The following is a 57,671-nucleotide window of genomic DNA, read 5'->3' as shown; positions in this document are numbered from 1 at the left end:
CAAGGAATCAATTTTGCACCTACAGCACGGCAGAAATCGGTATTGCCGCCATAATCACTGGCGATCACTTCTAAACCCAATAGCAGTGCCTCAGCAATGCTGAGACCAAAGCCTTCGGCGCGGTGCAGTGAAATAAAGCAGTCACACGCACGATACAGTTCTAGTACCTCAATTTTGCTGAGTCTGGCATCAAGAATAATTAGTCTGCTATCGACTTTTGCAGCGGCAAGAATATTTTGCCAAAGCGGATTATGCATGTCGGGACGCATGCATTTGATGACAAGCGCGACAGATTCTTCGGTCAAAGGAAAAGCTTGGTGGAATGCCTCAACGATGGCTAGAGGATTTTTACGCTCAATAAAAGAATTGCCATCAAATGAAAATACAAACAATGTCTTGTTTTCCGGTAGACCAAAGCGGTGGCGTTGGGTTGGCGCTGTAAGATCGATATCTGGAAGTTTAACTGCCATTGGCATGTAAAGCACTGGTAAGCTAGTGGCGCGCTGAGCTGCCTGCTGAACATGTTGACTGAAAGCCCAGACCTCATCCACAAGATTGAAGCAGTGAATCCAATTGGCCGGCCAGTTTTGCAGCTCCCACGGCCAATAGCCGATGGTGTAGCGGCCACGAAAAAGCTGCACCCCGTGCGTAATATAAAGGCGAAGCTGTTCCGGTGCTGTCAGACAAACAAGATTAACAGGATAGCGAGGTTCGCTTGAAACCCACTGTTCAATGCTGTGGTCTTGCTGATGAGTATTATTGCCTGGTGGAAAGTCGATTACAGTGAAAGGAATGTCAGCAGCTTGAAATGCATGCGCTGCCATGCGGACAACTTCGCCAATACCGAGTTCCCCAAAGGCATAGCCTATCAGGTTAACGCCGAAATTATGATGGATGGTTGAAGGTATGCTGCTGATATTCGGCCATGCTTGCGGTTTGACTTGAGTGAGCAAGGGTAGGGCAGTTTCCTGCGGGGCATAATGCCTGAGCCAGTGACGGAACCCGCTGTAACCCTGTGTGGTACTAAGATCAAAAGCAGCTTGCAGATCAGGACGGTAGCGGTATATGAGACGAGCGAAACGCGTCTGGTCAATATCTTCATGATCGATCAAAAAGCGCTTTTGCCATGCAGGAATATCAGCTATTGCGAGATCGAGCTCACGCCAACCTCCAGCGCACCAGAACCAGCCGAGTGCTACAAGCTGATCATCAATGTCAGCCAGATTCGGGTTAATAACAAGATCCTCACGTTCAGCGATAACCAATTGCATGAAGCGTGAAATACCCCCAGACCATTCAGTGACGGATAATTCTGCAGGCAAGGATAAAGTTTGCCAAAATGGAGTAAATTCCCGCAATGCCCGATATTCTTTACGGCCATGAACGGCACACCATGCGAGGAAGTGGTAGCGACCATCAAACGTGGTGAGCGGATAAGTCTGCTGCAGATCTTTATCACGGAGCTGCCAGATCGCCAGAAGCAGACCATAAAAGGGGCTAATGCCAGGGACATCTAAGCTAGGAATAGGCTGCGCATAAAAATATTCTGCACCAGCCCGTTGTGGTAAGGTGGCGAATAGTGCTGCCAAAGAACTGGATGGAGTTATTTCTATATCGGGTTGCTTTAGTTTAACACTTTTTTTTATAGTTTTAGTGCGATAAGCTTTTGTCATTACAAGATTCTTATGCTTAGCTTCGATGGATAAAATTGGTTCTATGTGATTTGTAGTGGGTGAATAGTGTAAGTTTGAGTTTCTTTTCTACCTCATGATTTTATCTTCTTCTAGACATGTGATGCTTTGATTGTGGGTCAACGCGAGTAAATAACGTCTGCTTGTATTACTAATATTAATATTATTCATGAATATAGAATAGAATTCATGACTCAGATCAGCTTTCACAAACCTATGACATAATTCCCTAAGAACAATCTGTGGATATTTGGATGATACAGAAAACACAAAATGTAATCAGTCTTACCCACTATTTTTCACATAGAGCCATAAAATTACTACTGCTAATAGACTGTTTCAGCATTACGATGCGTGAAAAATGCCGCTAGGCCTGATGGTGTCGAAAGCTGATGTCAAGTGTTTAGAAATTCGACAAAATCACTGCGAACGGTTTGGCATGCTCATACAAGGATGCTCACGGTAAAACTTCTATTGGAACAATTTTTAAGACAATTTCTATATTAATTTCAGTATGTACTCCAAGTATATTTGAATCTGTCAGATCATGACTTAGCTTTTTTGATTTTCTGTTAGACAAAGTGTAGCAGAAGAGTCATCTCATATTGATATGTGATAAGAGGCTAGCAAAACTCTCAAAATATACTGCTTTATGCCAAAGAAAGCGATATTGAATTAGCTCTAATGTTTTGTCGGAGGGTGTCGTTTATTAACTCGTATAGATAATTTTATTATGTATACATCTACATTATAATAAAATAGTTGTCATAACGATCAATAGAAAAAACTTTTTAGAAATTAACTTTAAGAAGTATTGGAAGATTAGAAAATCTATGTCAGTCTGGCAGAACAACGATATATCAGAAGTGATGAGAAATGTTCGAACAGTAATAAATCGATATAATTTTACTTTAGTGATATGCATATTTCGTGGTGCTATGCATATTCATAGCCAACAATCTCTCGTTGAGGCTTGAGTCGATGAGGATTCAGCGCTTGTTTAAAAGGACATACGGCTATCTCTATCGTTAGCTCCCACTTGGAGCCCTAATAATTCAACTCAATTATTTGTATGAAGAAAAGTACTAACACAATTTGGCATCATGCTACTGTAACCCGTAGCCGTCGTGAACAACAAAATGGTCATCGTTCGGCAGTGCTTTGGTTTACCGGACTTTCTGGTGCAGGAAAATCGACATTGGCCCATGCTGTAGAGGAAGAATTGCACCGTCAAGGGTGTCGCACTTTCGTACTAGACGGCGACAATGTTCGTCATGGCCTCTGTTCGGACCTTGGTTTTTCAGCTGAAGATCGTTCGGAAAATATCCGACGCATCGCTGAAACAGCTAGACTCCTTACTGAAGCAGGGGTGATTGCGATGACTGCCTTCATTTCACCCTTTCGTAACGATCGTGAACGGGCACGCAGTTTATTTTCGAATGGCGACTTTATTGAGATTTATTGCCAAGCACCACTGGAACTCTGCGAACAACGGGATGTGAAAGGGCTTTACCGTCGAGCCAGGGCTGGCGAGGTGAAGGATTTTACAGGTATTTCTTCGCCTTATGAACCACCTTTCAACCCAGAATTGGTGGTTGCAACAGATAGTCTGCCTTTGGAAGACTGTGTAGCGCAAGTTCTTTCGCTGTTGCGCTTCAGGGGGGTAATAAATCAAGATAATAATGAGAGTCAATGTGACAGCAGACGCTATGTTTCTTGACATAGACGTATCCTACAGTGCCGATTTTTATTTAAAAAAGTAGGCGTAATCATGAAATGTTTAACTTGGATTATGTGTTTGAAGAATCCCATGTAAATGTACTATTCTAATGGAATTAGTGATGTAGCGTAAAAGAGGAATTCTTATTAAATTCCATTCTGATTTTTAAAGAGAGGTTTATACAATGACAAAAGGCATTCTACAAATATTTTTTGAAAAGATACGGGAAGTGTTCAGTGAGGAAAAAGCTTCTTTGGAATCTGTTTCTTCAAAAACCATTTCTCCAGCTACTTCTTCTATAGCTGCTCCTCATAAAACTACTTCTCCTGAAGTGATAAAAGAACCAGAAGAGCTGATAAGCCTAGTAGAGCAACTACGCGCTGAAATTGCTCGGGACGCTGCTTGCCTTTACGTTTTTGAAACGGGTGAGGCTACCACCATTCCGGCAGGAATGAGTTGTGTAAGTTATGCAAGTACGAATGGCGAGGTTGGGTATGTTACTCTTGTCAACGGTAATCCTAAAGCTCTTCCCAGTGGTGTCACGGGTGGTTACAGTATTCGTCTTCCTGATCAAGTGGAAACTGCAGCTAGCGGGCATCATATTACTGTGCATGCCATTGCCCGTGCCTCGGGTAGTAATCAATCGCACTTTTCCATAGCTTATTCAACCAACGATGTCGGTAATTCCGGTTGGCGCAAATTTATCGCAGGGCCAGAATGGTCAATTCATACCATGGAGTACGATGTACCTGTCATGAAGGAAGGCCGCGGCGATTTTATAGGCATATTGCCAGACAGCGAGGGTAACCCAGGAACTGAGTTGTGCTATTTAGCTATTAATATATCAGAAAGAAAGTAAAAATAATGTTGCGATGATAAGCAGATTGCTCGTTAATTGATTATTGTAGATTTTTCCAACATAATAATTATAGCAATGCTGTTCGGCCTGAGCGTGTCGAAGGCGAATATTATTGCTTAGCAGTTCGACTGCGCTCACCACGAGCAGTTCGGCAGGTCTAATGCAGGCAGTTCGGCAGGCTCACCTCGGGCGGGTAAAGGTTTTACTGGAACAAATCTCTAGTGGTCAGCTGATTCGTTTATCAATTTCCAGCAGAAAGATAGGGCGGATAAGCTTGTGCTATAGTATATCCCCTATAAACTGATTATAATTTACGAATGACCTATCCGATATCTTTTCGCCGTAAAGTATTATACGCTCGAGAGAAGGAGAACCTCACCATCGCGCAAGTGGCGCAGCGTTTTTGTGTAGGGGTCGCCAGCGTGGTGCGTTGGATCAAAACTCCCGATCCCAGGAAAACCCGTAACAAGCCTGCAACTAAGATCGACAGGAGATGTTGGCGCAGGACGTCAAGAATTATCCAGACGTGTATCAGTACGAGCGCGTCAAACGGCTGGGCGTCAGCACTTAAAGCGCATCAATCACGCTTTAAAGCGTCTGGGCGTGACTTATAAAAAAAAGCCTGCGTCACCTCAAAGCCAGCGAAGAAAAGCGGCGTATCTTCCAGGAAAAAATTGAAGGCTATGAGCGCGAAGGCCGCGTCATCGTTTACCTTGATGAAAGCGGCTTTGCGCACGACATGCCACGCACGTATGGCTATGCGCCTGTGGGGGAGCGTGCCCATGGCGTATAAAAGACTAGCATGCAACAGGCCGAACCAATGTCATTGGCGCCCTAATCGAAAAGACGCTCCTGACTATAAGCCTGTTCATCGCCAATATCAGTGCCGACATTTTCTATGCGTGGGTGACGCAGGACCTTTTGCCTAAACTTCTGCCCGCTTGCGTGATTGTCATGGACAACGCAACCTTCCATAAACGGCAGGATATCCAAACCGCCATTGCCAATGCCGGGCATAAACTTGAATACCTGCCATCTTATTCCCCGGACTTTAGCACATTGAACCCAAATGGGCTCAGGCCAAAGCCATCAGAAAAAGGGAAGGCTGTTCCATCGGGCAGCTCTTTGCCGCCTATGTATTTTGTTCATTTTATATGAGATAGACTATATAATTGGTTCTTTTTTGTTATTTAAATGTCATTGTAAATTAAGTGCGTCAAGGCATGCGTAGAGGATGCGAGTCTGAACCGTGGAGTTTGCGCAACTCGACTTTCCGGATGGTCAAACCAACGTTTGGTGCAGAGATGCGAAAATCTTGACCGTTGGCACGCCCTGAAAAATAGGCATCAGGAATTTGAATTCTAGCTGTTTTCCAAGTTTTGGTATTGGTCAGGTATGCGCTTATGATTGATTTAAACGCTCCATTGTGCGAAAGAGATGTAGCCGTGCTATCGTATTCAACGATGATCTTGCCGTTTCCTGAATCTAAGTATTCGAATTCTAGTTCGAGTGGTACTTTATCACGAAAGAAGAAGGAATTGTCAACATCGAAATAGAGATAATTTGGATCGCGCTTTTTCCAATCGGCTCGCCGAGCAGAAATACCAGATGTGATAACATTGAAAGTTTTTCCGTCAGGAACTGCAGGGGCTGTTCCAAGAGTTAAGCCAGCGTCAGTCGGAGTTTGCCCGAAGATAATCGAAACTTCCTGCGCAGTTGCGTAAGGGCCTTCTCGTTTAGTTTGTACACCGGTGCGCCAGAGATCGGCATACTTTCGGGTCAATTCCACATACATACGCCCATATTCTTTCGATGGCGCGATATCCGTGCCCTCGTGGAACTCGTTCCATGTTTCAACGATGGCGATTTTTGGTCTAGTTGCGGGATCGAGGGAAAGCGCTAAGTTCCAGGCGTTTCGGTAGAAATTGCCACTTTCCCGCTTGCGGATTTTGTGTGTTGCACGCGGAACGGCCGAATCGTCATATCCTGGTCCAACAGCAGCAACCCCTCTAATCTGGGGGCCTGAAGCGATGCCCCACTTATAGTCTAGATCTGCGCGACCTTGCCATGATACCTCTTTGACGATGAGAGGCTCAATACCAAAGTCTTTTAGGAATTGTGCTCTTAGATAATCGAAGATGGTAGGATCTTGGTGTTTTACGAATTCAGCTATATACAACCACACAACCGGTTTGCTATCAACTGAAGCTCGCAGATTAGGAGGTATCATAGAGTAGAAATCGCGCACCGTAAGATAGAACCACTCCTTGCCTTCTGGTTTTGTAAGATCAACATGATATTTCTTACTGTTGTTTCTCAAAGTAGTTGTATCGTAAAACATTCCAATGCGGGGTGGCCGAATACCTTCTTTCTCGAGTCTTTGAGCAGCCTCCACTAAAGGTGGTAGTCCTTCCAAACTCCAATGCGACCCGGAGTCTGGGTAACCCCAGTAAACTGGAAGGATGAAATCGATTCCAGCGGCAAGGATATCGCGTAATTGCTGTAGATGCCAAGCGGATGAACGATACGACATGTCGATGGAGTCGATAGGATGATCGGTGAGAGCATCGGTTCCGTCGGCATCCAAAATTTGTCCTTTGTAATTGGCATTGTACCAGTAGAAGTAGTAAGTACCGACGATCGGCTGATCGTGATTAAATGTCTCTTGTGTGTGAACAGGCAGTGACTCCTGCTTCAAGTAGTGCCCTGGCGGAGCAGGGCGAACTGGTACATCCTTTGGAGAAAATGCTGTAGCAGTTGTCGTAATTAGAAAACAGAAGAGAGCTAAGGCAAGTTGGTGCAGGACTTTGTGCATCAGAGTATTCCTCACAAGAAATAAATAACAACGGCCTGTTGGCATTTCACATATGTAGAGATAGATACACACACGCCATGGCTACCATACTCTCAAAATTCCGCTTCAGTTTGTCGTATCGTGTCGCTATTGCCCGATACTGCTTTAGCCGGGCAAAAGCTTTCTCCACCCAATGCCGGTATCTATATAAACCCCAATCCATATCTGTATGTCCCGTCAACGAGTTGCGCTTCCTCGGTATCACAGCCCGAGCCCCCTTCTTTGTTATCTGTTCTCGTATACTTCCGCTGTCATAGCCCTTGTCCGCAACCATCGCTTTTGCACTAGGCAACCTGGCAATCAAATCAGGTGCTGCAGAACAGTCATTGACTTCTCCGCCGGTGATTTCAAACTCAACTGGCAAGCCATAATCATCGGTCGCTAAATGGATCTCGGTGGTGTTGCCTGCACGGCTTTAGATCTTCAGCCTGCGATTCTTGACTCGCTGCTCCCGCACCATGCTGATGCGCTTTAATTCTAATTCTCAATAGAAAAATTAATTATATGATTACGTAATATCATGTAAATAAATATTTTTATGTAAAAAATTTTTGACCTTTTTATTGGGAATTGGAATAACATAGCTGCCATCCATAAATTCCTATTCCCAATCCGGATCAATAGCCAATTCTTTGAAAATATTCAACCCTTTCCTGCTCAATGACCATGCATTAGATCTTTAATAGATGGAATTCCAGCAGCCGAACGCCTTGGGTAGGTCTCGCCACGGACAGCCAACCCGCATTCGATACAGTATTTTTTCTATCGTCATGCGCATATTGCGCTTGTTATAAATCGCTTCTTGAAGCAGAATCTTCTCCAGTTTCGACTAGAACTCATCATTGAGCATCATTTGGGGCATCTCAAACTCGTTTTGCTTGTGTTATAGGAAACCCAATATTACGAGTTTATTTCTATCTATAAAATACTTATCTTAAAACGTCAACAGACCTTAGGCAATATTCACGGCAGATCTACGCTACTGTCTAACTTATTGAACCAAGGTTAGAGTTTCGAGTCATTTTTAGATAGTCAAAGACAACTCGGGTATTCAGCAAGAGTTTTTTCCTCATTTCAGGGATTGTTTCACTTTGCTTCTTGTTTTTGAGTAAGCCAATGGCAAATCGTCGTAGCCGGGTGATGTTTTCAGGCCCGAAACCCGATCGAATTTGACTACGGTCTTCGTCGTAATTCCAATCGATGATGTAGTGGCAGCTTTCTATACTTCAGTGGCCTCGGTTGTCTCGAAGGATCTGTTCTGGTGTTGCATGACTCGCGGGTACGCTCGTGATGCCATAAACGACTTCTCGACTGATCTCCCCGGTCTTTTTACGGATAGATTCTCTCTCGATCATAAAAGCCTGACGCACATAGGGGAAGTTAAGATAGTGATTGAGAGCTGACGTAACCCAGATTTTCCGCGTTTCAATTCGCCCGTGTTCGCCGTTGCCGGTATGGGTAAAATCGGCAGCTTATGGCGTGTGCTGGAAATAGAAAGAAAGATCTTCAAGCAGAGTTGGTTGATTCGCCTTTACCGTGAATGGTAGTTTGCATTCCGCTCTTCCACGAGGTATTGTGCCAATTCACGCTGCGTAAGCAGTGCATCCGCTGTGATGGTTCTGCCTTCAATCGCAATAGCATCCAGCATAGGTGCAGCCATCTTGATTACATTAGTTTGTTTTTCTTCTGACGGGTGCCCGGAATCACAATCCTTTAGCGGGAGTGCTCCCACTTTTTTTGGGTATAACAGTGACCACTTTCATGGCCAATGACGCTCATGATATGGGTTTGTCTGCCCTGGCCATCAAGTGCGTTGCACATGGTTTTTCCGTCAATGGCCAGACTTTCATCCAGATAGCCATATTGTGTATTCCAGGTATTCAGCGCCTGATTCAGTTGTTCAGGGTCAACCTTAACTAAGGCATTACGGATTACCGTGCGGCTTGGCACCTCATAGCGGCCATTTCGTTTCCTGCACCGAAAGCGGCTGCGTGCTTTATTACCCAGTGATTGCACCCACAGGGCAATATCTTTGTAGCCGCGCATCCCGTAAAGAATGGCCGCTGCTGATAGCGAGAGTATCGTGGGCAATTGATGCTTCTTTCCTTGCGTTCTACGAGGATCATCGATTGCCTTGAAGGTAATCATAAAGAGATAACATCTGATTGGCTGTCAGTTTCATTTTCGCTTTTCCTGTGAGATAACGGTCATTGAGTACAGGACGAGAAAGCAGTGCGCGCGCATTATGTTACAATGGCAGGATAAACACCCACTTGGATGATTGTGTTCGTTCATAACCCTCCCTTGTGCGTCGATACCCTTTGGTCGAGCCTGCTAGAATCCAGTTCGAGGCGCGGTAGATCGTGCCATGAAAGCGAGCAGGATCCACAAAAGTTTCCAGTAGCAGGGGGGGATAACCAAAACGTTCCAGCCAGTCTTGTTGAATTCGGCGTCTACAGTGCGATAAGACCTGGGAAGCAAGGTTTTTGTGATGGTGTTCCGGCAGAATAAGAAAACGTGAGTTATTCGCTACCAGATGGAGTCGGTCATACTGGTGGCGATAACTCCACCCAATCCACTTATCATGTGCAGAACACTTGAGGGAAGGTGCTGAAAAACTCAGTAACGCTAACCATTGATCTTTTGCTGTGGCAACGTACCAAATGGTATCTCCTATCTTGGGCAGTGCGCCAAGATAGTGATGTGCTTGCATGAGTGCTTGAAAATTGCGTTCTTGGGAGGAGGGAACGAGGGCTACCCAGAGGGGTGTATCAGACAATCTGCTCTCGGCCGTTGATTTAAAATTTACGTTTTACCCCATATCAAGCGGGTTGTCCAGAATCCAGGTCTATCTTTATGTTTTTGTAGGTGATATGGAGCTAGCGTAAATCCGCCATGAGGCAATATTTCTCAGTTGTTGTGGCAGCAATTTTATTGAATTCTCATCATTCTTCTTGGACGCTATGTTAGCGTATCAATCAACGCTAGGAGGAATGAGTGTATGAAAAATAAATATTCTTTCACAAAAAATTGAGTATATTTTCATCAATTGAACCCTCTTAATCGTTTAAGAATCTTGTCATGCGAATTAAATGAAATGACTCCCTATAACTGGACAACCTGAATGAAAGTTAAGCTCTGACCTGTGTAGTTAAACAGGTTCAGGCAACCTGATTGATTCTCTTTGGTGATGGTAGTAGACTTCATCAAGCATAAGGCTGTTAAGGCTTTGATGAATCCGCTCTTGATTGTACCCTTCAAACAATGTGAATAAATTCTGCTTTACCTCCTTCAAGTTATTAAATTCTCTAGTATATAAAAGCTCGTACTTAACTGTTCGCCATAATCGCTCAACAAAAATATTATCATAGTAACAACCTTACCATCCATGCTGATCTGGATAGGGTGATTCTTCAATACCGAAGTAAATACTTCGCTGATGAACTGGACGTCCTGGTCGGTATTCATGATCTGCGGAAAAACATATAATATTTTACGCGAATGCCAGCCTATGATGGTAACAAGATAGCCAAAGCCTTTCTCCATCGGGGCATATAGCTTATCTCATATAAAATGATACAAATTTCATAAGCGGCAAGAGCTGCTCGATGGCACAACCTTTCCTTTTTCTGATGGCTTTGGCCTGGGCCCATTTGGTTCAATGTTATTAAAGTCTGGGGAATAAGATGGCAGGTATTCAAGCGTATGCCCGGCATTGGCAAAGGCGGTTTGGATATCCTACCGTTTATGAAGCGTCGCGTTGTCCATGACAATCACGTAAGCGGGCAGAAGTTTAGGCAAAAGGTCCTGCGTCACCCACGCATAGATGTCAAGTCCCGTTTGATTATGCACAGGTTTCTGGAACAACTCAGGTCGTTATAGTGCCATTTTTCCAAAGCCTGAACAGGTGTGATATGTCCCAGTGCTTTTTGTGGTATGGATTGATTGTAGATAAAAACATAGCGCAGCAAGGTCTGTTCAAGATTCTGAGCGAAATCGAATTAGGTGTGATGCCTACATTAATCTGATTCAGACACCTTCCTGCATTCCAAGGCCGAGGGTAGCTACTGACTCCATGCTGAGCTCATGATCATTCAAGAAATAGCGTTGTTTGACGACAGACACAACAAAGACCTGCCCAAATGACGCCATCGCGCTTTGAAACTCGTTGGCGCAGTGATCCAACAAACACCCCTCGACCACAACATTATCGTGAAGTGAGATCAAACCCAGAATTTTGGTTGCCAGATACCTGAGCCATTCGTGAACAAAATCACGACCCAGATGGGTCATGGAGTGGTCGCGATTCTTTAGGATGGCGTGGTAGTGAGGACTGATGTAAAGATTCAGAGCGTCGAAGTACAGCATGGGGCAATGCGTTCTAACGAAATCAAGATACACCTCATCAACTGAGAGCGCAGCGAAAGAGTGTCCGAATGATAAAAACCTTGCCAAGTAACTTTTACCCTGGCCCGACCTACCGACTACGAGAATCAGCCGTTTCATGATGAATTATATGTATGGTGATTTTCCAGTGGACCTAATAGAGTTAAATCTTCTTAATGGCACGATAGATATGTCAAAAATAAGATTTAATACTGCCCGCTTTATACCACCTCTGTATGTTTTATGAAATTAAGTCAATTTAATTCATCATAACAAACTTTATTAGATTCATAAATATGATAAATAATTTTACAGTCTTTTTATCGAGAACGTGGCAAACCTTGGCTCAAGTGTTACAGCTATTGTATCGATTGCGAATTAAGAGCTGAAATAGAAGCCAGTTCATCAATAAGGTTAAACTATCAATGAAGATATCGCCCAACCTCAATAAATCAAAGTAATTCCATTTCCAAATCAAAACGGACTTTGTGGGCTTCACCTTGCCGTATTATTTGTCCTGTCTGCGGCTCGCCTTCGCGTCATTTTTAATTTAGAAATGGAGTTAGGATCAGAGAAGTACGACTTAAGTACGATACCCATGCATGCAAACAAATATAAAAATGGCTTAACCAAAATATTTGATTTGTTAACTCAAGAAAGTAAGCCACTTGTTATGCCATGAAACTCATGAAGCTCACCATATCAAGTTCCTGGCTTTACTAAGGCATTCGATTTTAATTACATAAGGGGAAAAGCATGTGGCATCGGTTAATAATAATTTTTATCTCAGCGTTTCTCCTGATGGCGGGATCTAATTTTGCATTAGGCCAAACTGCAGTTTTTGGACCTGAGGCGTATATTAGAGGAGCGGAAGGACCACAGAAAGTGACAAAAATCTTCTCTACCCGACATTATCAGGGAGAATTTACACTTGTAGTACAGAACGGAGAAGGGAAAAGAGGTAAGGTAAGTAGTGCGGTCGTTAGATTAAATGGAGTCGAAGTTGTTGGGCCGAATGAATTTAATAAGCAAGTCGACCTCATCACAAAGCCAGTTTCCCTTGGACCGCAAAATGAGCTAACAGTAGAAGTAAGAAGCCATCCGGGCTCATCAATCATCGTTACCATTCTCGGTACTGAATCACCTTCTCCTTCGCCAATAAGCGGCATCACGGTCAAGCCAGATGCGATTTTTGTTGACGAGCCTAGTTCTATCACGATCAAGGCAACGATCCCCTATGACTCCACCCAAGGCGTCCCTGTTGTGAACTTGCAGCGTGTGGATGCTGATGAGAACATCATCGCTATTGAAGGTACACTAACAGATGATGGAGATATAAATAATGCAGACCAAATTGCGGGTGATGGCGTATTTAGTCTCAAGGCGCCTTTCAGCTCACAAACTGAAGGGCGCATTCGCTTGCGCCTTGCGCTACAGCAAGGCGCGCTTACTGCAACTTCGAATATCTTTTATCTTGATGTATTTGATCATTTGACCGATGATCAGCTTAACATCATTCTCAATAGCCAGAAAACCGCATTACAGAGTTTCAATACCCTGGCAGGTTCCATTGGGAGAGAAGCTGCTAGAGATGCTGTACTCGCCCAGCTTCAGCAAGATCCCAACGTGCTGCAAGCAGGTGTGTCAGACAATGCAAATGGGATTTGGATGCTTTATTCTTTTGGTATTCTCGGAGGCCTCAATCTCAATCCTGATGGGACTCGTAGTGGCATTGGCTCGACTGAATTAACGACATCCCTAAATCCGTTAGTTTTTGAAGAAACACAGACTCAAAATACTAATGAAATTAAAAATAGCAAAGCCATCATATTGGCTCCGTTTCTCAATAAAGACATTGCCTTTTCGCCAGATGAAACGCCAAGTATTAATCAAATACTTACCAAATCAGTTTGTCCCGCTTATGAGGTCACTTACAAGACACTATCAGAGGTTACGGTGGATACGATCAAGACTCTTAATCAATATGGCCTGATCGTTCTGGCAACCCATGGTGATACTTATTACAAAGGGTTGCTCTCTCAATGGCGGGGAGTTTTGGGGTGGAGTGAGGATCTTGGTCAAGTGGTGTTTTTAACTGGCCAAACTGCCACAGTAGAAAATAAAGCCAGTTATGAGATCGATCTCATGAAAGGTCGATTAGCGATTACTTCCGGCTACTATGCCATCCTGCCGTCATTCATCCAGTATTACGGGGAAGACAAGTACCCCGATAGCATTGTATATATCGGAGCTTGTCGCTCCACGTTTAATAACACTATGGCTGACGCGTTCTTAAGCAAGGGAGCCAAAACTTATCTTGGTTATTCTGAGTATGTCGAGGGGACATTTGCTACCAATGTTGGCTCGACATTCTTCAAGCGGTTCATTGAAAACCCAAATGATGGTTTTGTCACCACTGGCCAATCCTATGTTTCCGGCCAGAGCGATAATAGTACCCCACCTGCATTTTTCCAGATAATTGGTAGTGCTGCCCTCGAAGCGCCTTCGGCGGAGCTAAAAAATGGCGATTTCGAATTCGGGAATTTAGGTGCGTGGAAAGCAAATGGGGATGGACGTGTTCTCTCGCAGCTCGGGCAGTTTAGCCCAGTCGAAGGATCCTTTCTCGGCCTTGTTTCAACTGGATTGGGAGTCACCACATCTTCTGGTTCTATTGAACAGCAGGTTTGTCTACCATCGAAGGCTCAACTAGAGTTTCAATGGAATTTTAACTCGGAAGAATTTATTGAATGGTGCAGTTCTGCCTATCAGGATACTTTTCGTGTGGATGTCATTACAAGCTCTGGAACACAAAATCTTTTCACCCGTAGAGTAAACGATCTATGCAGTGTGGTAAATCCTTCCAACCTGGTCTTTGATCGAAGTGGGGGAGCATGTACGCCTACACAAAAAAATGATTGTACTGTATGGTCCACAGGATGGCAGCCGTATACCATTGATATATCAGATATTGCGGCTGCTAATCAGGGTAAGGCGGTAAAAATCCGGTTCTCAGCTACAGATGTAGGAGATAGTATTTTTGATACTGCTATCTTATTGGATAGCATCAAGATTACTGAGCCCTAGTCAATGCTAGAGGGAGAGAGCTACACCAACTAGGTATCTCTCCCTCAATTCTGTCCGCCGATGAATGGATTGTAAAACATAGCCTTTTAACCTAAAAGCAGTTTTTTTAGGTTTATGGATTTTTAAAAAACAAAAAATTAATAACGTACTAAGTTTCTTATTCTATTTCTAAATCAAACTGGATTTTGTCAACTTCACCTTGCCGTATTATTTATACTGTCTATAATTTGCACTGATGTCATTTTTGATTTGGAAATGGAATTAGTTGTTGGACAGAAGTGCTGAATAAGCGTGATTGCATCAATTTGGGAGTCAGACCGGTTTTCCTTTCCTGTGAGTTGCTGGTTTTGTGCTAGTTTGGTTAGTGATAGACTTCTGTTTAGCCTCTTGCTCAAGTGCAGCCAGATTCTCGATAGCACCCTGATAACCAGGTTGGAGTTGGATAGCTTGTTCCAATTCTTTGCGCGCATTGACCAGATCCCCTTGAATGCGTAGCAGGTTACCAAGATTATTATGAGCAGCCGCTGAGTTAGGTTGGATAGCAATGGCTTGGCGATAGGCAGCTATGGCATCATCCAGTTTGCCTAGACGCTTGTACGCAACGCCAAGATTAATGTAGGCCGGGAAAAAGTCCGCCTTAATTTTAAGGGCGCGTTTGTGAAAGCTGATGGCCTTCTCGAACTCGCCACGTTCCTGGAAGAGTATCCCCAAGTCATTGTAGTAGTCAGGCCGATCGGGAGCCAGTACTATGGCTTGTTGAAGCAAGGGGAGCGCGCCATCCAGATCTTTCTGAGTGCTAAGTGTCAGTCCAAGGCCGTGGAGCGCTTCTGGGTGATCCGCATTGATCTGCAGAGCGGCATGATAAACCTTAACCGCTTCTTCGAGTTTGCCGGATCGGTGTAGCTGACTGGCGCGGATCAGCAGTTGCTCAATGGTATTGGGGTTTTCGATGACATTCTCCAGTTTCTGGATACGCTCGGTTAGCTCGGTAGAAGGCAGTAAAGCATTGGCTTGCCGAAAGATTTGTAATGCTTCCAGTGCACGGCCCAATTGTTGCTGCGCGAGGCCAATCTGAGCGAGGACAGCCGCTTTGGGTGCGACCGCTTTTTTCATTTTACTGCTGGAGATAGTTTTCCATACACCCTGCAGAATTTTGAGGGCTTCTTCTGGTTGTCCTGTGCGGTTATGGATCATGGCAATGCCCATGGCGGCGGCTGCATTGCCAGGTTGTAGCTTCATGGCTTCTTGATAGAGTGTTGAAGCGTTGGTGTAATCGCGTTTTTCAAGGAAAGCGCCGGCTTCTTTTAGGATATCAGTAAGTGTTTTAGTCATGGATTTTTACTACCATTCAAATTGTTTTATGAGCTGCTTGAATGCGGGGTAACAGATAGTATTAAAATCATAGCGAGCAACCACGGTTTGTCGCGCTTGGTTGCGTAATTCCCCATACTGCTCCGGGTTGGCTAATGCTTTGATTACATAGTTTGCCAGAGTGACCGGTTCATTGAATGGGAATAAAAGGCCATTTTCCCCATCATTTATCACTTCCTGTACCGGGGGAGTGGCGGACGCAATCATCAGGCAGCCGCTGGACATGGCTTCGAGCATGGACCAGGAAAGAATAAAGGGATAAGTCAGGTAAACATGCGCTCGAGATATTTGCAATACCTTGAGATAATCCTGATAGGGAAGGCGGCCAGTGAAATGAAGGCGTGACTGATCGATTCTATCGGCGATTTCACCCAGATAGCGTTGACGATAAGTCTGGCCGATGGGGGGCTGTTTGCCATAACTGACATCATCGCTGCCGACGATGATCACCTGACAATGGGGGCGCGCTTCCAGAATACGGGGCAGGGCGCGCATGAAAATATGGAATCCGCGATAGGGTTCAAGGCTACGGCTGACATAGGTGAGGATTTCTTCTCCAGCGCGATGAACGGAGCCATCGGGAAGCGTGATCGTTGCATTGGCGTCTGGGGCAACCGTATGGGTATCAATGCCGTCGTGGATCACGCTGAGTCGCTCCTGATAATGAGCAGGAAAGCAACTGCGCTGCCAGGCCGTTGGGCAATAGCCGCCATCACAGGATTCCAGGGCTAATAGCTGGGTGGCGTTGAGGCTGTGCACTCGAAAGAGATCATCGAAATTCATCGGGAATTCTGGATCAAACCCCACATCGGCGCCTCTTGCCCGATAATAGTATTCGAATAAGCCAATAACTCTGGCACCCGGAAAAATATCTTTCAGATAAAAAGCATCGCCCCAACCTGGATGAGCAATGATCAAATCAGGTTCCAGTCCCTGGCGTTTATGGGTCAGCAGTGTCTGCACGATTTGTTGTCCGCGCCTGACAGCGCTATCAAAGCTGCGTGCATAAGCATGGGTGCTGTTACCAGCAACCTCTGGTGTGGGATAGGCCATCACTGGAAGGCCGGATAAAGGGGCAGTGTCTTCCATCCACTTTGCATCACCGACAGCATGTATCCGCATTTCTGGTTCGCGCGCCAAAGCCGCCGCAAAACGGCGGAATTGCCCGGGAAAATTAGGATGAACAAAAAGAATTTCCAAGTTTTTTCTCTATTTCATTGCGTAACCATTCTGCTTGGGGCATTTGATTGATGATTTGCCATCCGGTCAGATGATCGCCGCTGTGTGTTGGCTTGAGGTATGGCGCCCAAAGGATATTCAAGGTATGAGGATAAGAGTGTGGTTCAATTTTCAAGGTTGATTTATTGAAACAATGGGCGAGGCGGACATCGGCCAGCCGCGCTGACTCCTCAGGCGTATCGAGCAGTTCATGCCAAACCACGGCCCCAGCTGCTTGCAGGGATTGTTGTAAGCTTTTGAGACGGGCCTGGTGCTGGGCTGGGATTTTGTGCGGGGTTAGCAGGGCAATACGCAGTGGCGGAGATTGGGGGCCGCATAACGGCCCAAGTGGGCATGTAGCAGTGGTTTGCACGATGGGACTGCTGATGGTGGACGCCAAATTTTTTATTATAGCAGGGCTAGCGGCAAGATACCCGTCAAAAAGAGACCACCAAGGCATGCGATGCCATAGAGCAGCCTCGTTTCTGATCCAGGCAAACGTGAGGAGATCTTCGCGCCGGAATATCATTTTGCCAATATCATATTCAGGATGGCCGACTATCAGGATGTGAATATTACGGACATTGTACCAACCACGGCTCGGGGGCAGAAAAACAACTCGTGCTGCAGGATAGCGATGTTGTACCTGCTTGGCCAGTTTGATTGCGTCAGTTCGTAGGCGAGTGGTTTCGCCATTGGTCATGCTTTCATCAATGATAAAGCCAATGGTCAGCTTATCAATTGTTAGGTGTTGATCACCAGTAAAGAGGCTTACCCAGTAGCGTTGCTTTAACCATAACCCGGCATGCGACTGCAAGACATCTGCATTACTGATCAGGCGGTCGAAAATATCTGTCGCCCGTCCTGAGAGGCGGGTATGGCCATGATGATGAAGCGCCAGCAGATCATTTCGACAGATGACTTTCTTGCCGAGTCTATTGCTTAGACGTAGACAAAACTCGACGTCTTCAAAACCATAAAAATAACTGGGATCAAACATGCCCGCATTAAAAAAATCTTCTTTGCGGCAAAACATGACAGCGCCGGTGACGACTGGAACAGACTGAGCGGAATATTCTGCTTCATTGATGTCATCCGCAGTCGCTTCATAGGGCCAGTAAGCTGCATTGGAAAGTTTAAAGCGCACGCCGAGATGCTGTACTACGGTCTGATTAAATGATTGTTCATGGCTGGTAGATTTGATCAATTTCAGGCCAAGTATGCCGATTTCCTGATCGGCTTCAAGGGTATCGACCATCGCTGGCAGTATATCCTGCAACCAGACGATATCGTTATTCAGGAACAGCAGGAATTTACCTTGTGCTTCCTCCGCTGCACGATTGCATGAGGCGGAAAAAGAATCGTTAAAGGGCAGGGGAATGATGTGCAACGGCAGTTGTGATTGCCAACGATTCAGCAATCTTAGACTCCCATCTTCAGAGGCGTGATCAACGATAATAAATTCGGTGTTGGTCAGGCTATTCTTTATTTTCCAGCTTTCAAACAGGGCAGTAAGGAGCTGTTCGCCATTACGATTGAGAATAATGACCGAAATAGTGGGTTGATTGGGCCGTGCAAGTTTTTTCGCTTGCCGTACTTTTTCTGGCTGGGAAGCGATTTCATTAAGAGTCAGGTAGTTTTTGGGTATTTTGATCAGTTGCCCGCTGCCACGTAATGGATGATTTTGCCCGGAAAATTCGACGCTGATACGGTGCTCTTTGCCATCAAACAGAATTTCGGGTGGCGTCAGTTGGAAACCAACAATACCCAGTTTGTCTTCTGGCAGCTTTAAATAATTTGCAATGTCGGGACGACGAATATTCGGGCGAAAATGCAGCACCATTTGGCCATCAATTTTTAGAGCCAGTTCAACTGGATTTGCGGGTTGATGCAGGTCAAAAGCCCAGCCATGAATGATTTGAGTATCGAATTTCTCCAGGTACCCAATCAGTTTTTTCGTCGGTTGACAGGGCGAGCCGCTTAGCTCTATGTCACCGCAGAAGAACCGTGATGGGATCGGTAAATCTCTCAGTGGAATACGAAACGTTGCGAGGTATTTATCGGGTTGTCCATTTTCCGTGGGTAGAGGAATCAATGGAATCTGCTTGCAGAAATGCTCTTCCTGATCACCTAAAATGAGTTGCGGTAGAGGATTCGGGCGATGGCTAAAAGCCACCCAGCCCTCAAAATGATCATCCATAAAACTGACTTGACCATGACGATCACCCTGCTGGAAGGCGAGTTTACTTTCTAGTAGCCCATGATGTGCCGAGCCGTTTGATTTAGCTTCAGCAGTATTTTGAGTGGGGTTGCATAGCCTGACAATCAGCTCATGGGGTGCCCCGTCAAATAGCCGGGCTGGCAAGGGAACAAGAAATCCTTTGCTCAGACCTGCTGGCCCACCTTCACCCAGTGAATGCTGATAACTATCTGCAAGAGGAAATTCGCACCATACTTTTGTCAGGATTTTACCATCTATATGGACAGCAACCTCAGCCGGTTCTGTGCCTGGAATAAAAGCACACCCCTTGAGCAATCCATTATCAATAATGATCGGTGATAAATAAGGTGCTAAAGTATTTTTTTTGCTTTTAGTCATAAAAAAGCCCGCATAATTCTAGCGGGCTTTCTAGAGCGTATGTTGTAAATTACGATAAGTTAAATATAACCATATCCGCTGTCACATCACTTGCAGGCATACCTACGAGCGTGATGGAGGCTTCACCATCCAGGAATTCGAAGGTAACGTCACCGTTCGCTTCGGAAACATTCGTGACAAAAGGTAGCAGATCTGCAACTGTCTGGATGCCATCGAACTGGAAGGCCAGTTTATCACCGTTGTCGATCTGGACATTGTAATGACCTAATGCATTGAAGCCTATGATGTCATCGCCACCGCCGCCGATCAAGGAATCATTACCGCCCCCGCCAACCAGCGTGTCGTTACCACTGCCGCCAGTGATTTTTTGAGCTCTATTGTCGCCTTGTAGATTGGCGTTAGTATTGTCACCCACTTTGACCGTACCAGAACCGACCAGTACGGCATGCTCGACACCGCTGAGTTCAAGTGTTTTCCCTTGCTGAATTTCACTCAAGAGCAAAGCAAACACCTCTTGATCTGCAGGATTAAGTGCCGTGAATTTTACCGTATTGCCCGCGTTTGGATCAACCGTAATCGCTGTTCCAGCTGCCGTTTCTGCCAGAGTTTCTGATAGTGAATTTGAAATATCAGCGAAACTGATAATACTCAAAACACTTTCGCCCACACCATTGGCATTCAAAGCGGTTATAAGATTATTCACTGCATTCGTTAAACTTGCATTAAGCGCCTGGATTCCAGGATCTGTACTGTTTGACGGTAATGCGGCTTCAATTTGCGCATTGAGAAAGTTTGCGATCTGGGTAGGCGTTGCTTTTTCGCTTAAACTTTCAAAGGCAATATTAACGCCGGCTGGCAACTGAATTGCAAAATGCATTACACCAGCATTAACTTCTGCGGCGATCGTAGCATCTTTCGTGACAATGGCCCCTTGTGTTTCACCATTGTGACCTTTACCAATCACCAATGTACTGCCATTACCTAAATCCGTTGTTTGAGAACTCCCACCGACCGTATCAGTTAAAAACTGATCCAACAACGCTCTCACGTCATCGTCTATTGGCCCTCTACTTCCCCCTAATAATGATTCTGCTGCCATAACTCAAATTACTCCTCTTTGATTCTTGTAAAAAATACCTTTTTACTGCGTCGCGAATATACGATATAAATTAATTCCAAGCAAGTATTATATGATATGTGATATGACGTTAGGGTTTGGTATCTAAAAAGCCATACAAATCATAATGTTATAATCTGTCAGTTAGGCAAACTTGCTGCATGCAAAGATAGTTAGCCTGGAACGGCCTATTACTATGTCTTAAAAGCGCATTAAAAAATGATAATTTACTTTTTAATGGAATTAATCAAATCTCCGCAGTTATAGTTATCGGCGGTTACTGCAGAAACTTTAATCAGATTTTTCTCAGATGACATCGGGCATGATGTTCGGGTTTTGACTTTCAAAAAACATATTGTCGTGGTCTGACAGCTCAGTGAATTTCTCGCAAATAAAAGTAACTGGGATTGAATGGTCTTGTGTGATTTTTTTAAAGTAGATGAAAGAAGGGTAATTTTTGCTTGAATAGAATTAATCAAAGCTCCGCGGTTTTGATATCGGCAATTATTGCAGAAACTTTAATTAAATTTTTCTAATTCCATTTCTAACCCGCGTAAGGCGCAATAACCATCGGGCATTGCGCCGTATGTGCTATTTCACCAGCTGGTGCTACCAGCTAAATCAAACATGACTTTGTCGGTCCTTCTTGCCGTATTATTTATATTGTCTGTAGCTCGCCTTCGCGTCATGTTTGGTTTAGAAGGGAATTCTTTTTGAATCTTCTTAACTGGCTAGGCTATATTTTCCGCTTGAATAGAATTAATCAAACTCCGTAGTTTTGATATCGGCAGTTACAGTAGAAACTTTAATCGATTTTGCTATCGAGCCCATTTTCAGCAATTTCTGCAGCACGTAAGATCGCTTTTGCTTTATTTTGCGTTTCGATCCATTCGCTCTGAGGGACTGAGTCAGCAACAATACCGGCGCCTGCCTGCACGTGTAATAGGCCATCCTTGATGATGCCGGTGCGGATTGCAATAGCCAGATCCATATCGCCATTGAAACCTAGGTAGCCAACTGCACCGGCGTAAATACCCCGTTTGGAGATTTCCAGTTCATCGATGATTTCCATCGCTCTCACTTTGGGTGCGCCGCTGACGGTTCCAGCCGGGAAAGTGGCGCGTAATACATCGATCGCATCCAAGCCTGGTTTGAGTTTGCCTTCTACGTTGGAAACAATATGCATGACATGGGAGTAGTGCTCGATTTGCATATTCTCGGTTACTTTGACTGTACCGGTTTGAGCGACACGGCCAATATCATTGCGCCCTAAATCCATTAGCATGACATGCTCGGCGCGTTCCTTGGGGTCGGCCAATAAATCAGCCGCTAACGTGGAATCTTCTTGCAGGTTTTTGCCTCGAGGGCGCGTGCCTGCGATCGGGCGAACGGTCACCATATTCTTCTCAAGCCGAACTAAAATTTCAGGAGAGGCGCCGACAATATGGAAATGATCAAGATGATAATAGAACATGTAGGGGGAGGGGTTGAGACTGCGTAGTGCGCGATAGAGCGCAAGGGGAGAGGCTGAATAGGGTTTGCTGGTTCGTTGTGAAAGGACCACCTGCATGATGTCACCTTCCACGATATAGTGTTTGGCTTTCTCTACTGCAGCGATGAAATCGGCTTCCTCAAACTCACTGACAGCAGCGCCAGGTTTACTTGGTTTTTCGATGGGAATGGATAGAGGTTGTCGCAGCCGGGTCAGGAGTTCTTTTAATCGATTTCTCCCTGCTTGATAAGCATTATCCGAATGGGGATTGACATAAATGATGAGATAGAGCTTTCCAGAAAGATTATCTACTACAGCCAATTCTTCAGACAGCAATAGTAAGATGTCCGGCGTATGCAAGTTATCGGGTCGAGTATGGCCTGTCAGTCTTGGCTCAATATAACGTATGGTGTCATAACCAAAATAGCCAACTAGCCCTCCGCAGAATCGGGGCAGGCCAGCGTAGGGGGCAATTTTAAAATCAGCCAGATAGGATTCGATAAAATCCAGAACATTGCCGGGATTGAATTTCTTGGTAGCGGAAGCGTCAATGATATCGACTTCATTGCCATACACTTCTATCCGCGTTTTTGCAGGTAAGCCGATAACGGAATAACGTCCAAAACGCTCACCCCCCAGCACCGATTCCAACAAGTAGGAATAGGGCTGATTGGCCAGTTTGAGATAAACTGAAAGGGGTGTATCAAGATCAGCAAAGGTTTCCAGTACCAAGGGAATGCGGTTGTAACCCTGTGCTGCGAGCTTGTTGAATTCACTTTGAATCACATACTTACCTTTTTAAAAACAGACATAATTGACGATTTGTTTCCTGCTGATACGTAAATATCGGGAAAGTGGGAAGGAAAAATACCGGAAGGGTAAGAATATTCATTGTGTTAGTATCGGCGTGAGCGTTCACGATCAGCTGAGGAATCTAGATTGAGCCAATGATAAATCATTTTTTGATTAATTTAGTTGCCTCAAGTAATGAAGAAACGATCGCATCACAATTTAATTCATGGACGTCCCGGCCCTCATTATAACCGTAAGGAACACAGAAGATATGGCACCCCGCCGCCCGTGCTGCCATCGTGTCATTGAGTGAATCACCAATCAACAGTAATTCACATGGTTTAATTTGAAAGTGGTGGCAGGCATGCAGCAAAGGCAGGGGATCGGGTTTCTTTTTAGGCAGCGTATCACCTGACAATACAATTTCAAAATAATGCAGCAGGTTAGTGGCACGTAACAGGGGCAAGGTGAATGCTTCAGCTTTATTGGTGATACAGGCTAACTTGAACCCATCCTTTTTGAGCGTATTTAATCCTTCAATGACTCCCGGGAAGGGGCGAGTGTGGGTATACAAATTCTCGTGATAATTTCGCTGATAAATAGGTAAAGCTTTATTGAATAATTCAGGATCGGGTTCCTCATCCAGACTATTTGTCAATGAGCGTTTTACCAGTCTCTGAATTCCTTTGCCTATAAAGGATTGAATGGTAGCGACTGGTAATTCCGATTTGCCGAGTTCCGCTAGCATCTTGTTCGCGGCAGAAGCAAGATCCATTGCGGTATCAAGCAGCGTACCATCCAGATCAATGACAACCGCCTTAATCTGGAGTGGAAACTGAATTTCTGTAGTACAACGGTTAGTGCGTTGCAAATTATCTGGATTCATTCGTTTTTATTTAGGTGATGGGAGAAGTGTCAAAGATAAATCATTACTCAACTAAACTTTTGCCAATTCTGCTCGCATTGCTGCAATAATCGTATCATAGCGATGGGGATCACTGTCTTTACCTGCACCATAAATAGCTGATCCCGCAACAAAAGTATCCGCACCTGCGCGTGCGATTTCAGCAATATTATCCGCTTTTACCCCACCATCAATTTCCAGCAGAATGTCTTTGCCACTGGCATCGATGCGTTTCCGCACTTCTGTTAATTTATTGAGTGCTTCCGGGATAAATTTCTGGCCGCCGAAACCAGGGTTGACTGACATAATTAACACTAAATCCAGCTTATCCAGAACATGGTCAAGGTAACTAAGCGGAGTGGCCGGGTTGAATACCAATCCTGCTTTGCATCCTTGTTCCTTGATGAGACCGATAGTGCGGTCGATGTGGTTGGAAGCTTCCGGATGGAAGGAAATAATATTGGCACCTGCCTTGGCAAAGTCAGGAACGATGCGATCGACTGGCTCAACCATCAAATGGACGTCAATCGTTGCTTTGGTTAAGGGACGTATCGCTTCACATACCAGTGGGCCGATCGTCAAATTGGGGACATAATGGTTATCCATGACATCAAAGTGAATGATATCTGCGCCTGAATCAAGGACGTTTGTGATCTCTTCTCCCAGTTTGGCAAAATTGGCAGATAGAATGCTTGGAGCGATGCGATACATATCATTAATCTCTTAAAAATTAAATCCTGCATTTTAACCATAAATGATCATTTCGCGGTAACGTTAATCATGTAGCCGACCCAAATCTTTGAAAAAATCATCCTGTTCTTCCATTTCCAAATCAAAACTGACTTTGTCGGCCTTTGTCGGCTTATCCTTGCCGTATTAGTGATACTGTCTGCGGCTCGCCTTCGCGTCATTTTTGATTTGGAAATGGAATGAGCACTATTTGTTGCGTCGTTATCGACCTATTTTTAAGTTTTATTCGCCTATTACCTATCACAAAGGCTGATTTCCTCAGCTGGTAGGGTGCAATAAGTGTAACGCATTGCACCAGATGGTAAGGTAGCGCATACGGCGCAATGCCCGATGGTTATTGCGCCTTACGCGGGTTGCGTCAACATCGACTATTTCAAGTTTTATTCGCCTATCACGGCTGCTGGTTTCCTCAGCCTCTGAAATTTCCTGCCGTATATAAAAACGATTTTGCTTATCTTTGCCATTCTCCTAAAGATGCTTTTTATGAGGATTACAGAAACCCAACGCACGCCTTTTATTATGGAATCAAAAAATTGCTGAGACAAATCTATTGCCTTGCCTTGGTATGCGGGGTGTGCTTATTACAGTTACAGGCTGAATTGCCTGAAATGCGATGGGGGGCAGTGTTATTTCCTGCCGCAGGAGGATTATTTTTTTATGCTTATTTTTACCCCAATATATTCCCTGCATTCCGAAAAATTCTGTCAATGGGTTTATTTTTCGGATTGGGTTTTTTCTGGGCGGCTATGCTTGCCCACTGGCGTATGGCGGATGCTTTACCCCATGAATGGGAAAGCCGTGACATCGAACTCATAGGCGTTATCGCGGAATTACCGCAAATAATGGATCGAAGTGTGCGTTTCCAGTTTGATGTCGAGCAAGTATTGACACCGGAAGCAACCGTGCCTGCACATATTTTGCTGACTTGGTACAAAATGGGGGGGAACTATGATGGAATTAATCCTGCTACGCTTCCTCAAATCAATGCCGGTCAACGCTGGCAGTTAACCGTACGGCTAAAACGCCCGCATGGCAATGCCAATCCACACGGTTCTGATTTCGAAGCCAAAGCCATAGAGCGCAATATACGTGCAATAGGTTATGTCCGTATATCAGCAAACAATGTGCGTCTGGATGCATGGGTTAATCATCCCCAATATCTGATTGAACAGGTTCGTCAGCAGATTCGCACACGCTTTAGTCAAAATTTGACAGACCATTCTTATGTGGGTATTCAAATTGCCCTGGCTATAGGGGATCAACAGGCTATTCCGCATGAGCAGTGGCAAATTTTCACGCGTACGGGCACGAATCATCTCATGTCTATCTCAGGGCTTCATGTCACGTTGGTATCCGGGATGGTTTTTGGATTTGTTTATTGGTTGTGGCGACGAAGTTTACGTTTATCTTATCGACTGCCGGCACGTAAAATAGCGGTTGTCGTAGGCGTCCTGGCAGCATTAGGTTATGCGTTATTGGCTGGTTTTTCAGTGCCAACCAGGCGTACTTTCGTGATGCTGGCAATCATCGCCATTGCACTTTGGAGTGATCGGAAGGTATCCCTGCCTGCTGTACTGGTGGGAGCGTTATTGATCGTCGTGGTATTCGATCCATGGGCAGTGATCTCACCTGGTTTCTGGCTCTCGTTTGGTGCGATTGCGTTGATTACGCTGGTAACATTTGGCCGAATCGGCCAGATGGGTGCCATCATCAGTTGGGCCCGTGTGCAATGGGTGATTACACTGGGATTGAGCCCTTTATTGCTAGTCATGTTCCAGCAAGTGTCAGTCATTTCACCGATAGCGAACGCTATCGCTATCCCGCTCGTGAGTTTGGCGGTCGTACCGCTGACATTACTGGCAGTGGTGCCATTATTTGATTTTCTACTCTTGCCAGCCCATGAGATATTAAGTACTGGGATGCAACTGCTGAAATGGCTAAGTGAAACCCCTCAGGCTGTTTGGCAGCAATCTGCTCCTCCGTTATGGGCATTCATTGCGGGCATCGCAGGCGTTATCTGGTTGTTCTTGCCCGGTAGCTCCGGTATGGGGATTTTTTCCGGTTTTCCTGCCAGGTGGCTCGGGATAGTGGCATTGCTGCCAATGTTTATAGTTTCTCCTCCCAAGCCAGCAGCGGGTGAACTGTGGTTGGCTATGCTGGATGTTGGGCAGGGGCTCGCTGTGGTGGTGCGTACCGAACATCATACGCTGTTATATGATACGGGGCCAAACTATGGAGAAACCGATAGTGGTGCGCGCATTATTGTGCCATTTTTACGTGGGGAAGGAATCAGGCAACTTGATCTCATGCTGGTATCCCATGCTGACTCGGATCATAGTGGTGGTGCCTTGTCTGTGCTGTCAGCCATCCCCGTGACATCATTATTATCCTCGCTCAATAATGATCATCCCATTCAGCAGGCCGCTACCAATAGTCAACCTTGTCGTGCGGGTGACTCATGGCAATGGGATGATGTTCACTTTGAGGTGCTGCACCCGGATTCTTTAACGCAAAGCGATCATCTTGCTAAGCGAAAAACCAATGAAATCAGTTGTGTGTTGAAAATGACTACCCGCTATGGCAGTGTGTTATTACCGGGCGATATCGGAAAAGATACGGAGCGGAGCTTGCTTGCTCGGATGAGCCAGCAGCTTTCCGCAACGGTTTTGATTGCACCCCATCATGGCAGCAAGACTTCTTCGACAGAGGCTTTTATACGTCAAATTAATCCATGGTTTACCCTATTTAGCGTGGGTTATCGTAATCACTTCGGGCACCCAAATGAGCAAGTAGTTGAGCGCTACCGTCATCTGGGTAGTCAAATGATGCGCAGCGATCGCGATGGCGCAGTCTTGCTACAGTTTAAAGAGAGTGGCATCACAGTAGGCAGTTGGCGAGAAATTAATCGTCGCTACTGGCATGACCGCTGAGGGTATAAATCATACTCCCATCTTCTTTGCGCCTAATGTCATTCCATTTCTAAATCAAAACTGATTTTGTCAGCCTTTGTCGGCTTATCCTTGCCGTATTATTGTTACTGTCTGCGGTTTCGCCTTCGCGTCATTTTTGATTTGGAATTGGAATAATTATCGGTTAGCGACCATCAATATCGGTTTAACCGCAATACGCTGTGCGATTTCATCAGCACTTTTTTTAGCGGAGAGCTCATTGGAGTAAGGACCTGTCCGGATCTTGTATAGCCCATCTTCATTGGTAATATCAGTTTGATGAGTGAGCGAGGGTAACTCCGATCGTATCTGTGAAAGAAAATTGTGCGCATTGCTGGCAGAACCAAATGCACCCAGCTGTAAATAGATTTGAGGATTCTGGGTACCAGGCGGTGAGATAGACGCGACTTTCTCGCTCTGAGGAGATGATGCCACTCCTGGAATAATCGTTTCAACTTTAACTTGAGCACTTCCTTTTGCGAGTACATCCAGTTTATACGCTGCAGTATAGGAAAGATCAATCACTCGATTAGCAAGAAAAGGCCCGCGATCATTAATGCGTACCACGACTGATTTGCCATTTTTGAGGTTGGTCACACGCGCATAGCTGGGAATGGGTAAAGTCGGATGGGCAGCTGTCATGGCAAACATGTCGTACACTTCTCCGGAAGCAGTTTGTTTGCCATGGTAACGACGTCCATACCACGAGGCAATACCTTGCTTAGTATAAGGCGTAAGGGATGTCATAGGGGTAAATGTTTGCCCCAAGGCATCATAAGGACGCATGTTGGCCGACCTTAGGGGTTCGAGGCGGGGGATAGCATCTGGAATAGCCTCAAGGTTGGCGGGTGGATTGTCAGGCGGACCGTCATCCAGATAATAGCCCCCTCCTTTGATCCTGGCAAAGAAAGTGGATGAACTAGCAGAGCTTTTATCTCGTGCCCCGGCATGTTGCGGCGCGTGGCTACAACCAGCCAGTATAATCAGGGCAATGATGAATATGAGCGTAGTAGAACCAGCTATCCAGCGATGAGAAAAAGAATGAAGTGTCCTTGTCAGCATAGGTATACCATCCTTATGTTTTTACCAGTTTAGGGTGGGTTTGTATACTCATCAAAATACCAAAACCCAATAACATCGTTACCAGCGAGGTGCCTCCATAGCTGATCAATGGAAGGGGTATTCCTACCACTGGCAGGATGCCACTGACCATTCCCATATTGACGAATACATAGGTAAAGAAAGTCAATGTGATCGAACCAGCCACGAGGCGGGTAAACTGTGTCGGTGCATTGGCTGTGATGATTAAACAACGCCCGATGATTACCAAGTATAGCAATAATAACAAACCATTCCCGATTAAACCAAATTCCTCTGAGAATACTGCGAAAATAAAATCGGTACTTTGCTCAGGTAAAAAGTCCAGCTGGGATTGTGTCCCGTTTTGCCACCCTTTGCCCGCTACTCCTCCGGAGCCAATAGCAATGCTGGACTGAATAATATGATAGCCAGCACCCAACGGATCTTGAGAAGGATCGAGCATGGTCAACACGCGCCTACGCTGATAGTCATGCATCGCAAATGACCAGAAGAGCGGCAGTATGCCGCCAGCGGTAACGAGCAAACCAGCCATGACTCGCCAGGATAAACCCGCAAAATAGAGCACATAAAAGCCACTTGCTGTAATCAGTAAGGCAGTGCCCAAATCAGGTTGACGGGCAATCAGAAGCACGGGTAATAATAAAATTAAAGCAGCACCCGCATAATCACGTAAGCGTAGGGTTATTTCCGTTTTATCAAAATACCAGGCCATCATGAGAGGGACAGCAATCTTTAACATTTCGGAAGGCTGTATCCGAGTGATTCCCAAGTTTAGCCAGCGCCGTGCTCCATTTTGGATCTCACCAAAGAATGCCACGCCAATCAAGAGAATGATCCCTACTATGTACAAGGGTAAGGCAAGGCGCATTATCTGCTGAAGCGGAATATTGGCTACTAACCACATAATTATCAGCGCCACGACCATATTTAATATCTGGCCGCTAACCCGGCCGAAATTTCCACCACTCGCGCTATAGAGCACGACCAATCCGACCAGCATCAATAGGAAGAGGCCGGCTAGCAGAAAATTATCGATGTAGCGTGTGAAATAATGCCATAAACGCTTGAATTCAATCATTATGCTAAAAACCGTAGTTGGACGGGGCTGAGTGTGTGGTAATCCAGATACAAGGCCAGGCACGATGAGGGGCAGGGCTGGCCCCTGTAACGGAGAGCAACGTTGCATTTACACCCAAAGCGCCATACGATGCATCTTGTAGCGACCTAACTATTCTAGTGTATAAGAAAAGTTCGAGAATGGTTCTGTAGGTCATGAATTTAGTTTACCCGTCAACTGATCAACTACGGTTTTTAATTCCATTTCTAAATTAAAACTCACTTTATCGGCTTCACCTTTGATTTGGGAATGGAATGGATCGTTGGTTACTTTGTTAATGCGCTCGATTATTTGCTTTTTCAGCAAGCATCGGTTCAGGTGTTTTTCCGAGAAGGAAATAATCCAAAACCTCTCGTGCAATGGGGGCCGCAGTTGAACCACCCGAGCCGCCATTTTCCACCAATACCGTCAGCGCAATTTGGGGATCTTCTGCTGGTGCGTAAGCGATAAAGAGTGCATGATCACGATGGCGTTCCTGTATCTTGCTGGCAACGTAACGTTCGCCTTGCTTAATATTGATCACTTGTGAAGTGCCTGTTTTGCCGGCAAAAGTATAATCTGCATTCGCTCCTGCTTTTGCTGCCGTTCCACCCGGGCGAGTGACATCGACCAGTGCATTTCTGACGCGTGCCACATTCTCTTTTTTTAATTTAAGCGTATACATCTGACTGGGTTTATTCTCATGCAAGTGGCCCACCTTATTATCTTGAATCTGTTTAACAAAATGTGGACGATAGGCTATGCCATTGTTGGCGAGAAGCATGGTGGCGAAAGTCAGTTGAACCGGGGTAGCTAAATTATAGCCTTGGCCGATTCCAACGGAAATCGTGTCGCCAGGAAACCAGTTTTGGTTAAAACGTTTCTTCTTCCAATCGGAAGAGGGGAGTAAGCCAGTAACTTCACCTGGAATATCGATTTCGGTTTTCCTGCCAAATCCAAATTGACCGATAAAATTGAAAATATTATTGATTCCCAGATCATTTGCCAGGGTGTAATAGTAGGTATCGCAGGAAATCACCAGCGATTTGTGTAAATTGACTCTGCCATGCCCGTTCGGCCTCCAATCCCTAAATCGATGGGAACTGCCAGGCAGGCTAAAATAACCTGGATCATTAATCGAATAATCGGCTGTACGCTTGCCTAATTCTAAGCCAGCCAGGGCCATGAAAGGCTTAAAGGTGGAGCCAGGGGGATAAACGCCTCTGAGTGCACGATTATTGAGCGGTTTGTCTATGGATTCATTGAGTAGGCGCCAGTTCACATGATCAATCCCATCAATAAACAGATTGGGATCAAAGCCTGGTTTACTGACAAAGGCGAGGATTTCACCATTCCTCGGATCCATCGCTACCAAGGCACCCCGATAATCACCAAACGCGCTTTCTGCTGCTTGCTGTAATTTAAGATCAAGGGAAAGGGTTAAATCATTCCCGGCCACGGGAGGAGTGCGGGATAAGGTTCGTACGTGCCGACCCGCTGCATCGGTTTCGACTTGCTCAAATCCGGTTATTCCGTGTAATTCTTTCTCATAGCTTTGCTCAATGCCTATTCTCCCAATATGCAGGGAGCCACGATAGTTTTCAAGCGCATTATTGTTTTCGAGCTGTTCAAGATCTTTATCACTGATACGGCCAATGTAGCCTATCACATGGGATAACAGTTCAGCGTGAGGATAATGGCGAAGTAGTCGTGCTTTGATTTCCATTCCAGGAAACCGGTAACGATTTGCGGCAAAGCTGGCTACTTCAACATCTGATAAACGCATTCGAATGGGTAAACTACTAAAGCGCGTGCTTTCGCGCCTTAGTTTGTTAAATCGTCGGCGATCTTCCGGTGAAATTTCAATCACCGTTGCCAATTCATCTAGGGTCGATTCCAGATTGGGAACTTGATTGGGTATAATTTCCAAGGCATAAGTCGTATGATTCTGTGCGAGTATTTCCCCATTGCGATCAAAGATAAGCCCCCTGTTGGGAACAATCGGCATGATGGAGATGCGATTGGCTTCTGCCAGGGTGGTGTAATGCTCGCTTCGGAGTACCTGCAGATAAAAGAAACGAGTAAGCAGTAGGCAAAATAACAGCATGACAAAACCCGCAGTGATCGCAAGTCTGATGTGGAAATCTCGTAATTCAAGCAAGTGATTACGAAGCTCTACGACATAATTCATAGTTCGTTAGGATCCCTCTTCGGTTTTTGAGGAATGCCCAGCAAGAATGAAATAACCGGCCACAATAATGCACCGGTAGCGCTAGGAAAAAAGTAATACCAGTCTGGGAAATAAGTTCCTCCCAGCAAGCCCGTCAGAAATATAGCAAATTGAGCGATGAGCAATATCCAGAAAATTTGCGGGGCTTGTTGAAAGCTATTGAATAATCGCAGACGCCGATGCAATATCATGCCAAAGAATGTGATCACGCAATAAGCCAAGGCATGCTGACCTAGAATGCTGCTATTGCTTACATCCATTACTAAACCCGCCATAAAAGCCAGAGTCATTCCGATGCGCTGCGGGTAATGAATGCTCCAATAGAGTAACGTCATCGCAACAAAATCGGGTTGAAGCAGCAGGATAAATCCTTGGAGGGGTAACAGATTGAACAAGAGCGCAAGCAACAGGCTGAGAAAAATGAAGCTGCTTTTTGCCTCTAGGGGAAGCTCCTGATCAAAGTAATCATCGGGCACGGCTTCTCCTTTCTTGTTGAGTGGTATGCTTGGGTTCTTCTTCAGGATGCTCTGGTATAGGCGCTGTCAAGGAAAGAATTAATACATGTCTGTTTCTATTCACGCCTGCAATAGGTGTGCACATAATGACTGCAAAATCTTGTGAACGATCATGCTCAATATTTTCTACGCGTGCGACAGGCAAGCCCGGTGGATAGACGCCTCCGATGCCAGAGGTGACAAGCAGGTCGCCTTTTTCGATATCTGCGTTAACCGATAAATAGCGTAGCTCTAACTCATTATTTTTCCCGGCACCCGAAATGACTGAGCGCAAGCCGTTACGGGCAACTTGTACCGGAACAGAATGACCTTTATCCGTGATCAGCGTGACTTCGGATAAAAAAGGGTGAACCTGCGTGATTTGCCCGATCACTCCTTGATCATCGACTACAACTTGGCCTGCTTTTATTTCACTCGAGTTTCCCTTGTTAAGGGTGACTTTGCGGTTAAAGGGGTCGCGTGGTACATACAAAATTTCCGCCATAATCGCTTTGATTTCTGTTTGCTGAGCTGCGCCCAGCAATTTCCGCAATTGGGCATTTTCTTCTTCCAGCATCTGTAAGCGGAAGAGTTTTTGTTGATGTAAGAAATATTGCTCTCTGAGATTAGCAATTTCTTTCGTGAGGTGAAAATCATTGATTAGCTCTTCTGCCTGGTCTAATAAAGTCGCGGGAATATAGGCGAGCCGTTGCAGAGGATAAATGATCATGCCCACAGTCTGGCGCATGCCAGAAAAGGAACTAAAGCGAGCATCCATTACCATCAAGAGAATGGATAACAATGCAAAAAAAAATAAGCGTACTTGCGGACTCGGGCCAGCCCTGAAAAATTGTGGAACCGTCTCCATCAGATTTTAAATTGTAGAACTTCAATGCTGGATTATCTATTCAATAACCCATGATAAGAAATTGAAACAAGATTAAAATTCGCGCGCGAAAATTCCTATGGAGCGATCGATATTTCCAAGTGCAATGCCAGCGCCCCGTACGACACAGGTGAGCGGATCATCTGCAATAATGACGGATAACCCCGTTTCTTCCATCAAAAGACGATCAATATCACGCAATAATGCTCCGCCTCCTGTCATAACCATCCCCATTTCAGCAATGTCAGCGCCTAACTCCGGTGGCGTATGCTCCAGGGCAGTTTTAACTGCACTGACAATATTATTCAATGGTTCAGCCAATGCTTCCAGAATCTCATTACTGGAAATCGTAAAACTGCGTGGAATACCTTCTGCCAGATTACGTCCTTTGACTTCGATTTCGCGAACTTCTGATCCTGGATAAGCTGAACCAATCTGTGTCTTGACGATCTCGGCAGTGGCTTCACCTATCATCATGCCGTAATTACGGCGAATATAATTGATGATGGCTTCATCAAATTTATCACCTCCGACACGGACTGAGTTTGAATAAACAATTCCTCCCAGAGAAATCACTGCAACTTCAGTGGTACCGCCGCCTATGTCAACCACCATGGAACCTGTGGGTGTTTCAACGGGTAGATCGGCTCCAATTGCCGCAGCCATCGGTTCTTCTATGAGCTCCACTTTACGTGCGCCTGCGCCAAAAGCAGCCTCACGAATGGCGCGTCGCTCTACTTGAGTTGAACCACAGGGAACAGAAATAACAATGCGTGGATTAGCAGAAAACAGGCGAGGAGGATTTACCTTTCTAATGAACTGTTTCAGCATCTGTTCCGTTACGGTGAAATCAGCAATAACACCGTCCTTCATTGGGCGAATGGCAGTAATGTTGCCAGGAGTTCGCCCAAGCATTTGCTTGGCGGCAAGTCCAACTTGTTGGATTACTTTCTTGCCGCTGGATCCTTCTTGTCTAATGGCCACAACGGAGGGTTCATTTAATACGATACCATGACCGCGAACATGGATCAGTGTATTGGCTGTGCCTAGATCAACTGCCATATCCGTAGAGAAATAGTTTCCAAGAAAGTTATTGTTCAGGAGGTTAAACATGATGGCGAAATTCCATTAATGATGACAAATTCAGAAAAAGAAGTGGTTTAAGCAATGTGGATGTACAAAAAGTATGTGCTCATCAGGCGTGTCATGATACTCTATTACCTGTTTGAACATAAAGCTCATGACAGCAAATGACCTTATCAGTAGATGATGTAAAACGTGTAGCCAATCTTGCTCGTATTGAAATTAGTGAAGAAGAATCACAACAAGTACTTATACAATTATCGGGTATTTTTAGCTTGATCGAACAGATGCAGGCTGTCGATACATCTCATATTGAACCAATGAGTCATGCGCAGGATATGATACAACGGTTGCGTGAAGATGTCGTTACAGAATCGGATCAACACATTCTATTTCAATCGATTGCACCACAGGTAGAAGCCAGTCTTTATTTGGTTCCTAAAGTAATCGAGTAAAAATTTAAGCATGTTATCTCTCTTCAATTAATTTTTGTGATTCTCCTTCCTGAATTCCTATGTTGAATGCTAGTCTCAAGCAGCTCGCCGCACAGCTTTTGGAAAAAAAGATTTCTAGCGTCGAGCTGACTGAAGTGTTTCTTAAACACATTAAGACACTTAATCCAGAATTAAATGCTTTTATTACCATTAATGAAGAGATGAGCTTTGCTCAGGCGCAAGTTGCAGACAAAATGATTGCATCAGGTCAGACTCACCCTCTCACAGGGATTCCTGTTGCACAAAAAGATATTTTCTGTGCCAAAGGGTGGTTGACGACTTGTGGGTCGAAAATGCTCTCTAATTTTATTTCTCCCTATGATGCGACGGTTATCGAGCGCTTCAATCAAGTCGGCGCAGTCAATATCGGCAAGACCAATATGGACGAATTCGCGATGGGATCAAGTAATGAAACCTCCTATTATGGGCCGGTCAAAAATCCGTGGGATCCCCTGGCCGTACCTGGCGGTAGTTCTGGCGGATCTGCATGCGCAGTAGCCGCGCGTATGGCTCCTGCCGCGACGGCGACGGATACGGGTGGCTCCATACGCCAACCAGCAGCATTATGCGGTATCTCGGGTATCAAACCCACCTATGGATTAGTTTCCCGCTATGGCATGATCGCATTTGCTTCCAGTTTGGATCAGGGTGGGCCGATGGCTAAATCGGCTGAAGATCTGGCACTGTTGTTGAATGTAATGATAGGGTTCGATGCGCGTGATTCGACCAGTCTGCAGCGTGAACCCGAAGATTATGCGCGTGACTTGGACAAGCCACTTGAGCAGCTACGTATCGGATTACCCAAGGAGTACTTTGCTCAAGGCGTGAGTCAGGATGTGGCAAATGCGGTAGAAGCCGCTATTGCGGAGTTTCGTAAACTAGGGGCTACGACAGTTGAGATTTCTCTGCCTAATACCCAGCTTTCCATTCCAGTTTATTATGTTTTGGCGCCGGCCGAGGCATCCAGTAATCTTTCTCGCTTTGATGGAGTACGTTATGGTTATCGGGCTTCCGACTATACTGATCTCGAGGATATGTATAAGAAAACTCGGGCCCAAGGTTTTGGCGCAGAAGTCAAACGCCGTATCCTGATTGGTACTTACGTGCTTTCTCATGGTTATTACGATGCCTATTATCTACAGGCACAAAAACTGCGACGTTTGATTGCAAGTGATTTTACTGAAGCGTTTAAGCAATGTGATGTCATCATGGGACCGACTTCGCCCGCTGTGGCATTCAATCTTGGAGAAAAAAGCGGCGATCCATTACAAATGTATTTATCGGATATTTACACCAGTGCCGCAAATTTGGCCGGCTTACCCGCTATGTCAATTCCTGTCGGGTTGGGAGATAAGAACAGACCAGTGGGGCTGCATATCGTGGGTAATTATTTCAGAGAAGCTCAGATGTTAAACATTGCGCACCAATATCAGCAAGTGACAGACTGGCATTTGCGCGCACCTGCCCGCCTGCCTGAAGCATAATTAATTATTATTCATGATTTACCGGCTTTTCCAAAAATAAGAGAAAAAAAGGTTTTTAGAACATGCAATGGGAAATTGTTATCGGCCTTGAGATACACGCTCAACTCTCGACACGATCGAAAATATTCTCAGGCGCTTCCACCGCCTATGGAGCACAACCTAATACCCAGGCATGTGGCATCGATATCGCATTGCCGGGTGTATTACCCGTATTGAATTATAGTGCAGTCGAGCGCGCGATTAAATTCGGCCTGGCGGTTGGGGCAACGATTAATTCACCTTCCATTTTTGCGCGTAAAAACTATTTTTATCCGGATTTACCCAAAGGCTATCAAATCAGCCAATTTGAGCTGCCTGTAGTACAGGGTGGGCATATCAATATCCAAGTGGAAGATATTGAAAAAACCATACGGTTGACCCGTGCACACCTGGAAGAAGATGCTGGAAAATCCTTGCATGAAGATTTTCATGGGATGAGTGGGATTGATCTGAATCGTGCCGGTACCCCCTTGCTGGAAATTGTTTCTGAACCGGATATGCGTAGTAGTGCAGAAGCAGCTGCGTATGCAAAAGCATTGCATACGCTGGTGCGCTGGATCGGGATTTGTGATGGCAACATGCAGGAGGGATCATTTCGTTGTGACGCTAACGTCTCTGTCCGGCCGCATGGCACAGAAAAGCTCGGTACCCGCTGTGAAATTAAGAATCTCAATTCGTTTCGTTTCCTCGAAAAAGCAATTGATTTTGAAGCCAGGCGGCAGATTGAAATCCTGGAGGATGGCGGCAACATCAGACAAGAAACACGACTGTATGATGCTAATCGGGATGAAACCCGAACCATGCGCAGCAAGGAAGAAGCGCATGATTATCGTTATTTTCCTGATCCTGACTTATTACCGTTGAATATTTCCAAAGAATGGATTGAGCAGGTCAAGGCAATGCTGCCAGAGTTGCCAGAAGCGAGACATAATCGATATATCGAGGATTTTGGGCTTTCCGGCTATGATGCGAACGTGCTGACTGCAACGAGAGAAATCGCTGATTATTTTGAAAATACGGTCAAGCAATTGCCCGCCCAGGCTAAACTTTGTGCCAACTGGATCATGGGTGAAGTCAGTGGCAGACTCAATAAAGAGAATATCGAGATAACGCATTGTCCGGTTAGCCCAGCGCAACTGGCGGAATTACTTGCACGTATCAGTGATGGCACCATCTCTGGCAAGAGCGCCAAGGATGTCTTCGATAGTATGTGGCAGGGTGAGCATGGGAGCAGCGCTGATGCCATCATTGCTGCCAAAGGACTTAAGCAGATTTCCGATGATAATGAAATCGAAAAGCTGATCGATGAGGTGCTTGCGGCTAATCCACAACAAGTGGCAGATTATCGTAGTGGTAAAGAGAAAGCTTTTAACTCGCTTGTTGGGCAAGTCATGAAAGTAACCAAGGGGAAAGCGAATCCTGCTCAGGTTAATACGATACTCAAGAAAAAGTTGCTGGAGTAAATTTCACGATTACGTCGTTCCATTTCTCCTCAACTCTGACTTTGCTGGCTTTTCCTTGCCGTATGATTAATTCTGTCTGCGGCTCGCCTTCGCGTCATTTTTGATTTGAAAATGGAATGAGAGATGAATAGGACAAGGCGGTAAATTCCATTTCGTTTATTTGATCCTTATCCCATTCAGTGGTTACCATGGGATCAGTTGTCCATCATAGGCAAAGAATTTCCCTGAATCTGCCATTGTCATTTCCTTCAGTACCCGGCGCATGCCTGTCACGCTTTGTTCCGTTGAAATGAGTGCATCGGGTCCGCCCATATCGGTTTTTACCCACCCCGGGTGTAATAGTACTGAAATGATGTTACGAGCTTTCAAATCTATGGCAAGACTCTTGGCAACCATATTGATTGCTGCTTTGCTCGAGCGATAGATATAGCTCCCGCCACGTTGATTGTCAGCAATGCTTCCCATTTTACTGGTAATGGTAGCAATGGTTTTTAGCTTACTGTTGCTTATTTGATTGATAAAAGCTTCTGCCATTTTGAGTGGTGCCAGGGTATTGATGTGGAAGGTTTTAATCCATGCCGTGTAGTCGATACTACCGAATCCGCCATCATCAGAAGGTGGATAAACTCCGGCATTATTGATTAGTAGATCAATGGTTTCGTTAGCTAACTTGGTGGATAATTGATCAATTTGCTGATGATCTGCCACATCAAGGGCATAAATTCTGATGTGATCCGGGTATTGGATGGCAAGTCGATTAAGATTTTCCGCTTTTGCCGGCTGGCGGCAACAGGCTATGACCTGCCAGCCATCCTGTGCATATTGACGGACATATTCTAATCCAATTCCGCGATTTGTACCGGTAATCAGGGTGGTGGCCATATTGTGATTACTCCTTCATCTTGTAAATAAATATTCTAGGGCACTTCTAAAAATCCATATTTCGTTACAATACGTCGTTGTTCACAAAAAAATGTTTCCTTACCTATCAATTATAGGCTGCGTCAACATTTTTTGCTCTCGCCTCGTCTTATTTAAAACTCTGAATTTTTAGAGGTGCCCTCTACTTGATTCAAAATTGCGATAGTGCAGCAGGCTATGAATCATTTTACAAAATTAAGCAGTGCAAAATAAATTGTTAAGAGTGAATTCCAAGTAGTCACTACAATCGAATGATAATGTTATACTTATTTTTTAACAGTACTTTTGGAGATAATTATGAAGAAAATACTGACACTTCTGACTTTAGCCATGTTTACTTTTACCTTGCTCCCTTTTGGCGACGCTGAGGCGGCAAAGCGGATGGGTGGCGGTAAAAGTATCGGGCAACAACGCGATTCCATCAATCAACAGGCTACTCCAAAACCAGCGCAATCTCAATCAGCAGCACCGGCCTCTGCTGGTGCAGCAGGTGGCGCCAGCAAATGGGGCGGAGCATTAGCCGGGTTAGCTGCGGGTGGTTTATTGGCAGCTCTGTTCATGGGGGGAGCTTTTGAGAATATCAATATGGCGGATATCTTGGTGCTGCTGGTACTGGCTGCGGTGATATTCTTTATTATCCGCATGATGCGTAAACCTAAAGCTAATCAGGAGTCTCGTCCAATGCAGTTTTCAGGTGCCGGGACAGATCGCGCTGGCAGTATGTTCACCCCGACTCCCTCAACCTCGGTGCCACCTTCAGCTACGGGGCAAACGGATTCGGCTACTACAAATAGCACCGGTGTGACAAATAGTATTCCTGCAGATTTCGAAGTAGAGCCGTTCTTGCGTAATGCTAAACTTTCGTTTATTCACTTGCAGGAAGCCTATGGGGCACATAATTTGGATGAAATTCGGGAATATACTACACCTGAAATGCTTGCTGAGCTTGGTGCGCAAATTAAAGAAAGTGGTGACAAGCCTCATAAAACAGAAGTGCTCTTCATTGAGGCCAACTTACTGGATGTAACAGTGACCAATGATGATATGGCTATTGCCAGCGTGCGCTTTAATGGACAAATGCGTGAATCACCCGATGCACTACCAGAAGCATTTGATGAAATTTGGCACGTGCAGAAAGATCTCAAGGGTCAGCATTCAGCCTGGTTATTGACGGGCATTCAACAACCTTCGTAAAAGGTCGTAAATGAATTGGCTGCCCATCCCGATAGCTGTGTGCTGGCCGGGACCTGGACAGTTCATACCTCGCCTATCTCATGTTAGAGTAGGCGAGGTTGTTCATTGTAGATAACGTTAACCTCTTAAGATTGACGTTATCTACATTATTTAAGCGGAGGCTTGCTATGAGAATCGCTGTTGTATCAGATATCCATGGTAATTTACCCGCACTGGAAGCGGTGGTTGCTCATTTCAAACAGAGCGGAGTCGATGCCGTAATCAATCTCGGTGACAACTTGTCAGGCCCGTTGCTGCCATTGGAAACAGCACAATATTTAATGGCGCAGGATTGGATACATATCTCAGGCAACCATGATCGCCAACTTCTCGCATATGGAACTGAGCAATGCACCGATGTGGATGAATTAGCCTATTACCAATTAACGACGAAAGAGCTTACCTGGCTCAAATCCCTTCCGCCTAAAGCAGATTTCGATACAGATGTTTTGCTGTGTCACGGTACACCCGCGAGTGATTTGACCTATTTTCTAGAAACTGTCGAGGCCCATGGCGCACGTATGGCAACGCGTAAAGAAGTAGACGTACGTCTTGGAACAACGCTGGCAAAGCTGGTTTTGTGTGGGCATACTCACAAGCCGCGGGCAATTCGGGCTTCCTCTGGCCAGCTCGTCGTTAATCCGGGTAGTGTTGGTTTGCCAGCTTATGATGATGCCACGCCTTATTTTCATGTGATTGAAACGGGCTCACCAGATGCGCATTACGCCATTCTGGAGCGCATTAAGAGCCGCTGGATAGCGTCCCTTATCACGGTGCCTTATGATTATGACGCTATGGTCAAATTGGCACATTCACGCCGCTATGATGATTGGGCACAGGCGCTTGCAACAGGCTATATGTCCTAAATAATTCCATTTCTAAATTAAAACTGACATTGTCGGCCTTTGTCGGTTTATCCTTGCCGTATGATTGATACGATATGCGGCTCGCCTTCGCGTCATGTTTGATTTGGAAATAGAATAAATAAGCGCGTCTGTGGACCGATACATTGGCCTGAGAATCCTGATCGCAAATAGATTGATATTGCTTTTAAATAAAGTTAACCTCATTCATCTATGTCTGCTTTATAATCTCAGCTTTTATCATTTTGCTTCATGAGTGCTAACCAGCCACTAACGTGGCATCCTGTTCCTGTCAATGCGGCAGTTAACATTCGTTGGTGGTTATTGCATCGAGATTCACTGACACAGTTGATACAGCAACGTTGTAGCAGGTTTTTGGTTGATCCGGTCTTTCAATCGCTTGCGCCTGCTTGCATCGATGAATTGGCTATGATGAATTTGCGTAACAGTGAATTGGCTTTAGTGCGTGAAGTGTATCTTTACTGTAACGATACCCCTGTAGTATTTGCCCATTCAGTGGTAGCGAGAAAACACCTGAATGGTGCATGGCGTGGGTTGAGTCGCTTGGGTAATCGATCTTTAGGCACCTTGTTATTTACCAATCCGATGATCAAACGCGCTGAATTTGGTTATAAACAACTGAATACTCATCATCCACTTTTTAAACGAGCCTGCCAGCGTTTGCAGACTCCACCGCCTAGTTTATGGGCGCGACGTTCCTTATTTTTATTACAGGAGCAACCCATACTGGTAACTGAAGTCTTTTTGCCAGCTATTCTGAGATTAAAAATATGATGAATAAAGAGCGGCTTATTGCCTACGCAAAACTGATAAGACTGGATAAGCCCATCGGCATCTTGTTGCTATTATGGCCTACCTTGTGGGGGTTGTGGCTGGCGGCCGAAGGTCTGCCTGATCTGATGATTCTGGTTATTTTCGTTATGGGTACTATCTTGATGCGCTCAGCCGGTTGTGCGATCAATGACTTCGCTGATCGTCGTATTGATCCTCATGTTGAGCGTACCAAAAACCGCCCTCTGGCGGCCGGCATGGTTACCCCTAAAGAGGCCGTGTTGCTGGCTGCAGGGTTGAGTTCTTGCGCATTTTTACTGGTATTGCCACTGAATCAATTGACATTGCTGCTTTCCGTAGGAGCATTGTTTCTGGCTGGAACTTATCCTTTTACCAAACGCTTCTTTATCATGCCGCAAGCGTATTTGGGTATTGCCTTCAGTTTTGGCATACCCATGGCATTTGCTGCGCAAACGGGTGAACTGCCTGCCATCATCTGGCTATTATTATTTGCCAACTTATGCTGGGTCATTGCCTATGATACCGAATATGCCATGGTCGACAGAATGGATGATCTCAAAATTGGCATCAAAACATCCGCAATTACGCTCGGGCGTTTTGATATAACGGGTATCATGCTGTGTCATGCCATCTTTCTGGGTATGATGGTTTATGTAGGTTGGCTGTTGCAACGAGGTGTTCCTTATTATCTCTCATTGGCAGCGGTATTGGGCTTGGTGGTGTATCAGTACTTTCTGATTCGTAAACGCAACCCTGCTAATTGTTTCAAGGCTTTTCTGCATAATAACTGGGTGGGTGCGACGGTATTTGCTGGGATTACACTGGATTCCTTGCTCATCTGATTTTTAAATTCAACTTGACTTTGTCGGCTTCACCTTGCCGTATGATGGATACTGCCTGCGGCTCGCCTGCGCGTTATTTTTGATTTGGAAATGGAATAACAGAAAACTTTCAAGGTTTTGATATCGATGAAATACAAAGATCTGCGTGATTTTCTCGCACAATTGGAAACCCGAGGAGAACTGAAACGAGTAAGGGCCGAGGTTGACCCTTTTCTTGAAATGACCGAAATTTGTGACCGGTTACTCAAAAAAGCGGGTCCTGCCGTGCTGTTCGAGAAACCGAAAGGGCAGAGTATTCCAGTATTGGGCAACTTGTTTGGCACGCCTGAGCGTGTCGCTTTGGGAATGGGGCAGGAATCGGTTACGGCGTTGCGGGAAGTGGGCAAATTGTTGGCTTATCTTAAAGAGCCTGATCCCCCCAAAGGTCTGAGGGATGCGTGGGAAAAGTTGCCAGTACTGAAGCAGGTACTCAACATGACACCCAAGGTGGTGTCCAGTGCCGTATGCCAGGAGGTCATCTGGGAAGGGCAGGCAATTGATTTGGCTAAATTACCCATCCAGACATGCTGGCCAGGAGATATCGCTCCATTGATTACCTGGGGACTTACCGTGACGCGCGGCCCGCATAAAGCGCGGCAAAATCTTGGTATTTACCGGCAACAAGTTATTGCACCCAATAAAGTCATCATGCGCTGGCTTGCTCACCGGGGGGGAGCGCTGGATTATCGTGATTTTTGTATGGTCAATCCCGGCCAACCCTATCCTGTGGCAGTCGCCCTGGGGGCTGATCCAGCAACCATCCTTGGAGCCGTTACTCCCGTGCCTGATAGTCTCAGTGAATATCAATTTGCTGGATTATTGCGTGGTGCCAAAACGGAAGTCGTCAAATGCTTAAGCCATGATTTGCAAGTGCCAGCCAGCGCAGAAATTGTGCTGGAAGGGTTTATTTATCCTGATGAGACCGCGATTGAAGGGCCCTATGGCGACCACACCGGTTATTATAATGAGCAGGAAACTTTTCCGGTTTTCACCATCGAACGCATTACCATGCGCCGCAATCCGATTTATCATTCCACCTATACTGGCAAGCCGCCTGATGAGCCGGCTATTCTGGGTGTCGCGCTAAACGAGGTGTTTGTGCCTTTGCTGCAGAAGCAATTTACTGAAATTGTTGATTTTTATTTGCCGCCAGAGGGTTGTTCCTATCGCATGGCGGTAGTCAGCATGAAAAAACAATACCCCGGACACGCCAAACGGGTAATGTTTGGGGTATGGAGTTTCTTGCGGCAGTTCATGTATACCAAGTTCATTATTGTCACGGATGACGATATCGATATCCGTGATTGGAAAGAAGTCATCTGGGCGATTACGACACGCGTTGATCCCGCGCGGGATACCTTGATTGTGGAAAATACCCCGATCGATTATCTGGATTTTGCTAGCCCCGTCTCTGGTCTGGGTGGTAAGATGGGATTGGATGCCACTAACAAATGGGCGGGAGAGACGACACGCGAATGGGGCAGACCGATCGAAATGGATGCTGCGGTCAAAATGCGTATTGATCAGCTCTGGAGTGAGTTGCCTTTTTGAAATAATTCCTTTTTTAAATCAAAACTGCCTTTGCCGGCTTTACCTTATCGTATTATTAATAATGTCTGCGGCTTGTCTTCGCGTGATTTTTGATTTGGAAATGATATGAGTTTTTCAGTGGATAAAGAAACGAACCCAATCAAAGTTTATTACAACTCAGCCTGTCCGGTGTGCAAGGCTGGCATAGAAAATCAGAAAAGCAAGATGGAAGGATGCTCGGTCGAATGGAAAGACATCCATTCGAATCCTGGATTCGCCACTGAAATCTATTCAGAGATTGAGCAAGTGCGCGAGCGATTGCATGTCGTTGATGAACAGGGTCAAACTTATATCGGATTCGATGCATTTCTCATCATTTGGCAGCATTCTCCTGGTGAGAAATGGAAGGCAGCGCTATTGGGTTTGCCTATTATCAAACAGCTAGGGCGGATTGCTTACAATCAATTTGCTGCCATGTTGTATAAATGGAACAAGGCGAAGAAGCATTGGTAGCATAGTAACCATTGGTAGCGTTTGACGAGCCACAAAAGGCAATGGGCAACTTTTGTGTTGACTGGCCTTACACTATCGTATTCCATTTCCAAATCAAAAAAGACGCGAAGGCGAGCCGCAGACAGTATGCATAATACGGCAAGGATAAGCCGACAAAGGCCGACCCAGTCAGTTTTGATTTAGAAGTGGGATTAGAAAATTTCAGCCAAAAAATTGCTAATCGACTGATAAGCCCGTTTTGCTGCTATTTCCTTGTAGACGGTTCCAAAAGAGGGATTATTAGCAACAGGATTAGTAAAAGCATGCATGGTCCCCCCATAAATATGCATCTGCCAGTCTACCCCTGCTTCGGTCATCTCCTGCTCAAAAGCTAACACTTGCTCGGGCGGTACCATGGGATCATCATGACCATGTAAACAGAGAACTTTAGCGTTCATTTTTTCATTGGCCACCTTCCCACGTGTAAAAATACCATGAATGCTGATGACACCTTTCACATCAGCGCCAGATCGAGCCAATTCCAACACACACATTCCACCAAAACAATAGCCCATTGCCGCGACCTTTGTCGCATCGACTTGTGGGAGTTGTCGCACTGCCTGTAATGCTGCGTTAATTCTTTGTCTCAATAGGGCTCTATCATTTGCGTAAGGATTCATGAGTGCCGCGTTACCCTCGATATCCCCATCGCGGCCAAATATACCTTTGCCATACATATCCAGCGCAAAACCTACATAACCCAATGAGGCGATTCTTTCTGCTGCCTTACAGGCAAATTCGCGCCGACCACTCCAGTCATGCGCAACTAGCACAGCCGATTTGGGGGTCTCTGTTTCGTGATAGACCATATAACCTTCCAGTTCGGTATCGCCATCCTGATAATCAATATATTCTGTAAGCATATTTATTCAATCCTTATTAGTTGATATAGAAGAAATATTCATTATCATATGCTAACTTGATCAGCCAGACCTCAAAGTAATTTTTGAATCACCCAATAATGCATGAACAATTGAATACCTGCAATGATCAAGAAATAGTTGCATTGTTACCTAACAAAATACATCACTTGATGTCATTATAAAACCCATATCCAGTATTTATGATTTGAAAGGTTTAAGCATTTTAAACGCTCTAATTCCATTTCTAAATCAAAACTGACTTAGTCGGCCTTTGTCGGCTTATCCTTGCCGTATTATTCACACTGTCTGCGGCTCGCCTTCGCGTCATTTTTGATTTGGAATTGGAATAACTACACAATGAAGACAGATAAACAATATTCTGCTATGGTATTTATTACAGAAAATATATTGTAATTGGCTCGATATTGAAAGCAGACTATCGCCAAAAAATTATCTGATAATTTTTTGTCGGTATTAACGAGGAGAGAGGAGCATTGATCCGTATCCGTCTCACTTTAGTCTTATGGATTACAGTCAGCATCATACTCTATGGCTGCAGCAGCCATAGAAAGGAGGCTATTCCTACCTTGAACTGGTATGTTGCCGGGGAACCATCGGGCGCATTTTTCATGGCAGCCAAGCGCTGTTCTGAAGATTCCGGACAAGCGTATAAAATAGAACAGGTCCCATTGCCTGCCGATACCGATCAACAACGTGAGCAATTGGTGCGCAGGCTGGCCGCAGGCGATAACGCGATCGATATCATAGGGATGGATGTCATTTGGACTGCAGAATTTGCGCAGGCGGGTTGGATTCTTCCCTGGACTGGCAAAACAGCTGAGCAAGCCAAAGCAGGTCGACTGGATGCTCCATTGCAGAGCGCAATCTATCAAAATCAATTATGGGCTGCGCCCTTCACTACGAATATCCAATTATTATGGTATCGCACAGACAGAGTCAATACAGCGCCTGCGACCTGGGATGAAATGATCCTTCTGGCTGAATCATTGGGTGAAATAGGGACCATACAGGCACAAGGCGAACGTTATGAAGGATTAACGGCATTTTTTGTTTCATTGCTGGCCTCGAATGGCGGATCAGTGCTGGATGTCAGTGGCAAGCATATCTCTCTGGCGCAACAACCGACTTTGCAGACGCTTTCTACAATGGCACGCTTTGCCAATTCAAGTGCCGCTGATTGGGCTTTGGCGACTGCACGGGAAGATCAAGCGCGCCTTGCCTTTGAATCAGGTCACTCCAGCTTCATGGTTAACTATCCCTTTGTCTGGCCCAGTGCACAGAGAAATGCTCCTGAAATTGCTAAACACCTAGGATGGGCTCGCTGGCCTGCGACAATAGAAGGCAAACCCAGCCGCTTTGTGATTGGTGGCCTTAATTTAGGTGTCAGCGCATATACACCCTATCCTCAGTTGGCGTTCCATGCCGCTGCCTGTCTTACTGCAGCAAAGCATCAACGTATGGCTGCTGAGCTGGGAGGGCTGCTACCGACTATCGCTGCATTGTATGATGAGCCAGAAATTCGCGTGACCTATCCCTTTGCAGATGTGTTGCGCAGTTCGTTAAGCGATGCGGTACAACGCCCACAAACGCCGCTATATAATGATATTTCTCTGGCAATCAGTCGTACTTTGCACCCTATGCGCGATATTGAACCTCAGAAAGATTTTATCAGGCTACGTCGCGCCATTGAGCGCGCACTCAATTCAGAGGGTTTGCTTTGAATCAAAAGCAAAGCAACGAGCGGCGTTTGGGCTGGTTATTGTGTGCGCCGGCAGTAACTGCCTTGCTTGTGGTAACTGCTTACCCTATCTTATACGCACTATGGTTATCATTATTTCGCTACGATTTGCGTTTTCCTGATCAGCGCGCTTTTATCGGTCTCGATAATTATGTCAGTATTCTTACCTCAGAGGTATGGTGGCATGCGCTGGGTAATACGTTAATTCTGACAATTATCTCCGTATCCCTGGAATTGCTATTAGGGTTTCCTCTTGCATTAATCATGCACCATACTTTGTTCTGGCGCCGTGCGGTGCGCGCCACCACGTTAATTCCTTATGCGATAATCACTGTTGTTGCGGCATTGGCCTGGAAATTTGCTTTTGATCCCACTATCGGTTTTGTTAATGCCTTACTGGGTACGGAACAGGCATGGTTGACCCAGCGCTGGTCAGCGTTTTTAGTGATTATTCTGACCGAAATTTGGAAAACCACGCCATTTATGGCATTGTTGCTAATGGCAGGGCTTACCCTGGTACCGCATGACTTAATTCAAGCCGCGCGGGTCGATGGTGCGAATGCCTGGCAACGTTTCATAAAAATTATCGTTCCGATCATGAAACCTGCCATCCTGGTGGCAGTATTGTTTCGCACACTGGATGCGTTTCGTATTTTTGATACGGTTTTTATACAAACCCGCGGCGCACAGGGGACCGAAACAGTCTCCCTGCTGGGCTATAACACATTCATTGTCAGCCTCAATTTAGGCTTGGGTTCGGCAGTTTCAGTATTGATTTTTATCGGTGTACTTATAATCTCGGTCTTGTTTATTAAAGGCTTTGGGGCATCGCTGACTAAAGGAGGAAACGCCGAATGATGATGAGAAATGACCTCATGGGACGAATTTTCTGGGGTATGGGTAACCTCATCGTGATGGCTTATGCCTTATTACCTGTGTTATGGATTGTATCCCTGTCGCTGAAGCAGAGTAGCCATTTGAATGACCAGCGTTTTTTTCCGCAAACTATCAGCTTTGAGAATTACCGGATTATTTTCTCTGACATGCAGTTTCCAGCGGCATTGTGGAATTCCATTGGTATTGCTGTGATATCGACTCTACTGGCGGTTACGCTGGGAATGTTCGCTGCGTACGCCATAGTCAGGTTGGAGTTCCCCGGCAGACGCTTGATCCTTGCCGGCGCATTGGCCACCGCCATGTTCCCCTCGGTGGTTATTATCGGGCCGATTTTCAATATGTGGCGCACAGTAGGGTTATTCGATACTTGGTTGGGCCTCATCCTCCCTTATATGACGTTTGCTCTGCCGCTGGCCATTTGGATCTTATCTGCTTTTTTTCGTGAAATGCCTTGGGATTTGGATAAAGCAGCTCGTGTCGATGGTGCCACCCCGTTGCAAGCCTTTATTTGGGTGATTGTGCCACTGGCCGCGCCCGCAGTATTTACTGCTGCGATCCTGGTATTTATTTTTGCCTGGAATGATTTTTTATTTGCTATCTCGCTCACTTCCACCAATAATGCCCGCACGGTGCCTGCGGTGATTGCCTTTTTTACAGGCAGCTCCCGTTTTGAATTACCTACTGGCTTGATTGCAGCGGCCTCAGTGGTCATTACTGTGCCAGTCATGATCATAGTATTAATTTTTCAGCGACTTATCGTTGCTGGCCTCACATCGGGCGCTGTTAAAGGTTGATGTGATCGAATTGGCTATATGGCAAAAATTGAACTAAGCAATGTGACCAAACAATTTCCTGATGGGACGGTAGCGGTCAGTGCGACCAGTTTTGTCATTAATGATGGCGAATTTTTTATTCTCGTCGGACCCTCCGGCTGCGGTAAATCAACGTTGCTACATATGATTGTCGGCCTGGAAGAGGTCAGTAGCGGCGAGATTCGACTTGACGGGAAAATAATTAACCACCTGGATCCGAAGGATCGCAACATGGCGATGGTTTTTCAGAGCTACGCCCTCTATCCACATATGAATGTGCGGCAAAATATCGCGTTCCCACTCGTCATGGCGAAAGTACCCAAAGAAGAAATAAATAAACGTGTGGAAGAAACAGCGGCTGTTCTGGAATTGAGTCATTTACTCGACAGTAAGCCACGAAATTTATCGGGGGGTCAGCGTCAGCGTGTTGCGATGGGCAGGGCGATTGTGCGCAATCCACAAGCTTTTTTACTTGATGAGCCATTGTCCAATCTTGATGCCAGGCTGCGCAATCAAATGCGTACCGAGCTCGCTCGACTGCAAAGGCGGCTAGGCACCACGACCATTTACGTGACCCATGATCAAACCGAAGCCATGACGCTTGGTGACCAGGTAGCGGTATTAAATAAAGGCGTGGTGCAGCAAATCGGAACCCCTTATGAATTATATCGACAACCGGGCAATTTATTTGTAGCTGGATTTGTTGGTTCCCCAGCCATGAATTTTTTTCCGGTGCAAATCAGAGAGGGCCGGCTGTTCTTTTTCTTACTCGATTTAGAGATAAATTATCCTGAGAGCATTGCTCTTCCAAGCCAGCATGACCACGCCATTGCGGGTATCCGTCCCGAAGATTTTGACGTATTATTTAATGAAAGCGAACAGAATCAAAAACAAGCCGCCTTTAATACGCAAGTAGATGTTGTTGAGTGGTTAGGTGCTGAAGTGCTCATTTACTTTCAGATCAAAATTAACCAGTGGCCCGACATGCCGGCATTAACACGGGATCTTAACCTGGACAAGAAGTCAGGTGATAAATTGCAGGTTACCGCTAAGTTAGATACTAGCCATACCTTCAAGGAAGGGGACAGGATAAAACTTACTTTCGATATGGATAAATTACATTTATTTGACCCGAAAACAGGCAAACGTTTGACATCAAAATAAGGTTGAGGCACTGTAATTAGTCCGAGAAGCTGCAGCTAGATGCGGTGGAGCTTGCGATAAACTAAATGCGAAGCAGGGGTGCGAGAAGGACGCAAGGATGTCCCCTGCAACCAATCGCAACACCAGAGTCATACCTACAGTGGCATCACCAACTAAAGGTACCCTGAAAAATCCTGGAAATTCCTCTCAGGATTTTTATTCTCTGGCGTGCCAATGCATCTACACAAGATTTTAATCAGCTAGATACTAACAAAAGCGTAATAATTAATCGCTTATTCGTCCTAACAGTGTGGCATGGGTGTGCTCAGCTTTGTCGGCAATCAATTGAGTAGCTGCCTCAATCTGCCCCCATGTATTCCACAGCAGTACACCCCGTACCCGCTTATTTCGCAAATAGTAGATCACGCCTTTGTGAAAGGGTTCTTTCCAATCTTCAACGATATCAAGGCTAGCATCAAGCTCGCCTATGGCCTCATATCCCAAATCAAATAGGTCAGAGTAGAAATAAGGTTGATAATGATAAGGATTTGATTGGCCAGCCATATTTTTGCCAGCCATTTTCCCCATGACATTTGCGTTGTCTTCATGCTCTACCCGTATTCGTTTTTCCAGGAGAGGGCTATAGAAATTTGCTACATCACCTGCAGCATAAATATCAGGATTACTCGTGCGCAGCCATTCGTCCACTACAATCCCATTATCTATTGTAAGTCCAGCTTGACTGGCAAGATCAATGTTAGGTTGAATTCCAAGTCCAGCTATGATTCCATCAGCGGCTATTTCCATACCATTTTCTGGAATCACACTTATTCTGGTACCTTCTTTTTGAATGGTTTTAACCGTGCCGCCTGCATGGATGGTAACGCCTTTTCCCCGATAATAGCTATTCAAATATTGTGAGAGTGCTTGGGGATAAACACGTGCGCCAATACTCTTTTCAGGAAAAATCATGGTGACGTGTTTATTGTTCAGGGCAAGTGCAGCAGCAATTTCTGAACCGATGAAACCACCACCGATGACAACAAAATTTGAGCCTTGCTCGCATAGTTCGCGTAACTTCTGGTAATCATCTACCGTTCTAAAGTAGATGATATTCTCATCTAAATAGGGTAATCGTCTGACTGATCCGCCAGTGGCGAGTAAAAGCTTTTCATAGGTATAAATGTTTCCGGCATTATCAGTTGCGGTCTTTTGGGCTGGATCAAGATTGACTATTTTTTTGCCTATATGGATAGCGATATTCAGATCATGTTGGCTACGCCAGATTGATTCAAATGTTGCACCTTTCCATAATGACTTGGACAATGGGGGGCGATCATAGGGTGAGTGTAATTCTTCACAGATCATGGCGATGGTACCATTTGGGTCAACTTGACGAATGCCGTGAAGTGCTGAATCGGCAGTCATTCCGCCACCGACAATAAGGTATTTGTGATGTTTCATGGGGGCTCCTTATAAGAGAGATGCACACTAAAAACTTATCATCTGTGTTTATTCAAGCAGCTTGAAATATATTACCTCGAAAGTTTCATCTTCATTGATCTTTTATTCGCTTGGGATAGGTAAATCTCCCATAATGGTTCCGTATCAATTGAAGACAAGCGCGTTCTTCTCTGGTTGTTTATTTAATCAAACAAAGCAACGACATAGCTTGACGATATGGCTTACTATTGGCATAGTATTCAAAACTTGGCAAGTGGAAGTGAGGATCTTTTTGTTTTCAAATCAAACAAGCGAGGTGCTTTGATGAAGATAATGTGTTTGAAAGGTCTCATGACCATAATCATAGCTTTGCTAGTCACTGGCTGCGCTCAACATACCACACGGATGGCGAAAGAGCCTCCCTTTTTCAATCTATCCAAACCAGAAACAGTATTAATTTATAATTTTGCAGTTAACCCAGAAGACATTAAACAAAATTCTGCTCTGTTTGCAAGGATTGGCAGGAGCTTGGCAGGGAATAATCAATCAGCGGAACAAATTCAGATAGGGCGAGAAGTGGCCGATGCTTTGACTGCAGAGCTGATGGTGAAAATAGCGGCTATGGGCTTGAATCCTGTGCGTGCTACAGCCAATACCCCGATTAGCAAAGATGCGATTATAATTACAGGGGAATTTATTGACATAAACGAAGGTAATCGCCTGCGTCGTACCGTGATTGGTTTAGGTGCGGGCAAATCTTCGCTTGATAGCCATGTACGGGTTTTGGCACAGAAAGAGTCTGTCATTGAGGAGCTGATTGCTTTTGATGCCCATTCGGAAAGCGGCAGTATGCCGGGGGCAGCTGTCTTGGGCCCGGCCGGTGTTGCGGCAGGAGCGGGTACAGCGGCAGTGGTTTCCACCAATGTAGCACTGGGCGCCGGTAAAGCTTACCAATCGGCTTCTGCACACCAAGCCAAGAGTATGGCTGATAAGATAGCGGTAGAACTAGAAAAATACTTCGCCAGACAAGGCTGGATAGATTCCTCCTTGGTAGAGTAATTCCATTTCTAAATCAAAACTGACTTTGTCGGCTAAACCTTTTTTGTGGCCTTGCGGTATGATTGATACTGTCTGCGGCTCGCCTTCGCGTCATTTTTGATTTGGAAATGGAATAAAAGAGTGCCTTGCCTTGTATCTGGATCACCACACGCTCTATTTCGTCCAGCTGGAGTTTTAGGATTATTTATTTTCAGTTAGAGAGTTTTCCATTCAGAAACTCCAGCATTTCACCTGTTTCTGTGTGCCGAATGCGGGTAATTCCGCCGTGATTAACTTTAATTCGATAGAAGCCAGCCGGTGGTGCATGGATTGTTCGTGCGATGACTGCACGAATCACTCCTGCATGTGCAACGATGAGATAATGCTTACTTTGAGAGTGCTCTACAATTTCGTCATAGGCTGAGCTGACTCGATTAATAAAATCGTCAAGTACTTCTGCACCTTGAGGTCGATGTGTCGCCGGATTTCTCAGGAAAGACTGAAACTCATCAGGTCGACTTGTTTTAATTTCATTGTGGCTAAGCCCTTCCCACGAACCTAATCCCACCTCTTTAAATCGAGACTCAACAGTAACCTCTATTCCGTGACGTTCCCCTAATGCGCGTGCAAATGCCTGGCAGCGTTGTAGCGGAGAAGTGATAATCTGCTCCCATGCATTATATTCACCCACTGCATTCCACATTTGGGACCAGCCTTTTTCACTGAGCGGATCGTCAATGTTGTGACCTCGATAACGTTGCCCGCCAACAGGCTCGCCATGACGAATCAAATCAATAACAGTTTCTGTCATAAGAAAAACTTTAATGGTAGTATTTTTTGATGGTGTAGTTTATCTGAATTGGTCTGATACAAGAACAAAAGTTGCAAAGAGCTGAAGTGAGTATCGATACCATAGGGGATATCGTCAGCTCAAAAAATACTGCTGTCCGAGATTGAAAGACGCTGCATAATTTCAAGAAATTGGATAAATATTTTATGTGGATACAAAAACAACTTTATCTTAGAGCCCGCGTACGCGGCTTTCACTTGGTGACTGATGAAATATTGCAACAGCTACCGGAATTAAGGCAGGTCAGGGTAGGGATCATGACTATCTTGCTTCAACATACTTCTGCATCGTTAACCCTTAATGAAAATGCAGATCCTGCCGTGCGCCAGGATTTTGAAGATTACTTCAATCATATCGTACCTGAGGAAGCACCCTATTACAGACATAGGGACGAAGGAAGCGATGATCTTCCAGCACATTTAAAATCCAGCTTGTTAGGTTGCAGCTTGATCATTCCCGTCACCAATGGCCGACTCAATTTAGGCACATGGCAGGGAATTTACCTTTGCGAACACCGCAATCACGGGGGAAGCAGAACCCTCATTATTACCATTAATGGTGAATAATGCTACCGATAATGTTAAAAACTACCTTTAGAATCATTTAATTTTAAGAAGATCTTTGCCAGATCCACCTTGCCGTATGATTGATACTGTCTGCGGCTCACCTTCGCGTCATGTTTGATTTAGAAATGGAATGACATATCAGTTATATGCTGCGTAACATTTTTCGTTTTTGCCTTGTCTTGCTTAGAACTCTGAATTTTTAGAGACGCCTTAATTAACGCGAGTTTGATATAAGAAAAGCTGCAAAAGGGACCTGAATTCGTTAAATTCCTTTTGATGAAGTGATTTCAAAAAAAGTTTCATTATTAGATGAATCATATTCCTTTTGCTGCTTTTCTTATTCCGAGCTCACGTGAGTTAGCCCTTGATCCACGTTTTAAGGGATTTCAACTGAGAAAAATAGGATAATAGGATAGGTGAATTAAAACAAACTTGATAAGTAGCGATGAATAAAAAAACCTAATACCAGTAGTGCTATGCCGATACCGTAACAAAGCCAGAAATTCCCACCCAGCCTGTCTGCAAAAAAGAACGGTATGAAGAAAAGCCATGAGACGGGAACACCTATTAAAATATTTTTGGCGAAGGTAATGGAGGCAGCGGCGTCCTTATACTCAATATAAGAAAACGCCAGCGCCAACAAGGAAGCAATAGGAAGCGCAATAATGAAGCCCGCCAGTTCAGGTTTTTTACCTGATAGCCATGAAGCAAACCAGATCACGGTGGCCGCAATACCTATTTTCAGGAATACCATTATATTTACTTCCACCCTGTCATAGAGTCATAGCATTGCAAAGGGTTGTGCTTTACCTATACTTAGTTTTTCAAGCCGTCAAACTTGCCCGAATAATTGGCATCGTAGATTTCACCTGTATCGGACATGAGCACATAAAGCGCCTTGTTAGATACTTTATTATCAAAGCTTACGATGTAATAACCTTTCCCTTTCTTGCTGATTTTCTTACCCTCCTCAGGCGTATTACCCCATGCCTCATCTAATAACTCACCTTCCACTGGCTGCTTCTGTTCGATGATGGCTGCCACCCCTTCGCTGGCAGCAGCCAGAGCGCCTTTATCGTTCAGTTTCTTAGTTTGTGATCCATGACTATGTGTATGAGTATTATCTCCGTGACTATGGCTATGACCATGATCATGATCGGATCCAGCGAAAGCCAGTGGTATAGTGATAATTGTCAGTGCAAAAGCAAGAGCAAGCGTTTGAATGTTCATAGAATCTCCTGTGTATTTATGATTTTTGGTTTAGTGAGCATGTGGTTCGCCGTCACCATGTGAATGTATGTTCGGCTGCAATTGTATTTTCTTTTGGTATCCTTCCAGCGCCGACGGGGCTAGGGCCGCTTCCATCTCCATATGGATATGGTAGTGGTCATCTTTATTCAGCGGGAAATCATCGGAATAAATGAAATGATGATAATTATGTAGCTGCATCAACAGCAGCATGAAACCAGAAAAAATCAAACCAGCATTCGCAGCCTTACTGAATTTCTGGAATGATAGTGTTTTACGCCAACCGGAAAGCACGAGAAGCATAAGGGTCAGTGCAATGATCTGACCTGCTTCCACACCCACATTAAAAGAAAGGATGCCCATCACCAAACCTTCTTCCGGCAAGGGTAATTGTTGCAGGCGAGTGGAAAGACCAAAACCGTGAATTAATCCAAAGGCAAATACCATCCACAGTATGTTGGGTGCATTTACATCCAGATATTTCCTGAATCCATCCAGGTTATCAAAGGCCTTATAGCAGACAGTAAGCGCAATCACTGCGTCAATCAGATAAAAATTTGCCTGAATGCCGTAGATAGTGGCAAAAATAAGGGTAATAGAATGCCCGATGGTAAAGGCTGTGATGAACTTAACAATATCTTTAAACCTGGTTAAAAAGAAAATGACACCGAACAGGAATAGTAAATGGTCGTAGCCGGTAAGCATATGCGTTGCACCCAGCTCGATATATTCCCAATATCCAGCTTCCAGAAGTTTTGCTTTGTCTTCCTCTGACATACCGTGCGCAAAGACTTGGCTAGCAAATAAGATACTGAATATAAAAATAATAGCTTTCATGGATATTCCTATAAGACACAATTAATACATCAAAAAAGTCAGTATTGTCCGGATGCTGATCAATGAGATAAGTTATGTCGCGCTCCTTTAAATAAATTTGAATGGTTAATTACTGAGCAATGTTATTAAGTACAGTTGACAGATAAGCCAGCCATTTCAACTTCGCTACTGCTTATAAAAGATTAGGAGAAAGTGCTTTTCCTGATTGCTGAAGAAGTAAGCAAGCCTATCCTGTCCAAGCTGCCCATTATAAAATACCTTGCTACATATTGAGAATGATTTTTATTTGCATCAACATCAATGACCTCTTTGCCAGTGTCAATGACCATGTCTTCGATGTCCATGCCCTCTATGGCCCCCGCCTCGGTGTGCGTTGTCAAAATGTCTATGTCCACCATGGATATGCTTATGTCCTCCAAAGTGCCTTTGATTAAAGTAGATTGATGGTCGATATCCGTATCCCGATGAAATTCCTCCATAAAATCCCGATCCACTATAATAGCCTGAACCTGCATAATAGCCTGCTGCTCCAGAATATCCCGTTCCGCCGTAATAAGAAGGAGCTACACACCCACCAAGAAGAAAAAATGAAATCACGACTAAAAGGGGGAGAATTTTTCTTGTATTCATGATGCCCTCCTAATAAATATTTCAGATGAAATTCATCAACAAATTTGATGTGATTAAAATTTCATTTGTTATAAATATGGTAGGGTTTTAGAGCTGAATGGAAACTGAACACAAATCCAACGCTCTGCCCGCTTTACTATTTGCAGAAACTGGCCTTTGGCGGCAAGATAGCCAACCAGAATTTTGGCACCGCCACCACTACGGCATCCCGTATCAATTTGCTGCGCCTAGAGGAAGAGTTAAGCTAGGTGCATCTGCGGCTTTCGCAAACGTATATTGAGCACCTGGCATGGCAGGAATGTGTGCGCAAGTACGACCGGGAGCACACCTTGTTTCACTGTAATCCGCCATATTGGGGTACCGCAGCCTATGGTGTGGATTTTGGGCTGGAGCAGTATGCTCAGATAGCCGAGCTCGCGAAAACGATCAAAGGAAAAATGATTATGTCCGTCAACGATATTTCGGAAATGCATGAGGTATTCAAAGGGTTGGCGATGCATCGTTTGCGATCAACTATACCGTAGGCGGGCTGCAAGGACGCAGACAACGCACCGAGCTGGTGATCCGTAATTTTTAACGATGGAGTAATTCGCGGGCTTTCTCAAACCCAACCCACTTAACGGATAAATCTAAACCA

Annotated in this window: 48 protein-coding genes and 4 pseudogenes (1 of these 52 running past the window's edge); 21 read left to right on the top strand and 31 right to left on the bottom strand. The window is 45.1% G+C overall.

Features of this window, described 5'->3' with window-relative positions; genetic code table 11:
• Positions 1–1,673, bottom strand: partial view of a glycosyltransferase gene (locus BM122_RS06440; protein ID WP_083398362.1) — the 5' portion only. It extends 250 nt beyond the left edge of the window; only the first 1,673 of its 1,923 coding nucleotides appear in the window; the start codon lies at positions 1,671–1,673; its stop codon lies off the left edge, out of view.
• Between the two features lie 1,090 nt (positions 1,674–2,763).
• Here BM122_RS06440 and cysC point away from each other — a divergent pair.
• A complete protein-coding gene (gene cysC / locus BM122_RS06435; RefSeq protein WP_074904555.1) occupies positions 2,764–3,411 on the top strand; it encodes an adenylyl-sulfate kinase in 648 nt (215 codons plus the stop codon).
• Positions 3,412–3,595: 184 nt separating this feature from the next.
• Entirely contained in the window at positions 3,596–4,270 is a 675-nt protein-coding gene (locus BM122_RS06430; RefSeq protein ID WP_074904554.1) for a hypothetical protein, read from the top strand.
• A gap of 577 nt (positions 4,271–4,847) precedes the next feature.
• Here BM122_RS06430 and BM122_RS23185 read toward each other — a convergent pair.
• Entirely contained in the window at positions 4,848–5,078 is a 231-nt protein-coding gene (locus tag BM122_RS23185; RefSeq protein ID WP_218152015.1) for a hypothetical protein, read from the bottom strand.
• 14 nt (positions 5,079–5,092) lie between these two features.
• Here BM122_RS23185 and BM122_RS21535 point away from each other — a divergent pair.
• Positions 5,093–5,428, top strand: a pseudogene (locus BM122_RS21535) (transposase); the annotation flags it as partial.
• A gap of 58 nt (positions 5,429–5,486) precedes the next feature.
• Here the strand turns inward: BM122_RS21535 and BM122_RS06420 are convergent.
• The 8 genes and pseudogenes from BM122_RS06420 to BM122_RS22285 all read right to left on the bottom strand — a co-directional run bounded on the left by BM122_RS06420 (position 5,487) and on the right by BM122_RS22285 (position 11,417).
• On the bottom strand, positions 5,487–7,085 hold the full coding sequence (locus BM122_RS06420) for a DUF5010 domain-containing protein (protein WP_074904553.1): 1,599 nt from the start codon (positions 7,083–7,085) through the stop codon (positions 5,487–5,489).
• A gap of 46 nt (positions 7,086–7,131) precedes the next feature.
• A pseudogene (locus BM122_RS25895) lies at positions 7,132–7,947 on the bottom strand (IS5 family transposase).
• Between the two features lie 708 nt (positions 7,948–8,655).
• Positions 8,656–8,784, bottom strand: coding sequence for a hypothetical protein (locus BM122_RS24880; protein WP_256211919.1), 129 nt, complete (start codon positions 8,782–8,784; stop codon positions 8,656–8,658).
• A gap of 53 nt (positions 8,785–8,837) precedes the next feature.
• Positions 8,838–9,272, bottom strand: a complete 435-nt coding sequence (locus tag BM122_RS24055) for a transposase family protein (RefSeq protein WP_083398361.1) — start codon at positions 9,270–9,272, stop codon at positions 8,838–8,840.
• A 100-nt stretch (positions 9,273–9,372) separates the two neighbouring features.
• Positions 9,373–9,909 (bottom strand): annotated as a pseudogene (locus BM122_RS24050) (Druantia anti-phage system protein DruA); the annotation flags it as partial.
• Positions 9,910–10,275: 366 nt separating this feature from the next.
• Positions 10,276–10,485, bottom strand: a complete 210-nt coding sequence (locus BM122_RS25890; RefSeq protein ID WP_074904551.1) for an integrase core domain-containing protein — start codon at positions 10,483–10,485, stop codon at positions 10,276–10,278.
• Between the two features lie 467 nt (positions 10,486–10,952).
• Positions 10,953–11,125, bottom strand: a pseudogene (locus BM122_RS24875) (IS481 family transposase); the annotation flags it as partial.
• Between the two features lie 28 nt (positions 11,126–11,153).
• Positions 11,154–11,417 (bottom strand): hypothetical protein, encoded by a 264-nt coding sequence (locus tag BM122_RS22285; RefSeq protein ID WP_143083338.1) that lies wholly within the window; start codon positions 11,415–11,417, stop codon positions 11,154–11,156.
• Between the two features lie 894 nt (positions 11,418–12,311).
• Here BM122_RS22285 and BM122_RS06385 point away from each other — a divergent pair.
• Complete coding sequence (locus BM122_RS06385) at positions 12,312–14,594, top strand: choice-of-anchor L domain-containing protein (RefSeq protein ID WP_143083337.1); 2,283 nt, start codon at positions 12,312–12,314, stop codon at positions 14,592–14,594.
• 312 nt (positions 14,595–14,906) lie between these two features.
• On the opposite strand, the gene BM122_RS06380 is transcribed toward BM122_RS06385, so the two are convergent.
• From BM122_RS06380 to rpe, 7 genes are all read right to left on the bottom strand, one after another.
• Positions 14,907–15,926, bottom strand: a complete 1,020-nt coding sequence (locus tag BM122_RS06380) for a tetratricopeptide repeat protein (protein ID WP_074904547.1) — start codon at positions 15,924–15,926, stop codon at positions 14,907–14,909.
• Between the two features lie 9 nt (positions 15,927–15,935).
• On the bottom strand, positions 15,936–17,165 hold the full coding sequence (locus BM122_RS06375; RefSeq protein WP_074904546.1) for a glycosyltransferase: 1,230 nt from the start codon (positions 17,163–17,165) through the stop codon (positions 15,936–15,938).
• Positions 17,140–19,782, bottom strand: coding sequence for a glycosyltransferase family 2 protein (locus tag BM122_RS06370; protein WP_074904545.1), 2,643 nt, complete (start codon positions 19,780–19,782; stop codon positions 17,140–17,142). Before BM122_RS06370 ends, BM122_RS06375 begins: the two co-directional genes overlap by 26 nt.
• A gap of 49 nt (positions 19,783–19,831) precedes the next feature.
• Positions 19,832–20,881, bottom strand: a complete 1,050-nt coding sequence (locus BM122_RS06365) for a hypothetical protein (RefSeq protein ID WP_074904544.1) — start codon at positions 20,879–20,881, stop codon at positions 19,832–19,834.
• Between the two features lie 823 nt (positions 20,882–21,704).
• A complete protein-coding gene (trpE, locus tag BM122_RS06360) occupies positions 21,705–23,177 on the bottom strand; it encodes an anthranilate synthase component I (RefSeq protein WP_074904543.1) in 1,473 nt (490 codons plus the stop codon).
• A 169-nt stretch (positions 23,178–23,346) separates the two neighbouring features.
• Positions 23,347–24,069 (bottom strand): phosphoglycolate phosphatase, encoded by a 723-nt coding sequence (locus BM122_RS06355; RefSeq protein ID WP_074904542.1) that lies wholly within the window; start codon positions 24,067–24,069, stop codon positions 23,347–23,349.
• Positions 24,070–24,120: 51 nt separating this feature from the next.
• The gene (gene rpe, locus BM122_RS06350; RefSeq protein ID WP_074904541.1) at positions 24,121–24,798 is read right to left on the bottom strand and encodes a ribulose-phosphate 3-epimerase; all 678 of its coding nucleotides are present in this window, start codon (positions 24,796–24,798) and stop codon (positions 24,121–24,123) included.
• Between the two features lie 362 nt (positions 24,799–25,160).
• Here rpe and BM122_RS06345 point away from each other — a divergent pair, with 362 nt between their 5' ends.
• Entirely contained in the window at positions 25,161–27,767 is a 2,607-nt protein-coding gene (locus BM122_RS06345) for a DNA internalization-related competence protein ComEC/Rec2 (RefSeq protein WP_256211918.1), read from the top strand.
• A 156-nt stretch (positions 27,768–27,923) separates the two neighbouring features.
• Here the strand turns inward: BM122_RS06345 and BM122_RS25740 are convergent, their stop codons facing one another.
• The 6 genes from BM122_RS25740 to BM122_RS06315 all read right to left on the bottom strand — a co-directional run bounded on the left by BM122_RS25740 (position 27,924) and on the right by BM122_RS06315 (position 34,705).
• Positions 27,924–28,847 carry a septal ring lytic transglycosylase RlpA family protein gene (locus tag BM122_RS25740; protein WP_074904540.1) on the bottom strand — a complete coding sequence of 308 codons (924 nt, stop codon included), beginning with the start codon at positions 28,845–28,847 and terminating at the stop codon, positions 27,924–27,926.
• Between the two features lie 13 nt (positions 28,848–28,860).
• A complete protein-coding gene (gene rodA / locus BM122_RS06335) occupies positions 28,861–29,964 on the bottom strand; it encodes a rod shape-determining protein RodA (RefSeq protein WP_074904539.1) in 1,104 nt (367 codons plus the stop codon).
• Positions 29,965–30,277: 313 nt separating this feature from the next.
• Entirely contained in the window at positions 30,278–32,173 is a 1,896-nt protein-coding gene (gene mrdA, locus BM122_RS06330; protein ID WP_074904538.1) for a penicillin-binding protein 2, read from the bottom strand.
• Positions 32,170–32,688, bottom strand: coding sequence for a rod shape-determining protein MreD (gene mreD / locus BM122_RS06325; protein ID WP_074904537.1), 519 nt, complete (start codon positions 32,686–32,688; stop codon positions 32,170–32,172). The genes mrdA and mreD overlap by 4 nt, the downstream gene beginning before the upstream one ends.
• Complete coding sequence (mreC, locus tag BM122_RS06320; RefSeq protein WP_074904536.1) at positions 32,678–33,574, bottom strand: rod shape-determining protein MreC; 897 nt, start codon at positions 33,572–33,574, stop codon at positions 32,678–32,680. The genes mreD and mreC overlap by 11 nt, the downstream gene beginning before the upstream one ends.
• Before the next feature lie 72 nt (positions 33,575–33,646).
• Positions 33,647–34,705 carry a rod shape-determining protein gene (locus BM122_RS06315; protein WP_074904535.1) on the bottom strand — a complete coding sequence of 353 codons (1,059 nt, stop codon included), beginning with the start codon at positions 34,703–34,705 and terminating at the stop codon, positions 33,647–33,649.
• Between the two features lie 137 nt (positions 34,706–34,842).
• On the opposite strand from BM122_RS06315, the gene gatC reads away from it, so the two are divergent.
• The 3 genes from gatC (at position 34,843) to gatB (ending at position 38,155) form a co-directional block, all read left to right on the top strand.
• Positions 34,843–35,130 carry an Asp-tRNA(Asn)/Glu-tRNA(Gln) amidotransferase subunit GatC gene (gene gatC / locus BM122_RS06310; protein ID WP_074904534.1) on the top strand — a complete coding sequence of 96 codons (288 nt, stop codon included), beginning with the start codon at positions 34,843–34,845 and terminating at the stop codon, positions 35,128–35,130.
• Between the two features lie 59 nt (positions 35,131–35,189).
• Positions 35,190–36,653 carry an Asp-tRNA(Asn)/Glu-tRNA(Gln) amidotransferase subunit GatA gene (gene gatA / locus BM122_RS06305; RefSeq protein WP_074904533.1) on the top strand — a complete coding sequence of 488 codons (1,464 nt, stop codon included), beginning with the start codon at positions 35,190–35,192 and terminating at the stop codon, positions 36,651–36,653.
• A gap of 62 nt (positions 36,654–36,715) precedes the next feature.
• Positions 36,716–38,155 (top strand): Asp-tRNA(Asn)/Glu-tRNA(Gln) amidotransferase subunit GatB, encoded by a 1,440-nt coding sequence (gatB, locus tag BM122_RS06300; RefSeq protein WP_074904532.1) that lies wholly within the window; start codon positions 36,716–36,718, stop codon positions 38,153–38,155.
• A 183-nt stretch (positions 38,156–38,338) separates the two neighbouring features.
• Here the strand turns inward: gatB and BM122_RS06295 are convergent, their stop codons facing one another.
• Positions 38,339–39,037, bottom strand: a complete 699-nt coding sequence (locus tag BM122_RS06295) for an SDR family oxidoreductase (protein WP_074904531.1) — start codon at positions 39,035–39,037, stop codon at positions 38,339–38,341.
• A gap of 336 nt (positions 39,038–39,373) precedes the next feature.
• Between BM122_RS06295 and BM122_RS06290 the strand changes: the two genes are divergently transcribed.
• The 6 genes from BM122_RS06290 to BM122_RS06265 all read left to right on the top strand — a co-directional run bounded on the left by BM122_RS06290 (position 39,374) and on the right by BM122_RS06265 (position 44,909).
• Positions 39,374–40,270 (top strand): Tim44 domain-containing protein, encoded by an 897-nt coding sequence (locus BM122_RS06290; RefSeq protein ID WP_074904530.1) that lies wholly within the window; start codon positions 39,374–39,376, stop codon positions 40,268–40,270.
• 167 nt (positions 40,271–40,437) lie between these two features.
• Positions 40,438–41,175: a metallophosphoesterase family protein gene (locus BM122_RS06285; protein ID WP_074904529.1), complete on the top strand. Its 738-nt coding sequence runs from the start codon at positions 40,438–40,440 to the stop codon at positions 41,173–41,175.
• 249 nt (positions 41,176–41,424) lie between these two features.
• On the top strand, positions 41,425–41,967 hold the full coding sequence (locus tag BM122_RS06280) for a chorismate--pyruvate lyase family protein (RefSeq protein WP_074904528.1): 543 nt from the start codon (positions 41,425–41,427) through the stop codon (positions 41,965–41,967).
• Positions 41,964–42,827 carry a 4-hydroxybenzoate octaprenyltransferase gene (gene ubiA, locus BM122_RS06275; protein WP_074904527.1) on the top strand — a complete coding sequence of 288 codons (864 nt, stop codon included), beginning with the start codon at positions 41,964–41,966 and terminating at the stop codon, positions 42,825–42,827. The genes BM122_RS06280 and ubiA overlap by 4 nt, the downstream gene beginning before the upstream one ends.
• A 126-nt stretch (positions 42,828–42,953) precedes the next feature.
• On the top strand, positions 42,954–44,417 hold the full coding sequence (gene ubiD / locus BM122_RS06270) for a 4-hydroxy-3-polyprenylbenzoate decarboxylase (RefSeq protein ID WP_074904526.1): 1,464 nt from the start codon (positions 42,954–42,956) through the stop codon (positions 44,415–44,417).
• 117 nt (positions 44,418–44,534) lie between these two features.
• Entirely contained in the window at positions 44,535–44,909 is a 375-nt protein-coding gene (locus BM122_RS06265) for a thiol-disulfide oxidoreductase DCC family protein (RefSeq protein WP_256211917.1), read from the top strand.
• Between the two features lie 191 nt (positions 44,910–45,100).
• Here BM122_RS06265 and BM122_RS06260 read toward each other — a convergent pair whose 3' ends face one another.
• Positions 45,101–45,811 carry a dienelactone hydrolase family protein gene (locus BM122_RS06260; RefSeq protein WP_074904524.1) on the bottom strand — a complete coding sequence of 237 codons (711 nt, stop codon included), beginning with the start codon at positions 45,809–45,811 and terminating at the stop codon, positions 45,101–45,103.
• Between the two features lie 494 nt (positions 45,812–46,305).
• Between BM122_RS06260 and BM122_RS06255 the strand changes: the two genes are divergently transcribed.
• The 4 genes from BM122_RS06255 to BM122_RS06240 are packed head-to-tail and all read left to right on the top strand — an operon-like array spanning position 46,306 to position 50,443.
• A complete protein-coding gene (locus BM122_RS06255; protein ID WP_218152014.1) occupies positions 46,306–47,553 on the top strand; it encodes an ABC transporter substrate-binding protein in 1,248 nt (415 codons plus the stop codon).
• Positions 47,550–48,428 (top strand): carbohydrate ABC transporter permease, encoded by an 879-nt coding sequence (locus BM122_RS06250; RefSeq protein ID WP_074904523.1) that lies wholly within the window; start codon positions 47,550–47,552, stop codon positions 48,426–48,428. The genes BM122_RS06255 and BM122_RS06250 overlap by 4 nt, the downstream gene beginning before the upstream one ends.
• On the top strand, positions 48,425–49,261 hold the full coding sequence (locus tag BM122_RS06245; protein ID WP_074904522.1) for a carbohydrate ABC transporter permease: 837 nt from the start codon (positions 48,425–48,427) through the stop codon (positions 49,259–49,261). The genes BM122_RS06250 and BM122_RS06245 overlap by 4 nt, the downstream gene beginning before the upstream one ends.
• Before the next feature lie 18 nt (positions 49,262–49,279).
• Positions 49,280–50,443, top strand: a complete 1,164-nt coding sequence (locus tag BM122_RS06240; protein WP_074904521.1) for an ABC transporter ATP-binding protein — start codon at positions 49,280–49,282, stop codon at positions 50,441–50,443.
• Between the two features lie 264 nt (positions 50,444–50,707).
• On the opposite strand, the gene BM122_RS06235 is transcribed toward BM122_RS06240, so the two are convergent.
• Positions 50,708–51,886: an NAD(P)/FAD-dependent oxidoreductase gene (locus BM122_RS06235; RefSeq protein ID WP_074904520.1), complete on the bottom strand. Its 1,179-nt coding sequence runs from the start codon at positions 51,884–51,886 to the stop codon at positions 50,708–50,710.
• A 330-nt stretch (positions 51,887–52,216) separates the two neighbouring features.
• Here BM122_RS06235 and BM122_RS06230 point away from each other — a divergent pair, with 330 nt between their 5' ends.
• Positions 52,217–52,924: a DUF4410 domain-containing protein gene (locus tag BM122_RS06230; RefSeq protein ID WP_177198062.1), complete on the top strand. Its 708-nt coding sequence runs from the start codon at positions 52,217–52,219 to the stop codon at positions 52,922–52,924.
• A 190-nt stretch (positions 52,925–53,114) separates the two neighbouring features.
• Here the strand turns inward: BM122_RS06230 and BM122_RS06225 are convergent, their stop codons facing one another.
• Positions 53,115–53,714 carry a histidine phosphatase family protein gene (locus BM122_RS06225; RefSeq protein WP_074904518.1) on the bottom strand — a complete coding sequence of 200 codons (600 nt, stop codon included), beginning with the start codon at positions 53,712–53,714 and terminating at the stop codon, positions 53,115–53,117.
• A 185-nt stretch (positions 53,715–53,899) separates the two neighbouring features.
• On the opposite strand from BM122_RS06225, the gene BM122_RS06220 reads away from it, so the two are divergent.
• Positions 53,900–54,319 carry a secondary thiamine-phosphate synthase enzyme YjbQ gene (locus tag BM122_RS06220; RefSeq protein ID WP_074904517.1) on the top strand — a complete coding sequence of 140 codons (420 nt, stop codon included), beginning with the start codon at positions 53,900–53,902 and terminating at the stop codon, positions 54,317–54,319.
• A gap of 421 nt (positions 54,320–54,740) precedes the next feature.
• On the opposite strand, the gene BM122_RS06215 is transcribed toward BM122_RS06220, so the two are convergent.
• From BM122_RS06215 to BM122_RS06200, 4 genes are all read right to left on the bottom strand, one after another.
• A complete protein-coding gene (locus BM122_RS06215; RefSeq protein WP_074904516.1) occupies positions 54,741–55,073 on the bottom strand; it encodes a hypothetical protein in 333 nt (110 codons plus the stop codon).
• Positions 55,074–55,135: 62 nt separating this feature from the next.
• Complete coding sequence (locus BM122_RS06210) at positions 55,136–55,549, bottom strand: DUF6488 family protein (protein ID WP_074904515.1); 414 nt, start codon at positions 55,547–55,549, stop codon at positions 55,136–55,138.
• 30 nt (positions 55,550–55,579) lie between these two features.
• The gene (locus BM122_RS06205) at positions 55,580–56,404 is read right to left on the bottom strand and encodes a HupE/UreJ family protein (protein ID WP_074904514.1); all 825 of its coding nucleotides are present in this window, start codon (positions 56,402–56,404) and stop codon (positions 55,580–55,582) included.
• A gap of 182 nt (positions 56,405–56,586) precedes the next feature.
• Positions 56,587–56,919: a hypothetical protein gene (locus BM122_RS06200; RefSeq protein ID WP_074904513.1), complete on the bottom strand. Its 333-nt coding sequence runs from the start codon at positions 56,917–56,919 to the stop codon at positions 56,587–56,589.
• A gap of 363 nt (positions 56,920–57,282) precedes the next feature.
• Here BM122_RS06200 and BM122_RS06195 point away from each other — a divergent pair, with 363 nt between their 5' ends.
• Entirely contained in the window at positions 57,283–57,558 is a 276-nt protein-coding gene (locus tag BM122_RS06195) for a DNA adenine methylase (RefSeq protein ID WP_074904512.1), read from the top strand.
• The last annotated feature ends 113 nt before the right edge of the window (positions 57,559–57,671 follow it).

Origin of the sequence: Nitrosomonas communis (assembly GCF_900114745.1) — a bacterium.
In the GTDB taxonomy this organism is placed as follows: domain Bacteria; phylum Pseudomonadota; class Gammaproteobacteria; order Burkholderiales; family Nitrosomonadaceae; genus Nitrosomonas; species Nitrosomonas communis_A.
The sequence above is the reverse complement of the archived record's forward strand: the minus strand, read 5'-3'. Positions and strand labels throughout refer to the sequence as shown.

What these genes read in the sequence shown, in the direction of transcription:
- cysC (WP_074904555.1), top strand. Translation starts at nt 2,764, where the DNA reads ATGAAGAAAAGTACTAACACAATTTGGCATCATGCTACTGTAACCCGT.
- BM122_RS06430 (WP_074904554.1), top strand. Translation starts at nt 3,596, where the DNA reads ATGACAAAAGGCATTCTACAAATATTTTTTGAAAAGATACGGGAAGTG.
- BM122_RS06420 (WP_074904553.1), bottom strand. Translation starts at nt 7,085, where the DNA reads ATGCACAAAGTCCTGCACCAACTTGCCTTAGCTCTCTTCTGTTTTCTA.
- BM122_RS24880 (WP_256211919.1), bottom strand. Translation starts at nt 8,784, where the DNA reads ATGGCTGCACCTATGCTGGATGCTATTGCGATTGAAGGCAGAACCATC.
- BM122_RS24055 (WP_083398361.1), bottom strand. Translation starts at nt 9,272, where the DNA reads ATGATTACCTTCAAGGCAATCGATGATCCTCGTAGAACGCAAGGAAAG.
- BM122_RS22285 (WP_143083338.1), bottom strand. Translation starts at nt 11,417, where the DNA reads ATGACCCATCTGGGTCGTGATTTTGTTCACGAATGGCTCAGGTATCTG.
- BM122_RS06385 (WP_143083337.1), top strand. Translation starts at nt 12,312, where the DNA reads ATGGCGGGATCTAATTTTGCATTAGGCCAAACTGCAGTTTTTGGACCT.
- BM122_RS06380 (WP_074904547.1), bottom strand. Translation starts at nt 15,926, where the DNA reads ATGACTAAAACACTTACTGATATCCTAAAAGAAGCCGGCGCTTTCCTT.
- BM122_RS06370 (WP_074904545.1), bottom strand. Translation starts at nt 19,782, where the DNA reads ATGACTAAAAGCAAAAAAAATACTTTAGCACCTTATTTATCACCGATC.
- BM122_RS06365 (WP_074904544.1), bottom strand. Translation starts at nt 20,881, where the DNA reads ATGGCAGCAGAATCATTATTAGGGGGAAGTAGAGGGCCAATAGACGAT.
- BM122_RS06355 (WP_074904542.1), bottom strand. Translation starts at nt 24,069, where the DNA reads ATGAATCCAGATAATTTGCAACGCACTAACCGTTGTACTACAGAAATT.
- rpe (WP_074904541.1), bottom strand. Translation starts at nt 24,798, where the DNA reads ATGTATCGCATCGCTCCAAGCATTCTATCTGCCAATTTTGCCAAACTG.
- BM122_RS06345 (WP_256211918.1), top strand. Translation starts at nt 25,161, where the DNA reads ATGCCCGATGGTTATTGCGCCTTACGCGGGTTGCGTCAACATCGACTA.
- BM122_RS25740 (WP_074904540.1), bottom strand. Translation starts at nt 28,847, where the DNA reads ATGCTGACAAGGACACTTCATTCTTTTTCTCATCGCTGGATAGCTGGT.
- rodA (WP_074904539.1), bottom strand. Translation starts at nt 29,964, where the DNA reads ATGATTGAATTCAAGCGTTTATGGCATTATTTCACACGCTACATCGAT.
- mrdA (WP_074904538.1), bottom strand. Translation starts at nt 32,173, where the DNA reads ATGAATTATGTCGTAGAGCTTCGTAATCACTTGCTTGAATTACGAGAT.
- mreC (WP_074904536.1), bottom strand. Translation starts at nt 33,574, where the DNA reads ATGGAGACGGTTCCACAATTTTTCAGGGCTGGCCCGAGTCCGCAAGTA.
- BM122_RS06315 (WP_074904535.1), bottom strand. Translation starts at nt 34,705, where the DNA reads ATGTTTAACCTCCTGAACAATAACTTTCTTGGAAACTATTTCTCTACG.
- gatC (WP_074904534.1), top strand. Translation starts at nt 34,843, where the DNA reads ATGACCTTATCAGTAGATGATGTAAAACGTGTAGCCAATCTTGCTCGT.
- gatA (WP_074904533.1), top strand. Translation starts at nt 35,190, where the DNA reads ATGTTGAATGCTAGTCTCAAGCAGCTCGCCGCACAGCTTTTGGAAAAA.
- gatB (WP_074904532.1), top strand. Translation starts at nt 36,716, where the DNA reads ATGCAATGGGAAATTGTTATCGGCCTTGAGATACACGCTCAACTCTCG.
- BM122_RS06295 (WP_074904531.1), bottom strand. Translation starts at nt 39,037, where the DNA reads ATGGCCACCACCCTGATTACCGGTACAAATCGCGGAATTGGATTAGAA.
- BM122_RS06290 (WP_074904530.1), top strand. Translation starts at nt 39,374, where the DNA reads ATGAAGAAAATACTGACACTTCTGACTTTAGCCATGTTTACTTTTACC.
- BM122_RS06285 (WP_074904529.1), top strand. Translation starts at nt 40,438, where the DNA reads ATGAGAATCGCTGTTGTATCAGATATCCATGGTAATTTACCCGCACTG.
- BM122_RS06280 (WP_074904528.1), top strand. Translation starts at nt 41,425, where the DNA reads ATGAGTGCTAACCAGCCACTAACGTGGCATCCTGTTCCTGTCAATGCG.
- ubiA (WP_074904527.1), top strand. Translation starts at nt 41,964, where the DNA reads ATGATGAATAAAGAGCGGCTTATTGCCTACGCAAAACTGATAAGACTG.
- ubiD (WP_074904526.1), top strand. Translation starts at nt 42,954, where the DNA reads ATGAAATACAAAGATCTGCGTGATTTTCTCGCACAATTGGAAACCCGA.
- BM122_RS06260 (WP_074904524.1), bottom strand. Translation starts at nt 45,811, where the DNA reads ATGCTTACAGAATATATTGATTATCAGGATGGCGATACCGAACTGGAA.
- BM122_RS06245 (WP_074904522.1), top strand. Translation starts at nt 48,425, where the DNA reads ATGATGATGAGAAATGACCTCATGGGACGAATTTTCTGGGGTATGGGT.
- BM122_RS06240 (WP_074904521.1), top strand. Translation starts at nt 49,280, where the DNA reads ATGGCAAAAATTGAACTAAGCAATGTGACCAAACAATTTCCTGATGGG.
- BM122_RS06235 (WP_074904520.1), bottom strand. Translation starts at nt 51,886, where the DNA reads ATGAAACATCACAAATACCTTATTGTCGGTGGCGGAATGACTGCCGAT.
- BM122_RS06230 (WP_177198062.1), top strand. Translation starts at nt 52,217, where the DNA reads ATGACCATAATCATAGCTTTGCTAGTCACTGGCTGCGCTCAACATACC.
- BM122_RS06225 (WP_074904518.1), bottom strand. Translation starts at nt 53,714, where the DNA reads ATGACAGAAACTGTTATTGATTTGATTCGTCATGGCGAGCCTGTTGGC.
- BM122_RS06220 (WP_074904517.1), top strand. Translation starts at nt 53,900, where the DNA reads ATGTGGATACAAAAACAACTTTATCTTAGAGCCCGCGTACGCGGCTTT.
- BM122_RS06215 (WP_074904516.1), bottom strand. Translation starts at nt 55,073, where the DNA reads ATGGTATTCCTGAAAATAGGTATTGCGGCCACCGTGATCTGGTTTGCT.
- BM122_RS06210 (WP_074904515.1), bottom strand. Translation starts at nt 55,549, where the DNA reads ATGAACATTCAAACGCTTGCTCTTGCTTTTGCACTGACAATTATCACT.
- BM122_RS06205 (WP_074904514.1), bottom strand. Translation starts at nt 56,404, where the DNA reads ATGAAAGCTATTATTTTTATATTCAGTATCTTATTTGCTAGCCAAGTC.
- BM122_RS06200 (WP_074904513.1), bottom strand. Translation starts at nt 56,919, where the DNA reads ATGCAGGTTCAGGCTATTATAGTGGATCGGGATTTTATGGAGGAATTT.